Here is a 55329-nt window from a genome sequence, read left to right on the forward strand (position 1 = left end):
GGTGGTGTACTTGCCGCCGGCCACGACGACGAGGCCGGGGACCGGGTGCGCGACGGTGTGCTCGCGCGAGAGCTTGCTCGTGGCGTCCGACTCGCCCGCCAGCAGGGGCCGCAGCCCCGCGTAGACCCCCTCGACGTCGTCCCTGGTGAGCGGCACCGCCAGGACGCTGTTCACATGCTCAAGGAGATAGTCGATGTCGGCGCTGGACGCGGCCGGGTGTGCCTTGTCCAGGTCCCAGTCGGTGTCCGTGGTGCCCACGATCCAGTGCCGCCCCCAGGGGATCACGAACAGCACGGACTTCTCGGTCCGCAGGATCAGTCCGGTGTTCGAGTGAATCCGGTCCTTGGGCACCACCAGGTGGATGCCCTTCGACGCCCGTACGTGGAACTGCCCCCGCTCCCCGATGAGCGCCTGGGTGTCGTCCGTCCACACCCCGGTGGCGTTCACGATCTGCTTCGCCCGGATCTCGTACTCCCCGCCCGCCTCCACGTCCTGGACGCGCGCGCCGACGACTCGCTCCCCCTCGCGCAGGAAGCCGACGACCCGCGCGCGGCTGGCGACCTTCGCGCCGTAGCTCGCGGCCGTCCGCACGAGCGTGGTGACGAAGCGGGCGTCGTCCATCTGGGCGTCGTAGTACTGCAACGCCCCGACCAGGGAGTCCTTCTTCAGACAGGGGGCCACCCTCAGGGCGCCCTGCCGGGAGAGATGGCGGTGGACGGGCAGGCCGCGGCCATGGCCCGAGGAGACGGACATCGCGTCGTACAGCGCGACGCCCGAGCCCGCGTACAGCCGCTCCCATCCCTTGTGCTGCAAGGGATAGAGGAAGGGCACCGGCTTCACCAGATGAGGGGCGAGCCGCTCCAGGAGCAGCCCGCGCTCCTTGAGCGCCTCCCGCACCAGCGCGAAGTCCAGCATCTCGAGATAGCGCAGACCGCCGTGGATGAGCTTGCTCGACCGGCTGGACGTGCCGGACGCCCAGTCCCTGGCCTCCACGAGGCCCGTCGAGAGCCCTCTCGTGGCCGCGTCGAGCGCGGTCCCGGCGCCGACCACTCCGGCGCCCACGACCAGCACGTCCAGTTCGCGCTCCGCCATCCCGGCGAGCGCATCGGTGCGCTCGGCGGGTCCCAGTGTCGCTGTCCTCACCGCTGCCTCCCGTCGTCCCCCTGCGTGGTCGGGCTCACAGACTCGATTCTGTCCCGGCCCCCCGACTTCAGCCACCGCCTGTGGATAACACTCGGCGACCTTCGACCCCGCAATGCCGCATATCGGTCATATTTACGCCTAGTCTGACATTGCGCTCAACCCGTTCTGTCCACCGGGGTTGCGCGTCTCGTCCCCTCCGGCTACTGGGAAGGACGGCCCACCCTCCATGCCCGCTGATCTCGCCGTCATCGGCCTCGGCCACCTCGGACTCCCCCTCGCCCAGGCCGCCGTCGCCGCAGGCATCGACACCATCGGCTACGACACCGACCCTCGCCCCGTCGCCGAACTCGCCGCCGGCCGACCGCCGGTCGACGGCTCGCTCACCGCGTCGGAGATCCGCCGGATGCTCTCGGGGGGCTTCCGGCCCACGACCAACCCGGCCGAACTCGGCCGCGTCCGCACGGCGGTCATCTGCGCCCCGACCCCGCTCGGCCCCGACCACACCCTCGACCTGACCGCCGTCACCGAGGCCGCCCGCGCACTCGCCGCCAGGCTCCGGCCCCACACCACGGTCCTGCTGGAGTCACCCGTCCCGCCCGGCACCACCGAAGGCGCGCTGCGGGACCTCCTGGAGGAGGGCTCGGGGCTGCGCGCGGGGCGCGACTTCCACCTCGCCTACTCCCCCGGCCGCCTCGACCCGGGAAACCGCGCCCACGGCTTCGCGGGGACCCCCAAGGTCATCGGCGGTCTCACCTCCGCCTGCACGGAGTCCGCCGCCGCCTTCTACGGCCGGCTCACCGACAAGGTGGTACGCGCGCGTGGCCCGCGCGAGGCCGAGACGGTCAAACTCCTGGAGACCAACTTCCGGCACGTCAACATCGCCCTCGTCAACGAGATGGCGGTGCTCTGCCACGACCTGGGCGTCGACCTCTGGGACGTCATCCGCTGCGCCGAGACCAAGCCCTTCGGCTTCCAGGCTTTCCGCCCCGGCCCCGGAGTCGGCGGCCACGGCGTCCCCGTCGACACCGTCGGCACCCACCGCCCGCTCCGTATGGTCGAGCTGGCCGGCCAGGTCAACGAACGCATGCCGCAGTACGTCGTCCAGCGCTGCGCCACCCTCCTCAACGAGCACGGCAAGTCCGCCCGCGGCGCCCGGGTCCTTCTGCTGGGGGTCACGTACAAACCCGATCTCGCCGATCGCGAGGGCTCGCCGGCCGACGAGATCGCCCGTCGGCTGATGGACCTCGGCGCGGTGGTCAGCTACCACGACCCCCACGTCCCCGACTGGCGCGTCCGCGACCTTCCGGTCCCCCGCGCCGACTCCCTCTACGAGGCCGCCGCCCACGCCGACCTGACGGTCCTTCTGCAGCACCACCGCACCTACGACCTCCAGGGCCTGGCGGTCAAGGCGCAGCTCCTCCTCGACACCCGCGGCGCCACGCCGGCGGGCGCGGCCCATCGGCTGTGATCCCCCGAGGCGGCAGTCGCCTCGCGCACGAGAAGGGCCCCGCACCGAACGGTGCGGGGCCCTTCTCGTCGTACGCGGCGGGTGTCAGCGCTTGTGCTGCGAGTCCGCGACCGTGACCTCGACGCGCTGGAACTCCTTGAGCTCGCTGTAGCCCGTGGTGGCCATCGCCCGGCGCAGGGCGCCGAAGAAGTTCATCGACCCGTCCGGGATGTGCGACGGACCGGTGAGGATCTCCTCGGTCGTGCCGACGATGCCCAGGTCGACCAGCTTGCCGCGCGGGACGTCCTCGTGGACGGCCTCCATGCCCCAGTGGTGGCCCTTGCCGGGCGCGTCCGTGGCGCGGGCCAGCGGGGAGCCCATCATGACCGAGTCGGCACCGCAGGCGATCGCCTTCGGCAGGTCGCCCGACCAGCCCACACCGCCGTCGGCGATGACGTGGACGTACCGGCCGCCCGACTCGTCCATGTAGTCACGGCGGGCGGCGGCCACGTCGGCGACCGCGGTCGCCATCGGGACCTGGATGCCGAGCACGTTGCGCGTGGTGTGCGCCGCGCCGCCGCCGAAGCCGACCAGGACGCCCGCGGCGCCGGTGCGCATCAGGTGCAGGGCCGCGGTGTACGTGGCGCAGCCGCCGACGATGACCGGGACGTCGAGCTCGTAGATGAACTGCTTGAGGTTCAGCGGCTCGGCCGCGCCCGAGACGTGCTCGGCGGAGACCGTGGTGCCGCGGATGACGAAGATGTCCACGCCGGCGTCGACGACGGCCTTCGAGAACTGCGCGGTGCGCTGCGGGGAGAGCGCGGCGGCGGTGACCACGCCCGAGTCGCGCACCTCCTTGATGCGCTGCCCGATCAGCTCTTCCTTGATCGGGGCGGCGTAGATCTCCTGCAGACGGCGCGTCGCGGTCGCCTCGTCCATCTCGGCGATCTCGTCGAGCAGCGGCTGCGGGTCCTCGTACCGGGTCCACAGACCCTCGAGGTTCAGCACACCGAGGCCGCCCAGCTCGCCGATGCGGATCGCGGTCTGCGGCGACACGACCGAGTCCATGGGGGCGGCCAGGAAGGGGAGCTCGAAGCGGTAGGCGTCGATCTGCCAGGCGATCGAGACCTCCTTCGGGTCCCGGGTGCGCCGGCTCGGTACGACGGCGATGTCGTCGAACGCGTACGCCCTGCGGCCGCGCTTGCCGCGCCCGATCTCGATCTCAGTCACGATGTGTGGCCTTTCCCTCTACGTCTGCGCCTACCAGTATCCCCGACACAAGCGCGTGGGGCGGTTCCGGCCACATGCCGGAACCGCCCCACGCGTCGCGCTCTGTTACTTCCTGCTGTAGTTCGGCGCCTCGACGGTCATCTGGATGTCGTGCGGGTGGCTCTCCTTGAGCCCCGCCGAGGTGATCCGGACGAACCGGCCCTTGGACTCCATCTCCGCCACCGTGGCGGCACCCACGTAGCCCATCGTCTGGCGCAGGCCACCGACGAGCTGGTGCAGGACGTTGGAGAGGGGGCCGCGGTAGGGCACCTGGCCCTCGACGCCCTCGGGCACGAGCTTGTCGTCGGAGGCGACCTCGGCCTGGAAGTAGCGGTCCTTCGAGTACGACCTGCCCTGGCCACGGGACTGCATGGCACCGAGCGAGCCCATGCCGCGGTACGACTTGAACTGCTTGCCGTTGATGAAGAGCAGCTCGCCGGGCGACTCCTCACAGCCCGCGAGGAGGCTGCCGAGCATCACGGTGTCGGCGCCGGCGGCCAGCGCCTTGCCGATGTCGCCGGAGTACTGCAGGCCACCGTCGCCGATCAGCGGGACGCCGGCGGGACGGGCCGCGAGGGACGCCTCGTAGATGGCGGTGACCTGGGGCACTCCGATGCCCGCGACCACGCGGGTGGTGCAGATCGAGCCGGGCCCGACACCGACCTTGATGCCGTCGACACCGGCGTCGATCAGCGCCTGCGCGCCGTCGCGCGTGGCGACGTTGCCGCCGATCACGTCGACCTTCACGCTCGACTTGATCTTCGCCATCCAGCTCAGGGCGTTGCTGTTGTGGCCGTGCGAGGTGTCGACGACCAGGAAGTCCACACCGGCGGCGGCGAGCGCCTGGGCGCGCTCCAGCGCCTCGGGGCTGGCGCCCACGGCGGCACCGACGAGCAGCCGGCCCTCGGCGTCCTTGGCGGCGTTCGGGTACTTCTCCGCCTTGACGAAGTCCTTGACGGTGATGAGGCCCTTGAGCACGCCCTCGTCGTCGACGAGCGGCAGCTTCTCGATCTTGTGGCGGCGCAGCAGCTCCATGGCGTCGACGCCGGAGATGCCGACCTTGCCGGTGACCAGCGGCATCGGCGTCATGACCTCGCGGACCTGACGGCTGCGGTCGCTCTCGAAGGCCATGTCGCGGTTGGTGACGATGCCCAGCAGCTTGCCGTCCGGGTTGGTGACGGGGACGCCGCTGATCCGGAACTTGGCGCACAGGGCGTCCGCCTCGGCGAGAGTCGCCTCCGGGTGCACCGTGATGGGGTCCGTGACCATGCCGGACTCGGAGCGCTTCACCAGGTCGACCTGGTTGACCTGGTCCTCGACGGAGAGGTTGCGGTGGAGCACTCCGACGCCGCCGAGGCGGGCCATGGCGATCGCCATGCGGGACTCGGTCACCTTGTCCATCGCCGCCGACAGCAGCGGGATGTTCACCTGAACGTTGCGGGAGATCCGGGACGAGGTGTCGACCGCGTTCGGGAGCACCTCGGACGCTCCCGGCAGCAGCAGTACGTCGTCGTAGGTCAGCCCGAGTGTCGCGAATTTACCGGGCACTCCGTCGACGTTTGCAGTCATGACACCTTCCCCAATGGCCTTGATCGGTGCGGACGTCCATGCTAACGGGCCTCGACGGTGTCTCATTCCACGATCAAGATCAGAGAGCAGCTTTGGATGTTCGTACGTATACGTGAGGGCCACCGGCCCTCGCCGACCCTTACTGCTCGGCCAGTGCGCGCAGTCGGCTGAGCGCACGGTGCTGTGCCACCCGAACGGCCCCCGGAGACATCCCGAGCATCTGCCCGGTCTCCTCCGCTGTCAGCCCGACCGCCACCCGCAGCACCAGCAGCTCCCGCTGGTTCTCCGGCAGGTTGGCGAGGAGCTTCTTGGCCCATTCGGCGTCGTCGCTGAGCAGCGCGCGCTCCTCGGGGCCGAGGGAGTCGTCGGGCCGCTCGGGCATCTCGTCGGAGGGCACGGCCGTCGAGCCCGGGTGCCGCATGGCGGCCCGCTGCAGATCGGCGACCTTGTGTCCGGCGATGGCGAAGACGAATGCCTCGAAGGGCCTGCCGGTGTCCTTGTAGCGCGGCAGCGCCATCAGGACGGCGACGCAGACCTCCTGCGCGAGGTCCTCGACGAAGTGGCGGGCATCACCGGGCAGCCGGTTCAGCCGCGTCCGGCAGTAACGGAGGGCGAGCGGGTGCACCCGCGCCAGCAGGTCGTGCGTCGCCTGCTCGTCGCCCTCGACGGCACGGCGAACGAGTGCACCGATCTCCCCTGGCCCTACGGGCACGGGGGACCCCATGGTCTCGTCGTCGCGCATCGCTCCATGGTGCCTTGACGCCTGAGAGTTCGCGGCACCGCGTTCGTAGTTGTGCACCGAAGCGTTATGAGTAGGCGCGCTGGAACTCATCCCCTGCGCCCTCCCCTCCCGCTCGATCGACTCGTCCCCGAGGAACTCCACACCCTCAAGGATGCGGCATCCCGCGCGTAAGTGACACAAGCTGCCCCGCAGCGGGGACACGAGCCGCCCCGCGGCACGGACACAAGCCGCCCTCCAGCGCGGACACGAGCCGCCCCACGGCGGGGACGCGAGTCGCTCCGCGGCGGGGACGCGAGTCGCTCCGCGGCCGAGACGTCGACCGGTCCGCGCCGGGAAGCAGGCCGCTTTCGGTCCGGACGCGAACCGCGCCACGACCGGAGCGGGAGCCACCCCGCCGCCGGGACGCGATCCGCGCCGGGGCGGGATCACGACCAGCGGCGCGAGCCGCTCCGCCGGGCTCACACAGGTGCTCCGCGGCGCCGACACGAGCGCTCCCGCCGCGGGGCCGTACCCCCTTGCCGCAACGGGACACGAGGCCGCCGCGGCAGGGCTTCGACTAGCGGACCAGACCCCAGCGGAACCCGAGCGCGACGGCGTGCGCCCGGTCCGATGCGCCCAGCTTCTTGAACAGCCGCCGGGCGTGCGTCTTGACCGTGTCCTCGGAGAGGAAGAGCTCGCGTCCGATCTCCGCGTTCGACCGGCCGTGGCTCATGCCCTCCAGCACCTGGATCTCACGCGCGGTGAGCGTCGGCGCCGCGCCCATCTCCGCCGACCGCAGCCGGCGCGGGGCGAGCCGCCAGGTCGGGTCGGCGAGGGCCTGGGTGACCGTGGCCCTCAGCTCGGCGCGCGAGGCGTCCTTGTGCAGATAGCCGCGGGCGCCCGCGGCGACCGCGAGCGCGACGCCGTCCAGGTCCTCCGCGACCGTGAGCATGATGATGCGGGCGCCGGGGTCCGCGGACAGCAGTCGGCGGACGGTCTCCACGCCACCCAGACCGGGCATGCGTACGTCCATCAGAATCAGGTCCGAGCGGTCCGCGCCCCAGCGGCGGAGGACTTCCTCGCCGTTGGCCGCGGTGGTCACGCGCTCCACGCCGGGCACGGTCGCGACCGCGCGGCGAAGCGCCTCTCGGGCAAGCGGGGAGTCGTCGCAGACGAGGACGGATGTCATGGCCGCCCTCCGCAGCTGATGCGCGTCACCTTGAGCCTCCAGGGCTGGTACGTATCGTCACCTGTGCGGTTGACGCTCTCGGACACCTGCCCGAGCGCTTGTTCCTTCAACCGCCTCCGCACACTCAACGACGGTCACTCGAAAGAGTTACGGGCGGGACGGCCGCGTTCGGCACTCTACGTGAGGGAGCGTGCGCGGAGGAGAGCCACGCAGGTCAACCGCCCATCACCTGGAAGCTATGCCCCATTTAGCGGGTTTTCTTCCCTTTTCGCGGTGTCTGTGGCTAGATTCGCAATGAGTCATATTTACATCTACTTAGATAGTAGTTGTACGGTCGGGTCGTGCCCGTGAGAGCGGGTACGCGAGACCCATGGGGGGCGAAGGGCCCCCGGATCATCAGCCATCCACCCGCCCACCTATCCGTTCACACGGTTACAAGGGGACAAGCGCAATGGCAGATTTCTCCCGCCTTCCCGGACCCAACGCCGATCTGTGGGACTGGCAACTGCTCGCGGCCTGCCGCGGCGTCGACAGTTCCCTGTTCTTCCACCCCGAGGGAGAGCGCGGCGCGGCACGGAGTGCGCGCGAGAACTCGGCGAAAGAGGTCTGCATGCGGTGCCCGGTACGCGCGGAGTGCGCGGCACACGCACTCGCCGTACGGGAGCCCTACGGCGTCTGGGGCGGCCTCACCGAGGACGAACGCGAAGAGCTCATGGGACGAGCCCGCAATCGCCTGATCACGGCAACGGCATCGAGTTCGGCAGGCGTGGGGCGCGCCTGAAGGTCTGAAGGAACGTTTCTGCCCATGGAGGGAACGGGGCCGGGTCCGCATCCCACCCGGCCCCACGGAGCCGCACCGCACGCGGCCCGGGGGCGTGCGGCGCGGAGAGACCGCGGTGCGCCCGCCCGCCCAGGGACGCCGACCGCTGGCCCAGGGACGCCCGCGGACCGCTAGCCCGATACCTGCGGACCGCTAGCCCGATACCTGCCGGCCGCTATCCGCCGACCGCTAGCCCGGAGACACCCGCGGCCCGCTGGCCCAGGGACGCCCGCGGCGCTTCGGGACACCTGCGGACCGCTTCGGGACGCCCGCGGACGGCGCTACGCGCGCGTGGCGGCCCGGGTCAGTTCGTCCAGTGTCGCCGCGACCGCCGGGACCTGGGCCAGGTCCGGCAGGGTGAGGGCGACGATCTCGCGCTCCACCGCCGGCTCCACCACGACGGTTCGGGCGCCCTTGGGGCGGACGGACTCGATGGCGAGTTCCGGCAGGACGGCCACGCCGAGGCCGGCCCCCACCAGTCCCACGACGGCCGGGTAGTCGTCGGTCGCGAAGTCGATGCGCGGGGTGAAGCCCGCCTCCTCGCAGACGTCCACGAGCTGGCGGCGACAGCGCGGACAGCCGGCGATCCAGGATTCGTCGGCCAGCTCGGCGATGCCCACCGACCCGGCCTCGGCGAGCGGGTGCGCCTCGGGCACGAGACCGACGAGGCGGTCGGCGAGCAAGGGACGGACGACGAGGTCGTTCCACTCGTCGGGGCCCGCGCCGTAACGGAAGGCGAGGGCCACGTCGCAGTCGCCCTCCCTCAGCATCTCCACCGAGCGCGGCGGCTCGGCCTCCACCAGCGAGACCCGGGTGCCCGGGTGCGCCGCGCGCAGGGCGGCGAGGGCGGTGGGGACCAGGGTGGAGCTGCCGCTGGGGAAGGAGACCAGGCGGACACGTCCCGCGCGCAGGCCGGCGATCGCGGCCACCTCCTCCTCGGCGGCCGTGAGCCCCGCGAGGATGCCGGAGGCGTGCCTGACCAGGACCTCGCCCGCCTGGGTGAGCCGCATCTCGCGGCCGGTGCGGATCAGCAGGGGGGTTCCGGCGGAGGATTCGAGCGCCTTCATCTGCTGGCTCACCGCCGGCTGGGTGCAGCCGAGTTCGCGCGCGGCGGCGGAGAAGGAGCCGGTCGCGGCGACGGCGCGCAGGACACGGAGATGGCGGGCCTCGATCATGGGTCGAGCATAAGCGACTCTTGGACCTCGCAGCGAATTCTCATTTCTCGCTTTGAGAACGGGTCGCCTAGGGTGCCGTTCATGAAGCTGATCAGCGTGAATGTCGGACAGGCCGAGGCCCTGGCGTACACCGACTCCCCCACGGGCGTGTCCGGGATCGACAAGCGTCCCGTCGAGGGGCGGGTACGGGTCGAGGCGCCGAGCGCGCGGGGTGCCGGGGCGAGCGGGCTGGCCGGGGACGCGGTGTGCGACCTGCGCTTCCACGGTGGCGACGACCGGGCCGTGAGCGTGTTCGCGCGCGAGGACATGGACGTCTGGGAGCGCGAGATCGGCCGGCCGCTGGCCAACGGCTCGTTCGGCGAGAACCTCACCACGCGGGGGCTCGACGTGAACGGCGCCCTGATCGGCGAGCGTTGGCGGATCGGTTCCGACCTGGTCCTCGAAGTCACGGGCGGCCGGATTCCCTGCCGTACGTTCGAGGGCTTCGTCCGGGAGAAGGGGTGGGTCCGGCGCTTCACCCTGTCGACCGCCGGCCCCGGCGCGCTGCTGCGCGTGATCGAGCCCGGCGAGATCGCGGCCGGCGACCCGGTGGCGGTCGTGCACCGCCCCGCGCACGACGTCACGGTGGCGCTCCTCCACCGCGCGGCGACCACCGAGCGCGCGCTGCTCCCGAGCACGCTGGTCGCGGCGGAGTGGATGGAGTCGGGTCTGCTCCGGGTCGCGCGCACCTACACGGAGAAGTACGGCACAGGCGCGTAGTCGCCCCCTGCGCCCGTCTCGGGGACACCCCCGAGACCGGATCGACGACGGTCACGCGGGGCACGTCCGAGACGTGGACGGTACGGAACGACGACGGGACGCCGCACAACTCGCCTGTGCACGACGGGTGGTTCCGGATTCTCGGGGTGAACGGCGAGCAGCCGCCCGCGCGTCCGCGCGGGGCCGAGGACACGGTCGTCGTGCCCTCGGGCTCGACGGTGCAGCTCGCGCTGCGACTCGACGGGCCCGCGGACCCTGACACTCCGTATCTGCGCCACTGCCATCCGCTGTCCCGCGAGGACGCGGGAACGACGGGGCGGTTCGTGGTCGTGGAGAAGGGGCGGGGGCCGGGAAAGGCCCGTACGCCGCCCGCCCACGCGGGGCACTAACGTGCCGCGTATGACGACTGCATTGATCACGGGCGCGACGGCGGGCATCGGGGCCGCGTTCGCACGAAGGCTGGCGGCGGACGGGCACGATGTGGTGCTCGTGGCCCGCGATGTGAAGAGACTGCGCGAGCAGGCGACCGAACTGCACGACCGGCACGGCATCGAGGCCGAGGTGCTGGCCGCCGATCTGGCCGAGGAGAAGGGGATCGCGGCCGTGGAGGCCCGCCTCTCCGACGCGAGGCAGCCCGTGGACCTGCTGGTGAACAACGCCGGCTTCGGGAACAAGGGCCGCTTCCTGGAAGTCTCCATGGCCGACGAGTTGAAGATGCTGACGGTGCACTGCGAGGCGGTGCTGCGCTTGACGTCGGCGGCGGCGGAGTCCATGCGGGCGCGCGGTCGGGGCGGGGTGGTGAACGTGGCGTCGGTGGCCGCCTTCGTCCCGCGCGGCACGTACGGGGCGTCGAAGGCGTGGGTGGTGCAGTTCACCCAGGGCGCGGCGCGGGACCTGGCGGGGAGCGGGGTGCGGCTGATGGCGCTCTGTCCGGGGTTCGTCCGGACGGAGTTCCATGAGCGGGCCGGGATGGGGACGGAGAACATCCCGGGCTGGATGTGGCTCGACGCGGACAAGTTGGTGGCGACGGCGCTGGCGGATCTGGCGCGGGGCAAGACGCTGTCCATCCCGGACCCCCGCTACAAGGCGCTGATGGGTGTGGTGAAGCTGGCGCCTCGCGGCCTGCTCGGAGGGGTGTCGTCCAAGGCGGGGCGCACGTACGGACCGAAGTGAGGCATGCCCGGCGTCGGGCGGCCGTGGCCCGGCCCCGGCGCGGGGTCACCGATCCCGGTGGTCGAGGGCCAGTCGGGCCTCGGTGCCGTCCTGCCAGGTCACCCGCAGCGTGCGGCCGGTGACGTGGACGGCCGCGAGGGTGGACACGGGCGCCGGGTCGGGCTCGGCGGTGAGCGAGGCGAGGGTGACGAAGAGGCTCTCGGGGCCGCTGGTGGAGCCGTGCAGCGCGGCGGTCCGGGTGGCCGGCCCGCCCTGGAGCGTGGCCCCGGTGGTGATGTCGACGGGCTCGGCTGCCGGTGAGAAGCCGTGGACGGGGTGGAGTTGGGCGGTGGGGCCGTCGGGGGTGGTGGCCCAGCCGGTCTGGCGTACCGCGGTTCCGTCGGGCGCGCCGAGGACGAGGTGGGCGCGGACCTCGGCCCTGCCGTGGGCCAGGGTCGCCGAGAGGACGCGGATGCCGGGGTGCGGGGTGTGCGCGGAGGCGGCCCAGCCGGGGCCGGTGCCGAGGGGGGTCGCGGGGCCGCGTCGGGTGACCTTGCCGTCGAGGACCACGGCGAAGTGGTTGTCGGGCTGGTCGGGTGGGGTCGTGGGGCCGGTGCGGGTGGAGTAGGCGTAGCGGGCGTAGCCCGCGTCGTCGGCGCCGGACGGGTCGCTGCTCACATGGTTGCTGCCGTGGTTGTGGAGGCGGACCAGGCCGTCGGCCGCGGTGGTCTGGATGAGCAGGCCGGCCGGCACGACGGGGCGCACGGTGTCGGCGCGTTCGGCGGGGAGGGGTTCTTCGGGGTCGCTCCAGACCGGGTGGCAGGCGGGGAGGAGCAGGCCGAGGAAGCCCTTGGCCGCCCAGTACGGGGAGGCGGGTCCGGAGTAGCTCTGGACGACGGGTTCGTACGGACCGTGCCAGCCGAGGGTGAGCAGGCCGCGCTCGTCGGTGGCGCCCCGGTCGAGGAAGTACCGGAGCGTGCCGGAGGCGAGGCGGCGGGTGGCGCCCGGGGTGAGCGGGGTGTGTCCGGTGAGGGCTCCGAGCCAGGGGGCGGCGGCCGCGGCGAAGCGGTAGGTGAGGGAGCGGCCGTACGGGAGGGGGGCGCCGTCGGCGCCGAACAGGTGGGCGTAGTCGTCGAGGTGGCGCCGCAGCCGGGGGCCGTAGCGGTCGAGGAGGTCCTGGTCGCCCGCGAGGTGCGCGTGGAGGACGGGGTAGAGGTGCAGGGCCCAGCCGTTGTAGTGGTCGAAGGCGCGGTTGTCGCCGTCGCTGTACCAGCCGTCGCCGAGGTACCACTGCTCGACGCGGTCGAGGGAGCGGTCGATGGTGGCCGCGGCGCGGTCGGTCTCGATGCCGGCGTCCTGGAGGAAGCCGGCGACGGTGAGGCCGAAGAGCCACCAGTTGTTGTCGACGGGAGAGGGGTCGAGGGCGGGCAGCAGCCACTCGACGGCGCGCTGCCGGGTGCGGTCGTCGAGGGTGTCCCAGAGCCAGGGGCGGGTCAGCCGTAGTCCGAGGGCGACGGAGGCGGATTCGACGACGGCCTGGCGTACGTCGGTGAGCCGCGGCCAGGAGTCGGGACCGTCGCCGCCCGGGGCCTCGGTGCCGGCGGTGATTCCCTCGGCGTGGAAGGCGAGGTGGCCGTGCGGGTCCTCGCCCCGGGCACCCGCGACGCGGAGCGCGGCGAGGAGGAAGGTACGGGCGTGCCCTTCGAGGCCGTCGGAGCGGACGCCGGACCAGCTGGGGCGGGGCCCGGGCAGGTCGACGAGTCCGTGGCGGGGCGAGGCGTACGGCCGTACGGCGAGGAGGAGACGGTCGGCGGTGTCCTCCCAGTGGGCGCGGGTCCAGCCGGTGAACGGGCTGAGCTCACGATTCTCGGGCGGCGTGGGCATGATGCTCCCTGCGGCGGACGTCTGCGTCGTCGGGAATCATGAACGCGCTGCGATCGAACGTCAACGGTTTAGAGCGAATGATCGAAACACCCTTCGATTCGATCATTCGACGTGAGAAGGTCTGCAGACAGGCCGGCGACGCCGGACCACCCACACCGCAAGGGGGAGACACGCCGTGCGTGAGAGTGCCGCCGAACGACACGACCGACTGCTGGCCCTGGTGCGCGAGCGCGGTACGGCGCGCGTCGCCGACCTGGCCGCGCTCCTCGGCGTCTCCCCCGTCACCGCCCGCCGCGATGTCGAGGCGCTGGCGGCCAGGGGACTGCTCGACCGGGTGCACGGCCAGGTCTCCTGGCCGGCGCGGACCGAGCGACCGGAACGGATCGATCGCCCTGACCGCCAGGGCGATCCGGGCAGGCGGCGCCCCGGCGAGGGGCTGGTGCTCGGGCTGCTCGCACCCTCCGCCACGTACTACTTCGCCGAGGTCATCCGGGGGGCGCACGAGGCGGCGGCGCGGGCCGGGGCCCGGTTGGTGCTGCGGATCTCGGACTACCGCCCGGAGGAGGACCGCGCGCGCACCGAGGGCCTGCTCGCGGCCGGCGCGGAGGGGGTGCTGGTCGCACCCGGCTGGCGCGGCCCCGAGGACCGGCTCGCGTACGGGGACTGGCTGGCCGAACTGCCCGTACCCGCCGTGCTCCTGGAGCGCAGGGCCGACCCCGGCACCCCCCTCGACGCCCTGGACCGGGTGGTCTCCGACCACGGCCACGGCGTCCTGCTCGCCCTGCGCCACCTGCTGGAACTGGGCCACGGCAGCCCGCTCCTGGTGGCCCGCGGCGACAGCCCGACGGCGCTCGCGGTGCGCGCCGGGTACGCCGAGGCGCTGGGCACCCTGGGCCTCGACGCACCCGGCCCGGTGATCGAGTCGGTACCGGCCGACCAGGACCCCGAGGGCTTCGAGCGGGCCGTACGGGCCCTGCACGAGGCGGTGCTCTCGGGCCGGGTGAGCGCGGCCCTTGTCCACAACGACGTGGACGCGATCGAGGTCGTCCAGCGCCTGGCGGACCTGGGGGTGAGGGTGCCGGAGGACCTGGCCCTGATCGCGTACGACGACGAGGTCGCGGCGCTCGCCGACACCCCGCTGACGGCGGTCGCGCCTCCCAAGCGCCAGGTCGGCAGGCATGCCGCGGAGCTGCTGGTGGCGCGGCTGACCGAGGTCCGCGGGGGTGCTGAGGAGGAGCCCGCCCGACGCCATCTGAGCCTGTTGCCGCGACTGCGGGTGCGCGCCTCCTGCGGGGCCCCCTCCGGAGACCGTCCCGCCTGATCGATTCGATCCTTTTTCGATCAATCAATCTTTCGCTCTTGACTTCGCTCATAAACGGTCACAGGATCTCGGCCACACACCCCGTGTCGTCCCGTCCTCAGGAGCCGAGTCGTGAGCCGTACCTGGAGCAGAACGTCCCGTGTCATAGCCGGAACCGCCACCGCCCTCGCCGTGCTGACGGCCTGTGGCGGCGGTGACGGCGGTACCGACGCCGCGTCGAGCGGCCCCGTGACCATCACCTTCTGGGGCTGGGCCAAGGGATCCAAGGACGTCGTCGACGCCTTCAACGCCTCCCACAAGAACATCCAGGTGAAGTTCGAGGAGATCCCCTCCGGCAACGCCGGCGGCTACGCCAAGATCTCCAACGCCGTGAAGGCGGGCAACGCGCCCGACCTGGTCTCCATCGAGTACCCCTCGCTCCCCGAGTTCGTCAGCTCCGGCGCCCTGCAGGACATCGGCGGCGAGTTCACCGAGGCCGACCGGGCCAAGCTGCTCCCCCAGGCGGTGGAGCTCACCACCCTCGGCGGCAAGACCTGGGCCGTCCCCTTCGACGCCGCCCCGCAGGCCTTCTACTACCGCAAGGACCTCTTCGAGAAGTACGAGATCGAGGTCCCCACCACCTGGGACGGCTTCAAGGCCGCTGCCGAGAAGGTGAAGAAGGCCGACGCCAAGACCCGTATCGCCACCTTCTTCCCGGACGACCCGACCACCTTCGAGGCGATGGCCTGGCAGGCCGGCGCCCAGTGGTTCAAGGCCGAGAACGACACCTGGAAGATCGACACCACCGACCCGGCCACCACCAAGGTCGCCGCCTACTGGCAGGGTCTCCTCGACGCCGACCTCATCCACAAGAACGCCTCCTTCACGCCCGAGTGGACCGGTTCGCTCAAGAACGGCACCACCATCGGCTACCTCGGCGCGTCCTGGGGCGCGGGCGTCCTCAAGGGCACCCTGCCCGAGCAGAACGGCAAGTGGGCCGTGGCGCCCATGCCCAGCTGGGACGGCAAGCCCGCCAGCGGAATCCTCGGCGGGACCACCTTCGCCGTGACCAAGGACAGCAAGAAGACCGCGGCGGCCGTCGAGTTCGCCGAGTGGATGGCCACCACCGAGGCCGGCGTCAAGGCCCGGATCGCCTCCGGCACCTCCAGCGCCTTCCCCGCCGCGGCCACGCTGCGCCCGGTCGCCAAGGCGGCCTTCGACGCGAGCTACTACGGCGGCCAGGACATCTACGCCCTCTTCGAGCAGTCCGCCGCCTCCATCAACCCGAACTGGACCTGGGGCCCCACGACCGGCACCACGAACATGGCCATCAAGGACCAGTTCGGCAAGGTCACCAAGGGCGGCCCGACGATCGCCGACGCGATCAGGACCGGCCACGAGGCGACGGTCGCCGAGCTCACGAAGCGCGGCCTGAAGGTCGAGGGCTGACCGGATGAACGCCCGCACCCGTGCCGCGACGTTCCTGCTGACCCCCTTCTTCGCCCTGTTCGTCGCGGTGATGGTCGTGCCGATCGGATACGCGGTCTGGCTCAGCCTGTTCACCGAGAAGCAGTCGGGGCTGGGCTTCGGCGGCACCGAGACCGTCTTCAGCGGGCTCGACAACTACACCGCGGCACTGGGTGACCGGGCCTTCCGCGAGGGCTTCGGCGTACTGCTCGGATACTGCCTGTTCTACATTCCCCTGCTGCTCGCCGGGGCCCTCGGCCTCGCCCTCCTGCTCGACTCGGCGCTCGCCCGCGCCCGCCGCTTCTTCCAGCTCGCGCTCTTCCTGCCGCACGCCGTCCCCGGCATCATCGCCGCGCTGATCTGGGTCTACCTCTACACACCCCAACTCAGCCCGGTCGTGAAGGCGATGGAGGCCGGTGGCATCGGCTTCGACTTCTTCTCGCCCGAGGGCGCGCTGCCCTCCATCGTCAACATCGCGCTGTGGGAGTGGCTCGGCTACAACATGGTGATCTTCTACGCCGCCCTGCAGGCGATCGACCGCTCCGTGCTCGAAGCTGCCACCGTCGACGGCGCCGGCTCCTGGCGCGTGGCCTTCAGCATCAAGATCCCGCTGATCCGCGCCTCGCTCATGATGGTCTGCCTCTTCACGATCATCGGCTCCCTCCAGCTGTTCACCGAGCCGCTGATCCTCAACAAGGGAACGGGCTCCGCCGTCACCTCGACCTGGACGCCGAACATGTACGCCTACACCGTGGCCTTCGACCGCAACGACTACGGACTCGCGGCGGCCGCGTCCGTCCTGCTGGCCCTGACGGCGGCGCTGCTCTCCTTCGCCGTCACCCGACTGACCAGCCGCCGGAAGGGGAAGCGCGCATGAGCCCGTCCCGCTCCCTCACCCTCACCCGCCCCCGGACCCCCGTCCACGACAGCCCCGCCCCCGGCCCGAGGCCCCGCTCCACGAACGTCTGGCTCTCGAAGGCCGCCGTCAACGGCGCGCTCGTCCTCGCCGTCGTCTACATGCTCTTCCCGCTCGTCTGGCTGGTGACCGCCGCCACCAAGGACGCGGGCGGCCTGCTGGCCGGCGACGCCTTCTCCTTCGAGGGCTTCGACCTCGGCGGGAACCTCTCCCGCCTCGCCGCGTACAACGACGGCATCTACTTCCACTGGTACGCCAACAGCCTGCTGTACGCGGGGCTCGGCGCCCTCGCCTGCTCGCTGATCAGCGTCGCCGCGGGCTACGCCTTCGACAAGTACGACTTCCGGGGCAAGGAGAAGCTCTTCGGCCTCGTGCTCCTGGGCGTGCTCGTCCCCAGCACGGCGCTCGCGCTGCCGATGTACCTCCTCGCCAGCGAGGTGGGCATCGTCAACACGTACTGGGCCGTGCTGATCCCCGTCCTGGTCAACCCCTTCGGGGTCTACCTCTCCCGGGTCTTCAGCTCCGGCTACATCCCCGACGAGGCGCTGGAGGCCGCCCGCATCGACGGCGCCGGCGAGCTGCGCACCTTCTGGTCGATCGGTCTGCGCATGATCATGCCGGGTTTCGTGACGGTCTTCCTCTTCCAGTTCACCGCCATCTGGAACAACTTCTTCCTCCCCTTGGTGATGCTCTCGGACCAGAAGCTGTACCCGCTGAGCCTCGGTCTGTACGCGTGGAACAGCAACGCCCACGCGGAACCCGACTTCTACCCCCTGGTCGTCACCGGGTCCCTGCTCGCCGTCGTCCCCCTCGTCGTCGCCTTCGTCTCGCTGCAGCGCCACTGGAAGGCCGGTCTGACCGCCGGCAGCGTCAAGTGAGGAGCCCGGGTTTCCACGATGCACCCCGCCACTGACAACCGACCGTCCCTCCTGCTCTCCATGGGCCCCGGGATCGCCGAACGGCTGCTGACCGACGCCCACCGCACCCGCCTCACCGCACTGGCCCGCACCGACCCGCACCTCGTCGCGCACGACCTCACCACGCCGGGCCCTCGCGTCGCCGCCGCCCTCGCCGACGCCGAGATCCTCCTCACCTGCTGGGGCGCGCCACCGCTGACGGCCGCCGTCCTGGACCGCGCACCCCGCCTGCGGGCGGTCGTCCACGCGGCCGGTTCGGTGAAGCACCACATCACGGACGCCTGTTGGGAACGCGGCCTCGCGGTCACCTCCACGGCGGCGGCCAACGCGCTTCCCGTCGCCGAGTACACGCTCGCCACGATCCTCTTCGCGGGGAAGCGGATCCTCCCTTCGGCCCTCCGGTACGGGACGGTCCGCGCCGACGACGCGTGGACGGCCGAGTCGGCGGCCTGGGGCAACTACCGGCGCACGGTCGGCCTGATCGGGGCCTCCCGGATCGGCCGCCGGGTCATCGACCTGCTGCGCCCCTTCGACTTCGAGGTGCTGCTGTACGACCCGTACCTGGAGGCGGCCGAGGCCCGCCTCCTCGGTGTGGAGCTGGTCGACCTGGACACGCTGTGCGCCCGGAGCTCGATCGTCTCGATCCACGCGCCGCAACTCCCCGCCACGTACCGGATGATCGGCGCGCCACAGCTGGCGTCGATGCCCGACGGCGCGACGCTGATCAACACCGCCCGCGGCTCCCTGATCGACGAGTCGGCGCTCCTCGCCCACCTCCGCCGAGGCCGTCTCCACGCGGTCCTCGACGTCACGGACCCGGAGCTGCCGCCGCCGGACTCACCGCTCTGGACGCTGCCCAACGTCCTGCTCACCCCGCATGTGGCGGGCTCGCTCGGCAACGAACTGCACCGGATGACGGATCAGGCGCTGGAGGAGGTGGCGCGGTACGGGCGCGGGGAGCGGTTCGCGGACCCGGTACGCCCGTCCGACCTGACCCGCTCGGCCTGAGCGGGACGGGCACCGGCGTATCGCGGGCGTATCGAGAATCGCATACGCCACCGCAACGGCCCGCCGTCTTCCATGGAGGCATGAACCACCACGCGTCCCTGCCGCCACCGCCCCGCCGCCTGCGCGGGGTCGTGCTCGTCGGTCTGGCGGTCCTCGGCGTGGCGAGCGCCCTGTTCGTCGTGCGGCGGCCGCTGATGATGTCCGCGCCGAGGTGCGCCGCCGGGCGGTGGCACGGCTGCTTCGACACCTTCAACGGTGTGGTGCTCATGACGCTCGTCGCGCTCCCGTTGGCCGTCCTCGTGGCCTGGGCTCTGGCGCGCCGACGTCGTGCCGCCGGTGTCCCGTCGGCGTGGCGGTCGTCGCTGGCCGAGGTGGCCATGGTCCACGGGACGGTGCCGTTCCTCTGGATGACCATGATGCCGGGCGGCGGGGCCGGCGTCGCCCCCGCCCGGGTGACGCTGGTGCCGCTGCGGGACCTGGTGACGATGGGGCCGCTGGGGATCGTCGGCAACCTGCTGGTCTTCGCGGCGCTGGGGTTCTTCGCCCCGATGCGGTTCGCGGCGCTGGCCTCCCTGCCGAGGATCCTGGCGCTCGGGGCGGGCTGCTCGGTCCTGGTCGAGACCGCGCAGTACGCGCTGCGGCTCGACCGGGTGTCCTCCGTGGACGACGTCCTGGTCAACGCCGCCGGCGCCGTACTGGCCGCGCTCGCGTCCCGCCGCTGGTGGGCCACGACGGCACAGGCGCCGTCGGCCCCGCCCCGGCCCGTACCGACGACGACACGCTGACCCCGAACACGGCATGCCCGCGCCTCGGCGGCCGCCCTCGCGGGTGTGCCACGCCTCCGCGGGCGGACCCGCGCCCTCGCATACGTCGGCGATATCCTCCGCTCCTTAGGCTTCGGACATGCGCGTACTGATCGTGGAGGACGAGCCCTACCTGGCCGAAGCCGTCCGGGACGGTCTGCGGCTGGAGGCGATCGCCGCCGACATCGCCGGCGACGGAGACACCGCCCTGGCGCTGCTCGGCGTCCACTCCTACGACCTCGCCGTCCTCGACCGCGACATCCCCGGCCCCTCCGGCGACGAGGTCGCCCGGCGCATCGTCGCCTCGGGCAGCGGCATCCCGATCCTCATGCTCACCGCCGCCGACCGGATCGACGACAAGGCGTCCGGGTTCGGGCTCGGCGCCGACGACTACCTCACCAAGCCGTTCGAGCTGCGGGAGCTCGTCCTGCGGCTGAGGGCGCTCGACCGCAGACGCGCCCACGCCCGCCCGCCGGTCCGTGAGCTCGCCGGCCTGCGGGTCGACCCCTTCCGCCGGGAGGTCTTCCGCGACGGACGCTACGTCGCGCTCACCCGTAAGCAGTTCGCCGTCCTCGACGTCCTCGTCGCCGCCGAGGGCGGGGTCGTCAGCGCCGAGGAGCTGCTCGAACGGGCCTGGGACGAGAACGCCGACCCCCTCACCAACGCCGTGCGCATCACCGTCTCCGCGCTCCGCAAGAGGCTCGGCGAGCCATGGATCATCGCCACGGTGCCGGGAGTCGGCTACCGCGTCGGAACCGGTTCGGACACCCCCGGACCGGGCCGTCCGCGTGCGTAGGCGCCCGGGGCTCAGCGTACGGCTGAGACTCACCCTCAGCTACGCCGGTTTCCTCGCCGTCGCCGGCGCCCTCCTGCTGGCCGTGGTGTGGTGGTTCCTGCTGCGCTACGTACCCGACAACTCGCAGGGCCTGCTCGGGGTCTCGCCCAACCGCTACCTCCTCGTGCGCACCTTCGTCCCCGCCGCGGCCGTGGCGATGGCCCTCCTGCTCGTGTTCGGCCTCGTCGGGGGATGGCTCCTCGCGGGCCGGATGCTCGCACCGCTCACCCAGATCACGGACGCGGCCCGGAAGGCCGGGAGCGGGTCGCTGTCCCACCGGATCCGGATGAGGGGCCGCCAGGACGAGTTCCGTGAACTCTCCGACGCGTTCGACTCGATGCTCCGGCGACTCGAGTCCCACGTCGCCGAACAGCAGAGGTTCGCCGCGAACGCCTCCCACGAGCTGCGCACCCCGCTCGCCATCTCGCGGGCGCTCCTCGACGTCGCCCGCGAGGATCCCGGGCGGGACCGGGACGAACTCCTCGCACGCCTGACGGCCGTCAACACCCGGGCGATCGACCTCACCGAGGCCCTGCTGCTCCTCAGCCGCGGCGACAGCGGCGCCTTCACCCGCGAGAGCGTCGACCTCTCGCTCCTCGCCGAGGAGGCCGCCGAAACGATGCTCCCGCTCGCCGAACGGCGCGGGATCACCCTCGACGTCACCGGCGGGGCGGCCCTGACCGACGGTTCCGCGGAACTCCTGCTGCGGATGGTGACGAACCTCGTCCAGAACGCCGTCGTCCACAACCTCCCCTCCGGCGGCAGCGTGACGGTCCACACCGGGACGCGGGGCGACACGAGCGTGCTGCGGGTCGAGAACACGGGGCGCCCGCTCCCACCGGCACTGGTACCGACCCTCACCGAACCCTTCCAGCGCGGAGCGGAGCGCGTACGCACCGACGAGCACGCCGGAGCCGGCCTCGGCCTCGCGATCGTGCGCAGCGTCGTGCGCGCCCACGACGGGACCCTCGACCTCGTCCCCCGCCCGGCCGGCGGTCTCCTCGTCACGGTCCGGCTGCCCGGCTCGCCCTAGAGGTGTCCGGCACGTTCCGGCAGGGCGCGCCCCGAGGACCGGGTCCTAGACTGGAGAGGTCCCACCCGGTCCGGGAGGCGTCATGACATTCGTACAAATAATCGATTGCAAGACCAGCCGGTTCGATGATCTGAACCGGCTCATGGACAAGTGGGTCGAACAGACCCAGGGCAAGCGGACGGCCAGCCACAGCGTCATCGGCAAGGACCGCTCCGACTCCGAGCACCTCGTGGAGATCGTGGAGTTCCCCTCCTACGAGGTGGCGATGACCAACTCACAGCTCCCCGAGACCGATCGCATCTTCCGGGAGATGGTCGCCCTCTGTGACGAGATGCCGACCTTCACCGACCTGGACATCGTGCGGGACATCCAGCTGTACAAGGCGAACTCGCGCCGGTTCTTCGAGCTCATCTCGGCCGAGGGTGAGCTTCCGCCGCTCGACGAGGTGCTCGCGGAGGGGTACCACGACCACGATCCGACCAACGAGCAGGACGTCATCGGCATGGACGCGGTCCGCCGCGAGGTGGAGATGTGGCGCGGCGGGTTCGACTTCGCCTTCACGGTCCACGACCAGATCGCCGAGGGCGACCGGGTGTGCACGCGGTGGACCTGGCTCGGCACCCACACCGGCGACTTCATGGGCCTCCAGCCGACCGGCATGAAGGTCTCCATGACCGGCACGACCATCCACCAGTTCCGCCAGGACGGGAAGATGGCGGAGGGGTGGTGGCAGTACGACCTCCTCGGACTCATGGGGCAGCTCGGCGCCGTGGAGGGGTAGGTCGTTCCCGAGAGACACCGAGAGACACCGAGGCCCGGTGCCCCCGCGACGGGGGCACCGGGCCTCAGCTGTCTACCGGGTGCCTCAGTGGGAGTGACCGTGGCCGTGGCCGTGGCCCGCGTCCGCCGGCTCCTCTTCCTTCTTCTCCACCACGAGGGTCTCGGTGGTGAGGAGGAGGGAGGCGATCGAGGCGGCGTTCTCCAGCGCGGAGCGCGTCACCTTCACCGGGTCGATGACGCCGGCCTTGACCAGGTCGCCGTACTCGCCGGTCGCGGCGTTGAAGCCGTTGCCCTTCTCCAGCTCCGCCACCTTCGAGGTGATGACGTAGCCCTCGAGGCCGGCGTTCTCGGCGATCCAGCGCAGCGGCTCGACGGCGGCGCGGCGCACGACCGCGACACCGGTGGCCTCGTCGCCGGTCTTGTCGAGGTTGCCCTCGAGGACCTTGACGGCGTGGACCAGAGCGGAGCCACCACCGGAGACGATGCCCTCCTCGACCGCGGCGCGGGTCGCGGAGATGGCGTCCTCCAGACGGTGCTTCTTCTCCTTCAGCTCCACCTCGGTGGCGGCGCCGACCTTGATCACGCACACGCCGCCGGCCAGCTTCGCGAGGCGCTCCTGGAGCTTCTCGCGGTCCCAGTCGGAGTCGGTGGACTCGATCTCGGCCTTGATCTGGTTGACGCGGCCCGCGACGTCCTCGGAGTTGCCGCCACCGTCGACGATGGTGGTGTCGTCCTTGGTGATGGTCACGCGGCGGGCGGTGCCCAGCACGTCCAGACCGGCCTGGTCGAGCTTGAGGCCGACCTCCTCGGCGATGACGGTGGCACCGGTGAGGGTGGCCATGTCGCCGAGCATCGCCTTGCGGCGGTCGCCGAAGCCCGGGGCCTTGACGGCCACGGCGTTGAAGGTGCCACGGATCTTGTTGACGACCAGGGTCGACAGGGCCTCGCCCTCGACGTCCTCGGCGATGATCAGCAGCGGCTTGGAGGAGCCGGCCTGGATGACCTTCTCGAGGAGCGGCAGGAGGTCCTGGATCGAGGAGATCTTGCCCTGGTGGATCAGGATGTACGGGTCGTCGAGGACGGCCTCCATACGCTCCTGGTCGGTGACCATGTACGGGGACAGGTAGCCCTTGTCGAAGGCCATGCCCTCGGTGAAGTCGAGCTCCAGACCGAAGGTGTTGGACTCCTCGACGGTGATGACACCGTCCTTGCCGACCTTGTCCATCGCCTCGGCGATGAGCTCGCCGACCTGCTGGTCCTGCGCGGAGAGCGCGGCCACGGCGGCGATGTCGGACTTGTCCTCGATCGGACGGGCGGTCGCGAGCAGCTCGTCGGAGACGGCCTTGACCGCGGCGTCGATGCCCTTCTTCAGGGCGGCCGGGGAGGCACCGGCGGCGACGTTCTTCAGACCCTCGCGGACGAGCGCCTGAGCGAGCACGGTGGCGGTGGTGGTGCCGTCACCCGCGATGTCGTTGGTCTTGGTCGCCACCTCCTTCACGAGCTGGGCGCCGAGGTTCTCGTACGGGTCCTCGATCTCGACCTCGCGGGCGATCGTGACACCGTCGTTGGTGATGGTGGGCGCACCGAACTTCTTGTCGATGACCACGTTGCGGCCCTTGGGGCCGATCGTCACCTTCACCGTGTCGGCAAGCTTGTTGACGCCGCGCTCAAGGGCGCGACGGGCGTCCTCGTCGAACTTCAGGATCTTCGCCATGGGAGCGATTCAGCCCTCTCGGAATTCGTGGTGTATCGGGTGAAACGAACTGCGCCCCGGACGCCCGGTGCGGGGTCAGGGGCGCAGCCAGAAGCATCTGCTTCGGTACTTCGGTGAATTACTTCTCGACGATCGCGAGCACGTCGCGAGCCGAGAGGACGAGGTACTCCTCGCCGTTGTACTTCACCTCGGTGCCGCCGTACTTGCTGTACAGCACGATGTCGCCGGCCTTCACGTCGAGCGGCAGGCGCTCGCCGTTCTCGAAGCGGCCCGGGCCCACGGCCAGGACGACGCCCTCCTGGGGCTTCTCCTTGGCGGTGTCCGGAATGACCAGGCCAGAGGCCGTGGTCTGCTCGGCGTCGAGCGGCTGGACCACGATGCGGTCCTCGAGCGGCTTGATGGCAACCTTGGAGCTGGTGGTCGTCACGATCCGACCTCCCCCTTCGGAGATCTCACGGGGTTAACTGTCTGAGGTGGCGACCAGGTGGATCCGTCGTCGCGGGTGCCGGACCTGCCCGTCGCTGTGTTGGCACTCTCCAATGGGGAGTGCCAGAGCCGAGACTATGACTGCGATTAGCACTCGGTCAAGCGGAGTGCCAATTCGGTGCGGTGTGGCGGTTCGGCGGCGGCCGGCATTCGATTCGGTCTCGGTACGAGCAACGGCCCGCCGGACCCGGAGGTTCCGTACGAAGGTGCGGACATGACAGCCTCGCGCCCCCCGGTCCGCACCGGCGCCGACATCGGCACCGGTGTGCTCTTCCTGTTCCTGCAGTGCGCGCTCGCGCTGGTCGCCGCCGTCCTCCTGGCCACGCGGAAGCTCGGCCACGGCCGACCGGGGGCGGCGTCCTCCGGTCCACCGCCGATGGACTGGGTGCCCGTGATCGTCTTCGGTGTGATCACCGGCGTCACCCTGCTCCTCGCCGTCGCGATGCTGCGCGGCGGCTGGGCGTGGACGGCCGGGGGCCAGTTCCTCGCCGCGGGGCTGCTCGGCCTCGCGACACTGCTCATCGCGGCGGAGGAGTGGTCGTACGCGCATCCCGACCCGGCGCCGCCCGCGTCGGCACCGGCAGCCGCGCCGGAGCCGTGGACCGCGCGGCCCGCGTAGGCCCCTGAGGGCCGGCCACCCCCGCTCCCCTCAGGGCCGCTCCACCTCGCGGGCGCCGCGCGCGCCGCGCGCCCCGCCGTCGACGGTCCCGTCGTCCAGCCGGGCGAGCCTGGACAGGACGCGGGTCGCCGCCCCGGAGAGCGCCCCGCCCTCCGCCCGCTCCCCCGCGCCGCCCACCCGCGCCGCCGCCTTCCGGCCCAGACGCTCGATCGGGTCCACCGACGACGCGCACCCCGTCACCCCCAGGAGCGCGCCGGCGAGCGCGAGACCGGTCGCCAGCCGGCGCGCCGCGCTCACACGTAGTCCTCGAGCTTCGCGACCGCGTACCCCTTGGCGGTGATCGTCTTCATCACGCGCCGGATCATGTCCGCCATCGAACCCTTCCAGTCCTCCTTGCCCCGGAAGTGCGTGAGCACGATGTCGCCGGGGTGCAGGTCCCGGTCCCACTCGCGCCACTCCATCCGGTCGGGGAACGCCTCCGAGGCCCAGAGCGGGACCGCCTCGACCCCGCAGGTCTTGGCCGCGCGCAGGGTGTCCTCGTTGTAGTTGCCGTAGGGCGGACGGAAGAGCGGCGGCCGCTTCCCGAACCGCTCCTCCATGACGTCCTGCATCCCGCAGATCTCCCGCTTCTGCTTGGCGTACGAAAGCCCCGGCAGATAGCGGTGATTGAGGGTGTGGTTGTGCAGGGAGACGCCGGCGTCCCGCATCTTCCTGAAGTAGCCGTAGTCGTCCTTGATGACGTAGTCGCTCAGGAAGGCGCTGTACGGGATCTGCAGCTCGCTCATCATCCGGAGCAGCTCGGGGTCCTTCTCCGCGCCGTCGTCGATCGTCAGGAAGACGATCTTCTCCTTGGTCGGCACGGTGGTGAAGACGGGCGGCAAGCCCTCGCCGTCGGTCTCGAAGCCCTTGCGGGTGGTGATCTTCGGCTTGACCGCGGGCGGGGCCGGGGCCTCCAGCGGGGGCCGGTCGAGGCCCCACTTCTTGGCGGCGAGCACACGGGCCGCCCGCTGCTTGCGGACCTTCTCGACGTACGCGTCGAGGGCGCCGGCGGCACCCTGGGCCTGAGGCTGTCCGGCGGCGGGCTTCGCGGGCCCCTTGCGCGCGTCGTCGGTCTCGCCGGACGGCCCGGCACAGGCCGAGCCGAGTGCGGCGACGACCAGGACCGCGCCCACCGACCGCCTGAGACGACGCGGACGTGAAGCCCGCGATGAGGGCATCTGTTCCTTTTGTCGTACTAGCTGCATGGCGCCGCATCCTGTCAGCGCCGACCCCCGATGGACCCCCGACAGCGCCGCCCGGACGCACACCATCCCCCGGCTGGCCCACAATGGGGCGGGTGACCGACCTCGCCGCCTTCACCGCCCTGCACAGCCCCGAGGGCCAGACCCTGCTCGCCGCCCTGCGCGACTACGACCCCTCCCAGGAACTGGCGGTCGCCTCACGGCTGCGCCGCGAGCACCCCGCCGAGCTGGTCTCCGCGGCCCTCGGTCAGGCCCGGCTGCGCCAGCGCGCGGTGGCGAAGTTCGGCGCCGAGGACGCGCACCGGATGTACTTCACGCCCAACGGCGTCGAGCAGTCGACCCGGGCGACCGTCGGCGCCTACCGCGCCGAACGGTTCCGGGCCCTCGGGGTGCGCACGGTCGCCGACCTCTGCGGCGGGATCGGCGGGGACGCGATCGCCTTCGCCCGGGCCGGGATCTCCGTCCTGGCCGTCGACCGCGATCCCCTGACCGCCGAGGTGGCCCGCGCGAACGCCACCGCGCTCGGGCTCGCCGATCTGATCGAGGTCCGGTGCGCGGACGTGACCGAGATCGACACGAGCCCGTACGACGCCGTCTTCGTCGACCCGGCACGCCGTGGCGGGCGGGGCCGGGTCTTCGACCCGGAGGCGTACTCCCCGCCGCTCTCCTGGGCGATCGAGGCCGCCCGGGAGGCCCCGCGCGCCGCACTGAAGATCGCCCCCGGCGTCCCGCACGAGGTGGTGCCCGGGGAGGCGGAGGCCGAGTGGATCTCGGACGGCGGGGACGTGAAGGAGGCGGTGCTGTGGTTCGGCACGGAGCCCGGCGTCCGCCGCGCCACCCTGCTGCCCGCCGGCGCGAGCCTGACCGGCCGGGGCCTCCCCGACCCCGCGCCGCGCCCGGTCGGCCGCTACCTCTACGAGCCGGACGGCGCGGTCATCCGCGCCCATCTCGTCGCCGAGGTCGCCGAGCAGCTGGCCGGCGGCCTGATCGACGAGACCATCGCCTACGTCACGGCCGACGCCCTCACACCCACGCCGTACGCCACCGCCTACGAGATCACCGACGAACTCCCCTTCAACCTGAAGAAGTTGAAGGCCCTGATGCGCGAACGCGAGGTCGGCACGCTGACGGTGAAGAAGCGCGGCTCGGCGGTCGAACCGGAGGAGATCCGCCGCCGGATCAAGCCGAAGGGCCCCAACTCCGCCACGATCTTCCTGACCCGCGTCGCGGGCGCCCCGACGATGCTGATCGGCGGCCCGGCGAAGCCCTAGCCACGGCCGGGGGCGAACTCCTGGCCACGGCTCGGGCCGAAGCCCTGGCCACGGCCGGGGGCCGAAGTCCGAGCCACAGACCGGGACGAAGCCCTGGCCACGGCCCCGGGCGTGGCACGACCGCCCCTACGCCACCAGCCGTACCGCCAGCCGGTAGTGGCCGATCGCCTTCGTCGTGCCGATCAGGCCGCCGATCCACAGGCCGAGCGCGGCGCCCATGAGGTAGGCCGCCGTCCCGTAACCGCCGCGTCCCGGGCCGACCATCTCCGCGGGCGCGGCGAAGGAGACCCACAGGCCGACCGCGCCCAGCGCGATCGACAGCAGCAGCCAGACGACGCTGAGGACGGGCTCGCGCAGTCGCGCGTCCGTCGCGCGGTCGCTGTCCAGAGCGGCCCACAGGACCAGCCGCTCCCGCGCCAGGCGGTCCCGGCGGACGCCCCGGGCGAGGAAGAACACGGCCGGAACCAAGGCGCCCAGGCCGAGGGCCGCGAAGACCGACGCGAACAGGACCGAGATGGGGTCGGGCGACTCCTCCAGCACGATGAGCGCCGAGCCGCACATCCCCCATCCCAGCTGCAGGGTCGCCAGCCACACCAGGAAGACCATGAGCCGCCCTCCGCCGATCAGACGGCGGGTCAGTTCGGCCATCGCCCGCGCCCGGTCGGCCAGTCGGGCCTCGCGGTCGGGCCAGCTCCGTATCTCGGCGGGCGGCGGGGGCGGGGGCAGCGGGGTACGACCAGGCATGCGATCGAGCCTATCGACAGCGCCGCACCGCCACCGCTCCGGTCACCCCCCGCCAGGGCCTCCGGCCCGCTCCGCCTCCCGGGCCCGGCCGAGGAGCAGCTCACGCTCCCGTTCGTTGCGCGTGAGCGCGGCCGCCCGCTCGAACTCCGCCCGGGCCTCCGCCGCCCGCCCCAGCCTGGCCAACAGGTCTCCCCGCACGCTCGGCAGCAAGTGGTAGCCCGCCAGGGCGGGTTCACCCCTCAGGGCGTCGGCGAGGGCGAGGCCCGCCTCCGGGCCGTCGGCCATCGAGACGGCGACCGCGCGGTTCAACTCGACCACCGGCGAGGGCGCGACGACGGCGAGGCGCCCGTACAGCGCGGCGATCGTCCGCCAGTCCGTCTCCTCGTACGTCGACGCCCTCGCATGACAGGCGGCGATCGCGGCCTGGAGGGCGTACGGACCGTACGAACCGCCCTCGCCCGCCCGCGCGAGCGCCTCGAAGCCGCGCAGGATCAGCCGCCGGTCCCAGCGGCCGCGGTTCTGGTCGGCGATGAGGACGGGCTGCCCGTCGGGTCCCGTCCGGGCCGCCGCGCGGGACGCCTGGATCTCCAGCAGGGCCGCCAGGCCGTGGACTTCGCCCTCCTTCGGCATCAGCCCGGCGAGCACCCTCGCCAGCCGCAGGGCGTCCTCGCACAGCGCCGGCCGCAGCAGGTCGTCGCCCGCCGTCGCCGCGTACCCCTCGTTGAAGATCAGGTAGATGACCTCCAGGACGGAGCCGAGCCGGGCCGCCCGGTCCTCCCCGTACGGCACCTCGAACTCGACGCCCGCCTTCGCCAGCGATCGCTTCGCCCGCACGATCCGCTGCGCGACCGTCGGCTCCGGTACGAGGAAGGCGCGGGCGATCTCGTCCGTGCGCAGCCCGCCGAGCAGCCGCAGGGTCAGCGCGGTCCGCGCCTCGGTGGAGAGCACCGGATGGCAGGCGGTGAAGATCAGCCGCAGCAGGTCGTCGTCGATGTCGTCGGGACCGGAGGGCTCGGGGTCGTACGTCTCCTCGGTGATCTCGCGGCCGACCTCCGCCAGCTTGCGCGCGTACGTCTCCCGGCGGCGTACGAGATCGACGGCGCGGTTCTTGGCGGCGGCCGTCAGCCAGGCCGCCGGCCGCTCCGGGACGCCGGTCCGCGGCCACTGCTCCAGTGCGGCGACGAGCGCGTCCTGGGCGATCTCCTCGGCGATGCCGACGTCACGGACGATCCTCGCGACGGCCGCGATGATCCGCGGCGACTCCATCCGGAAGACGGTCTCGACGGCGCCGAGGGCGGGTGCGGTCATGGGTCAACCATGGCACCACCCGCCCCGGCCGCGTCTCACATCTCTTCGATCTCGCGGACCTCGCAGGTCACCTTCCACTGCGGCGGGTGGATCTCCAGGAACCGCTTCGACCACTCGATGGCCTCGGCCATGTCCTTGCACTGGGAGATCGAGTACCCGCCGACGACCTCCTTGGTCTCGGTGAACGGTCCGTCGGTGTAGGAGATCTTCCCGCCCTCCCAGACCACACGGGTGGAGTCCTTCGTCGGCTTGAGCCCGGCGGTCTCCAGCATCACGCCGGCCTTGGTGATCTCCTCGAAGAGCGCGCCCATGCGCTCGTCGAATCCGGCGTCGGCGTCCTCCAGCTGGAACGCGCCCTCTTCGATGCGGACCATCGTCAGATAGCGGGGCATGGTCGTTCTCCTCGGGTGGTGGGGGCGGGGCCGTTCCCCGCCTTCCACTCATACGTCGAACGGGCTCGGCCCACATCGACACCACGCGGGAGAATTTCTCAGACGTAGTCCTCCAGGCGGGCCACCGTGAAGCCCTGCTCCTGGATGCGGCGCAGCATGTCGGCCGTCATCTCCGTCATCGTCGTGCCCTTGAGCTCGGAGGGGCCGCGGAAGTGCGCCAGGATGATGTCGCCGGGGTGCAGCTTCCCGTCCCCGCGCTGGTACTGCATGTTCGTGATCTGCATCGACTCGCGCCACAGCACGATCGCGTCCACGCCGCAGGTGCCGGCGGCGGCGCGGGTGTCCTCGTTCCAGTTGCCGTACGGCGGGCGGAAGAGCCGCGGTGTGGTGCCGTACTCCTTCGCCAGCCTCGTCTGCTGGCCGCATATCTCCCGGCTCTGGGCGGCCCGGCCGAGGGTGCGCAGGTTCGGGTGGGTGAGGGTGTGGTTGGCGACGCCGTTGCCGAGGGCGGCGAGCGGCTTGAAGTAGCCGTAGTCGGCGCGTATCGCGGAGTCGGTGAGGAACATCGTCATCGGGACCTTCAGGTCCCTCATCATCCGCACGAACTCCGGGTCCTTCTCGGCTCCGTCGTCGACGGTGATGAAGACGATCTTCTCCCGCGTCGGTATGTCGCTGATGACGGGGACCGGGCCGCCCGGCTGCCGCGTGACCGGCTTGGTTCGCGGCGGGGCGGGCGGCGCGGCGAAGGGCTTGAGGCCCCACTTCCGGTACGCGGCCGCGGCCGCGGCGGCCTGGTCGGCGGCCCCGTCGGGACCCTTGCCCTCGGCGGGGGTGGTCGTGGCGGGCACGGAGGGTCTCGCGGGAGCGGTGTCCGCCCCCGCGGTGCCGCCGCAGCCCGTCACCAGCAGTGCGGCGGCGGTCAGCGCCGCCCAGGTCGCGATCTTCTTGTCCACGCCGTGAGTCACGTCGTGGATGAGGGAGAAAGCGGCCGGGAGGTTGCCTCAGTCCACGGACTCGAAGCGCCAGCGGTGCACCGGCCGGGTGATCAGGTCCGCGGCCGGCTCGGGCAGCTCGGGCAGCTCGGCGTCCGGCGCCGGGGCGTCCCACCAGGTCAGCACGAGCACCCGGTCCTGCGGTGCCCGGAAGGTCTCGCGCCGCAGCGGCTCGTACGGGAGTTCCCGCGCCCGCGCCCACTCCAGGAGTTCGGCGCCCCGGCCCTGGACCGCCCGGGCCTCCCACATGAGCGTGAGGATCACGAGTAGAGGTTCTCCTTGCTGATCTCGTGCACATGGTCGTGGTCGTGACCGTGTGCGTGGCCGTGGCCCTCCGCGCCCGGCACGTGCGGGTCCGTCACCGGCAGCGACGAGTCCGCCGACAGCTCCAGGTCGGAGGCCGGCCGGTTGCGGGCGACCATCTCGGCGCCCAGCGCCGCCACCATCGCGCCGTTGTCCGTGCACAGCTTGGGCCGGGGCACCCGCAGCCGGATGCCCGCCCGCTCGCACCGCTCCTGCGCCAGCGCCCGCAGCCGCGAGTTGGCCGCGACCCCGCCACCGATCATCAGGTGGTCGACGCCCTCGTCCTTGCAGGCGCGGACGGCCTTGCGGGTCAGCACGTCGACGACGGCCTCCTGGAAGGACGCGGCCACGTCCCGGACCGGCACCTCCTCGCCGGCGGCGCGCTTGGCCTCGATCCAGCGGGCCACGGCGGTCTTGAGACCGGAGAAGGAGAAGTCGTACGCGGGGTCCTTCGAGCCGCTCAGTCCGCGGGGGAAGGCGATGGCGTTCGGGTCGCCCTCCTTGGCGAGCCGGTCGATGACCGGGCCGCCGGGGAAGCCGAGGTCGAGCACGCGCGCGATCTTGTCGAAGGCCTCGCCGGCCGCGTCGTCGATGGTGGCGCCCATCGGCCGGACGTCGGCGGTGATGTCGGGGGCGAGCAGCAGCGAGGAGTGCCCGCCGGAGACGAGCAGCGCCATCGTGGGCTCCGGCAGCGGGCCGTGCTCCAGCTGGTCGACGCAGATGTGCGAGGCGAGGTGGTTCACGCCGTAGAGCGGCTTGCCGAGCGCGTAGGCGTACGCCTTCGCCGCCGAGACGCCGACCAGCAGCGCGCCCGCGAGGCCGGGGCCGGCCGTCACGGCGATGCCGTCGAGGTCGCGGGCGGAGACCCCGGCGTCCTTCAGGGCGCGCTCGATGGTCGGGACCATCGCCTCCAGATGGGCGCGGGAGGCGATCTCGGGCACGACGCCGCCGAAGCGGGCGTGGGTGTCCACGCTGGAGGCGATCGCGTCCGCGAGCAGGGTCGTGCCGCGGACGATCCCGACCCCGGTCTCGTCGCAGGAGGTCTCGATGCCGAGTACGAGCGGTTCGTCAGCAGCCATCAGAATCAGTCTCTGTTCCTTGAACGGTCAGTCGCATCACGAGCGCGTCGACGTTGCCCGGCTGGTAGTAGCCCCGCCGGAAGCCGATGGGCTCGAAGCCGAAGCGCTCGTACAGCTTCTGGGCCCGGGTGTTGTCCACCCGCACCTCCAGCAGCACCTCCTCGCATTCGAAGGCGGTGGCGTGGTGCAGCAGATCGGTGAGCAGCCGGGCGCCGAGCCCGGTCCCCCACTGGTCGCGGGCGGCGGCGATCGTCTGGACGTCGCCGAGGCCGCCGACGGCCGCGAGTCCCGCGTAGCCGACGATCTTCCCCTCGGCCTCCGCGACGATGTAGCGGCGGGTCGCCCCGGGGCCGCGGGCGTGGGCCAGCTCGGACCAGAACATGCCCTCGGACCAGGCGTCCTCGGGAAACAGGTCGTGTTCGAGCACGAGCACCGGCTCGATGTCCCACCAGCGCATCTCGCGCAGCGTCGCGGACGTCACGGCGGTCACTTGGGGGTGACCACCTTGTAGTTCTTCGGCACCTGGGCGTCGGGGCGGCGCAGGTACATCGGCAGCGGGTCGAGGAAGTCGGCGCCCGCCGCGAGCCGCTCGGCCGCCAGGGCGGCCAGGGCGGCCGCCGACTGGTGCTCCGGGTCGCGGGCGTCCGGGAAGACCTCGGGGTAGAGGCGCGCGCCGGCGCCGACGGCCGGAACTCCGGCGACCTGCTCGGCGATCTCGGCCGGCCGGTCGACGGCCGCGTCGGTCAGCCGCGTACGGGAGTTCTCGTACCGCGCCCAGTAGACCTCCTTGCGGCGCGCGTCCGTCGCGACGACGAACGGCTCCTCGATCCCGGAGGCGTGGGCGAGCCCGTCCAGCGTGCACAGGCCGTGCACGGGCACGCCGAGCACGGAGGCGAAGGTCGAGGCGGTGACCAGACCGACCCGCAGTCCGGTGTACGGCCCCGGTCCCACGCCGACCACCAGGCCGGTGACCGCGTCGAGCGTGAGCCCGGCCTCCTTGAGGACCCGGTCGACGGCGGGCAGCAGCAGCTCCCCGTGACGGCGGGCGTCGACCTGCCGCGACTCGGCGACGACGGATTCACCGTCGTGGAGGGCGACGGTGACGGCGGGCGTGGCGGTATCCATGGCGAGCAAGAGCACGCAAACAGCCTACGGCTCCCGGCGGGCGGGCACGGCGCCCCGTCCCATCCCCCCGTGGCTGCTACCGTCACCCATCGATACATACGTACGGGAGGTTGGCACGGTGGCAAGGAGCAGCTCGGGATTCGTGGCCGGGCTCACCGCCGCGGCGGTCGCCGCCGTCGCCTTCCTCGCCTACCAGGCGTCGGCGAACGCGCCCGCGGACGTCTCGGCCAAGCCGAAGGTCCCGGCGTCGGCTCCTTCCTCGGCACCGACCGGTGGCCCCGAGAAGCCCGCGAAGGACCCCCTCGCCGTCCCGGCGAACTCCGGCAGCGGTGCGCGCGTGGTGTACGCGCTGGCCGAGCGCAGGGTGTGGCTGGTGGACGCGAAGGGGCAGGCCACGCACGCCTTCTCGGTGATGCCGAGCACGGTGAGCCCGGCGCCGGGGTCGTACAGCGTGACGTCGCGCTCGGGCACGGTGACCGGCTCGGACGGGGTGCGGATCGAGCACGTGGTGCGGTTCGCGAGCGTGCAGGACGTGTCGGTCGGCTTCAGCGCGGCGGTCGACGGCTCGCTCGAACCGCCGGACCCGGAGCGCAAGACCGGCGGCATCCGCATGAAGCGGGCGGACGGCGACGCGATGTGGACGTTCGCGGCGATCGGCGCGAAGGTCGTCGTCGTCGCGTAACGACGCCGGTCGCGTCCTCCGAACGAGGAGTGACGCGACCTCCCCGTCTTGACGGCTACGCGGCCTCGCGCCGGACCGCGGTGTCCCGCTCCTCGCCCTGCGCCGTCTCGTACGAGCCGTGGCCGGCTTCCCGTTCCGCCTCGCGCGGGGGAGTCGACACCGCGCTCGCCGCGGCGCAGGAGGCCAGCAGGTCACTCATAGAGATGCGCTCTTCCGCGCGCTCGCGCTCTGGCGTCGCCATGCATGCCTCCCGTAGGTTAGGTACACCTAACCAGCTCGTGCATCCATGTCACCACGACGCATGCGATCGACGCAACATCTTGCCGACACCTTGTCGGAACCTACGTACGTTCAGCTCAGCGCGAGGTCCTCGTCCGCCCACCGCGCGCCGATCCCGCGCAGCACGACGGTGCGCCGGTCGTCGTCCGTGTCGCCGACGACCCGGTGGATCAGCACGTGCAGCCGGTCGTCCGTCAGCTCCTCGACCTTGCCGTCGCCCCACTCCACGACGACCACGGAGTCGGGCAGCGAGACGTCCAGGTCGAGGTCCTCCATCTCGTCGAGGCCGCCGCCGAGGCGGTACGCGTCGACGTGGACGAGGGCGGGTCCGCCGACCAGGGACGGGTGGACGCGGGCGATGACGAAGGTCGGGGAGGTGACGGCGCCGCGCACGCCGAGGCCCTCTCCCAGGCCGCGGGTGAGCGTCGTCTTCCCCGCGCCGAGTTCACCGGTGAGCATGACGAGGTCGCCGGGGCGCAGCAGCTTGGCCAGGCGGCGGCCGATCTCCTGCATCTCCTCCGGGGAGTCGATGTCGAGGGTGGCGGCGGAGTGCGGTTCGGCGGTGTGCGGTTCTTCCATACGAGCCATACCAGCCAACCTAACTGCTCCCGGAACCCGCTTTCGCCGCCTTCACGGGCACCGCACCGACCTTCGCCAGGAGATCGGCAAGCCGGTCCGTCACCGCCTCGGGATGCTCCAGCATCACCAGATGGCCGCCGTCGTCCACGATGACCAGCTCCGCCTCCGGCAGCAGGTCGGCGATGGCCTCGGTGTGCGCGCTGGGGGTGACCAGATCGCGGTCCCCCGCGAGCGCGAGCACCGGGATCTCGCGGAAGACCTCCAGCGCCGCCGCCTTGTCGTGCTCGGCGAAGGCCGGGTAGAACTCCGCGACCACGTCGATCGGGGTCGCCTCGATCATCCGCTCGGCGAAGCGCGCGACGGCCGGATCGACGTCACGGGACGAGAAGGAGTACTTCTTGATCAGCCCGGCGAACAGGTCGGCGGTGGCCCGGCGGCCCCGCTCGACCAGCTCCGCCTGGGAACCGAGCGCCTTGAGCACGCCGGGCAGGACGCGGCGCACCGCGTTGACTCCGGCGGACGGCAGCCCGTAGTTGACCTCGCCGAGCCGGCCGGCCGAGGTGCCGACGAAGGCCGCGCCGACGACCCGGTCACGGATCAGCTCCGGGTACCGGTCGGCCAGCGCCATGATCGTCATGCCCCCCATCGAATGCCCGACGAGGACCAGCGGCCCCTCGGGCGCGGCCGCGTCGATGACGGCCTTGAGGTCGCGGCCGAGCTGGTCGATGGAGACGGGGACGCCGTCGGGCCCGGACTGGGCGACTCCGCGGGCCGAGCGGCCGTGGCTGCGCTGGTCCCAGTACACGGTACGGACCAGGCCGCGCAGCGCCGCGCGCTGGAAGTGCCAGGAGTCCTGGCCGAGGCAGTAGCCGTGGCTGAAGACGACGGTGACGGGCGCGGGCGGCTTGCGGCCGAAGAGCCGCCGGCGTCGCGGCGCCGGCGGGTCCGGCTCGACCTCGTCGATCTCGTAGTGGAGTGTCGTGCCGTCGTCGGCGAGTGCCTTGCCGGGGGTTCCGCGCAGGGAGCCGTAGGGGGCGGAGGCGTCGAGCGCGAGCCGTGCCTTCTGCCGCATGCCGCGGCCGACGGTGAGCCGCTCGAGGGCGACGCCGGCCGCCGCGCCGGCGGCGAGGACGCCTATCGCGGCACCGGCGAACCCGGCACGCCGCCAGTTGTCGGTGCTGGACTCGCTCACTGCCGCTCCCCTGGTCCCTGGTTCGGTGGGTGCTACCCGTTCAGATAGACGCGCGGGACGCGCGCTCCGATGCGGGTGACGATCTCGTACGCGATGGTGTCGGCGGCCTCGGCCCAGTCCTGGGCGGTGGGCTCGCCCCGCTCGCCGGGCCCGAAGAGCACGGCCTCGGTGCCGGGTGCGGGCTCGTCCCCGCCGAGGTCGACGACGAACTGGTCCATGGCCACCCGGCCGGCGACCGTACGGACCTTGCCCTCGACGAGGACGGGCCCCCGGCCGGAGGCGTGGCGCGGGATGCCGTCGGCGTACCCGACGGGCACGAGGCCGAGGGTGGTCTCGTGGCCGGTGACGTAGTGGTGGCCGTAGCTGACGCCGTGGCCTCCGGGGACCTGCTTGACCAGGGCGACGCTCGCCTTGAGCGTCATCACGGGGCGCAGGCCGAAGTCGGCGGGGGTGCCGATCTCGGGGCTGGGCGAGACGCCGTACATGGCGATGCCGGGCCGCACGAGGTCGAAGTGGGTCTCAGGGAGCGTGAGGGTGGCCGGGGAGTTGGCGAGGTGCCGGACCTCGGGCTCGACCCCGGCCTTCTCCGCGTAGTCGAGCATCGAGCGGAAGACGTCGAGCTGGGAGGCGATGGAGGGGTGGCCGGGCTCGTCGGCGCAGGCGAGGTGCGACCAGAGGCCGGTGATCGTCACCAGCCCGTCCTTCTCCGCCCTGAGGGCCTCGCCGACGAGCTGGGGCCAGTCGGCGGGCTGGCAGCCGTTGCGGCCGAGTCCGGTGTCGGCCTTGAGCTGGATACGCGCCGGCTTGCCCGTGGCGCGGGCCGCCTCCCGGACCTCGTCCAGCGCCCACATCCCGCTCACGGTCATGTCGAGACCGGCCTCGATGCCCTCGGCCCAGGGGTCGCCGGGGGTCCAGAGCCAGCACAGGATCCGCACGTCGGTGAGGCCGGCGGCGCGCAGGGCGAGCGCCTCGTGCGGGGTCGCGGTGCCGAGCCAGTCGGCGCCCGCGTCGAGGGCGGCGCGGGCGCAGCGGATCGCGCCGTGTCCGTACGCGTCCGCCTTGACCACGGCCATCACCTGGACGTGGGGCGCGACACGGGCGCGTAGCGTGCGGACGTTCGCACGCAGCGCACCGAGGTCGATCTCGGCACGGGCTCTGCGGGGCGGCGGTGTCTCAGTCATCGCGCCCAGTCTCTCAGGTGTCGGCTCCACGACGCCCCAGGCCACTTCCGGCGAGCGCGAGCACTAGGCCAAGTGCCGGGAGCGGGGGGCCGGGCGGAGCCCCCGGACCGCGTCGGCCGGACCGACCGAGACCCGGGGGGCAGGGCGGAGCTTCGGACCGCGCCCGGCCGGACCGCCCGAGGCCGGGGCGGTGGAGCTCCGGACCACGCCGGCCGGACCGACCGATGCCGGGGCCGGGGCCGGGCGGAGCCCCCGGACCACGCCCGGCCGGACCGCCCGAGGCCGCGCCGTCCTACGTCGTCACGTCGCGCCATGCGCCCGGCAGGGCCGCCGCCACGTCCTCCGCCGCGATCGGCGCGCCGTCCGATGCGCGGCGGGCGGCCAGACCGTGCAGGTAGGCGGCCACCGAGGCCGCGTCCAGGGCGGGCAGGCCCGCGGCCAGCAGGGACCCCGCGAGGCCCGACAGGACGTCCCCGCTGCCCGCCGTGGCCAGCCATGACGTCCCCGTCGGGTTGACCCGTACCGGACCCGAACCCTCCGCCACCAGCGTCGTCGAGCCCTTGAGGAGCACCGTCGCCCCGTACCGCGCCGCCAGCTCCCGTACCGCCGACAGCCGTTCCGCCTCCACCGACTCGCGCTCCACGCCCAGCAGCGCCGCCGCCTCCCCCGCGTGCGGGGTGAGCAGCGTCGGGGCCGTCCGTCCCCGCACCGCCGACGCGTCCAGGCCCCTCAGCCCGTCCGCGTCCACCAGGACGGGCACGTCCGAGGCCAGCACGTCCGCGACCCCCGGCTCGTCGCCGAGCCCCGGCCCGACGATCCACGCCTGCACCCGGCCCGCCTTCGCCGGCGGCCCCGCGTGCACCAGGGTCTCCGGGAAGCGCGCGATCACCGCGTCGGCCGCCGGTCCCACGTACCGCACCGCCCCCGCGCCACCCCGCAGCGCGCCGGCCACCGCCAGCACCGCCGCGCCCGGGTACCGGGCGGAGCCGGCGACCACCCCCACCACGCCCCGCCGGTACTTGTCGCTCTCCGCACCGGGGGCGGGCAGCATCCCCGCCACGTCCTCGTGCTGGAGCGCCTGGAGCTCCGGCACGGACGGCAGGTACTCCCCCAGGCCGATGTCCACCAGCCGCAGCGCGCCCGCGTACTCCCGCGCCGGGTCGATCAGCAGCCCCGGCTTGTACGTCCCGAACGTGACCGTCGCGTCCGCGCGCAGCGCCTCCCCCGCGACCGTCCCCGAGTCGGCGTCCACCCCGCTCGGCAGATCGACGGCGACCACGACCGCGTCGGAGCCGCGCGCCGCACGCGCCACCGGGACGGCGTCCGGCCGCAGTCCGCCGCGGCCGCCGATGCCGGTGATCCCGTCGATCACGAGATCGGCCGCCGCCAGGGCCTCGTACGGGTCCTCCGCCACCCGCCCCCCGGCCGCCGACAGCGCCGCGAGACCGCGCTCATGGGCCCGCGCGCCCAGCAGGACGGCCGTCACACCGGCCCCGCGGCGCGCCAGCCGCGCCCCCGCGTAGAGCGCGTCGCCCCCGTTGTCCCCGCTGCCCACGAGCAGGACGACCCTCGCCCCGTACACATGGCCGCGACCGAGCAGGGAGAAGCAGGCGGCGGCGAGCCCCGCCGCCGCCCGGCGCATGAGCGCGTCCTCCGGCAGCTTCGCCATCAGCTCGGCCTCGGCGGCCCGTACGGTCTCCACGCGGTAAGCGGTACGCATGCCCCGCAGTCTGCCGCACACCTCAAGCAAGCGCCGGGAGGCGAGGGTTGACGGTCGGGCCCGGGGCCGGCGGTAAGAACGGGCCCCGACCGCCTACCCCTCCGCGATCACCACCGCCGACGCCACCCCCGCGTCGTGGCTGAGCGACACATGCCAGTGCTTCACGCCCAGTTCGGCCGCCCGCGCCGCCACCGTCCCGCTCACCCGCAGCCGCGGCTGCCCGGTGCCCTCGACGTACACCTCGGCATCCGTCCAGTGCAGGCCGGCGGGTGCGCCGAGCGCCTTGGCCAGCGCCTCCTTGGCGGCGAAGCGCACGGCGAGGGAGGCCACGCCGCGCCGTTCGCCGCTCGGGAGCAGCTGCTCGCGTTCCACGAAGAGGCGCTGGAGCAGCCCCGGCGTCCGTTCGATCGACGCGGCGAAGCGGTCGATCTCCGCCACGTCGATCCCCACCCCGATGATCATTCGCTCACTCCACGGTCACAGATTTCGCCAGGTTGCGCGGCTGGTCCACCTCGTTGCCGCGCGCCGTCGCCAGTTCACAGGCGAAGACCTGCAGCGGCACGGTGGAGACCAGCGGCTGGAGCAGCGTAGGCGTTGCCGGGATGCGGATGAGATGGTCGGCGTACGGGACGACCGCGTCGTCGCCCTCCTCCGCGATGACGATCGTCCGCGCCCCGCGCGCCCGGATCTCCTGGATGTTGGAGACGATCTTGTCGTGCAGGACGGACCGTCCGCGCGGCGAGGGCACGACGACCACCACCGGCAGGTCCTCCTCGATGAGCGCGATCGGGCCGTGCTTCAGCTCGCCCGCCGCGAAGCCCTCGGCGTGCATGTACGCCAGTTCCTTGAGCTTCAGGGCGCCTTCCAGGGCCACCGGGTAGCCGACGTGCCGGCCGAGGAAGAGCACCGTGTCCTTGTGGGCGAGGGAACGGGCCAGCGCGCGCACCGGCTCCATCGTCTCCAGGACCCGCTCGACCTCGTCGGCGATCCGGGCGAGCTCCCTGATCACCGCGTGGATCTCGTCGCCCCACTTCGTCCCGCGCACCTGGCCCAGGTAGAGCGCCAGCAGATAGCAGGCGACGAGCTGCGTCAGGAACGCCTTCGTGGACGCGACGGCCACTTCGGGGCCCGCGTGCGTGTAGAGGACGGCGTCGGACTCCCGGGGGATGGTCGACCCGTTGGTGTTGCAGACGGCGAGCACCTTGGCGCCCTGCTCGCGCGCGTGCCGCAGCGCCATCAGGGTGTCCATCGTCTCGCCGGACTGGGAGATCGCGATGACGAGGGTGCGCTGGCCGAGGATCGGATCGCGGTAGCGGAACTCGCTCGCCAGCTCCACCTCGCAGGGAATCCTGGTCCAGTGCTCGATGGCGTACTTCGCGATCATTCCGGCGTGGAAGGCCGTGCCGCACGCGATGATGACGATCTTGTCGGCCTCACGCAGCACCGCGTCCGGGATGCGCACCTCGTCGAGCTTGAGGTGGCCCTCCGCGTCGATCCGCCCGAGAAGGGTGTCGGCGACCGCCTTGGGCTGCTCGGCGATCTCCTTGAGCATGAAGTAGTCGTAGCCGCCCTTCTCGGCGGCCGAGGCGTCCCAGTCCACGTGGTACGCCCGTACGTCGGCCGGGGCGCCGCTGAAGTCGGTGACCTCGACGCCCTCGCGGGAGAGTTCGACGACCTGGTCCTGGCCCAGCTCGATCGCCGCCCGGGTGTGCGCGATGAAGGCGGAGACGTCGGAGGCGAGGAAGTACTCCCCCTCCCCGACTCCGACCACCAGCGGGGAGTTCCGCCGGGCGCCGACCACCACGTCCGGCTGGTCGGCGTGCACGGCGACCAGCGTGAACGCGCCGTCGAGCCGGCGGCACACCAGCCGCATCGCCTCGGCGAGGTCTCCGCTGGAGGAGAACTCCTCGGCGAGCAGATGGGCCACGACCTCGGTGTCCGTCTCGGACGCGAGGTCGTGGCCGCGCTCCTCCAGCTCGGCCCTGAGGGCGGCGAAGTTCTCGATGATCCCGTTGTGGACGACGGCCACGCGCCCCGCGTTGTCGAGATGCGGGTGGGCGTTCACGTCGGTCGGCCCGCCGTGGGTGGCCCAGCGGGTGTGTCCGATGCCGGTGGAGCCGCTGGACAACGGCCGGTCCACCAGCTCCTTCTCCAGATTGACGAGCTTGCCCGCCTTCTTCGCCGCGGCCAGGCCCCCGTCGGAGAGCACCGCGACGCCGGCCGAGTCGTAGCCCCGGTACTCGAGCCGCTTGAGGCCCGCGATCACCACATCAAGCGCCGACTGCCCGCCGACGTATCCCACGATTCCGCACATGGCGGCAGCCTACGGCCGAAGGCCGCCGCCAGGACGGACTCAGCCCAGCTTGGTCGCCTGCGCGTCGATGATGACCTTCGGCTGCTCCTTGACCTCGCCGGCGAGGCTGATGGTGGAGAAGGCGGCGAGGTTGTTGCCCTTGCGGAAGACGACGAGCTTGCTGACGAACGGCTCGCCCTCCATGTCGGAGGTGACGGTGAAGGCGACGGATTCCTCGCCGGCGGTCACGGTGTCCGGGGCGACCTTGGAGACCTTGGTCTCCTCGCCGCCGCCCTTGACCGTGAAGCCGCCCGCGCACTCGGTGCCGGCCGTCTTCAGCAGGCCGAAGGCGTCCTGCGCCCCGGAGCCGTCGTACGAACCTAGGGTCACGGCGGTGATCGGGGCGCCCAGCGCCCCGATCGCGGCGTCCGTCGGGTCCTGCGTCGCGTTCTTCTGCGGGATCTCGATGGCCTTGCGCTGCACGGTGGCGGCCGGGCTGCCGGGCGCGATGAACGACATGGCGTCGGCGATCGGCTTGCAGGCGGCCTTGTCGGTGGCGACCTCGCTCGACTTGACGACGTCTCCGTCCTTCGCCTTCTCCACCTTGTGGCCCTTGAGGTCGGCCTGCTCGACGACGAGCTTCTCCAGCTCGGCGGCGGACAGCGCCTTGGCCGCGGGCGCGGCGGAGGTGGCGGACGGCTTGGCGGTGTCGGTGCCCTTGCCGCCCTTGTCATCCTTGGCCCCACCACAGGCGGCGACACCCATCGCGAGCGAGACGGCGGTGACGGCGACGGCGGTACGGCGGAGGACGGTGGCTCTCATGGTCAACTCTCTGATCGAAAAAGGCGATTCTGTGCGAACCCTATGTGTGCGCCGATCGCAGCTGACACCGAATTACCAACCGGTACGAGATCGCAACTTCACACCATCCACGAATTCCCGCAGGGCGCCTGCACTAAGGGCCACCACGACGTCGGGCACCTTGCTGTCGCGGAGACGGACGGTGCCGTCGGGGGCGAGGGCGACGGAGACGCAGTTGGAGCCGTCCGGGCTGTACGAGGACTTCGTCCACTCATACGCGGTCACTTCGCGTCCCTCCTCAGATCTCACGGGCGAGCCGACGGATGAAGTCCCGGGACTCGGACGCCTTCAAGGCTGACGCCTCCAAGCGGTCGAGTACGGACCGGAACTTGATCAGCTGGGCTTCGGCGTCAAGGAACTCACAGCCGAAGTGGGTGTCGACCTGGACGGTGTCCAGCTTGGGTACCGCGCCCGAGACGTAGTCGATGGGCTGTCCGGTGCCGGGAGACGCGCCGCAGCCGAAGGGCAGGACGCGCACGGTGATGTTGTCGCGCTCGCTCATCCCGACGATGTGCTCCAACTGCGCGCGGGCGACTTCCGGTCCTCCGAAGGCCATGCGCAGTGCGGCCTCGTGGATCAACGCCGTGTACTGAAGGGGCCGAGACCTGTGAAGGATCTCCTGGCGCTTGATGCGGTGGGAAAGTCGATGCTCCGCCTCGTAGGGCAGCAGAGGGGGAGCCACCTCCTTGAAGAGCACCCGGGCATGGTCCGCGGTCTGCAGCAGTGCAGGAATGTGGATCACGAGGGCGACGCGAAGCTCCGTGGCGTGATGCTCCAGCTCGGCCAAGTCGACAAGGGCGGCCGGTAGATACTCGCGGTACTCCTCCCACCAACCGCGGGTCCTTCCCCCGGTCATCGCACACAGCGCCTCGATCAGTGCCTCGTCAGCACAGTCATAGGTGCGAGCGAAGGTACGTACGCGTTCAGCACTGACCGGGTAGCGGCCTGACTCGATGCTGCTGACCCTCGCCTGGCTGATGCCTAGGACCGCCGCAGCGCCGGTCGAGGTCAGTCCCGCACTCTCTCGGAGCCTTCGCAGCTCGATGCCGAGCCGCTGCTGACGCAAGGTGGTGGTGGCGCTTGGCGGCAAGACTCTCCGATCTCCACACATCCGTGCGGGCAGGTCACCCACACGACGTCACTTTGGGTAGCTGCCTGCGAACAGGTAGCAAGTATTCCACCGCTCACTCTACGGTGGACCCAAGCCGCTCAACTGGCCTGGCCCGTAAGCCGGAAGCGCACCGCGTCCCGCGACACTGCCACCGCACGGCCTCGTAGCGAGTGACCCAACTCCACCTCCCTGCAGGAGACTTCCGTGACCACCGTATCCCCGCACGCCCCCTGGTCGTGCGCCCTCCATCTCCCCCACGACCGCCTCGCCCCGCGCGTCGCCCGCATGACACTGCGCGCCGCACTCGCCGGCCACGGCATGGCCGACCGCGTCGAGACCGCCGAACTTCTCGCCTCCGAGCTGGTCACCAACGCCTACCGGCACTCCCGGGGTCCGGCGGCGCTCCGTCCGCGCCACATGGAGGGCGACTGGCTCCGCATCAGCGTCTGGGACACGAACCCGCACATCCCGGCCCCCTTCGACCGCCGCCGCCACCTCACCCTGACACCGCCACCCGACGCCACGTCGGGCCGCGGCCTGCTCCTGGTCCAGCAGTACGCGGACAACTGGGGCGGCTACGCCCTCGGCGACGACCTCTTCGGCCGCGGCGGCAAACTCCTCTGGTGCGAAGTGGCCCCGCCGGACTTCACCGAGGCGGCTTGAGCGACCCCGTAGTCACCGTCCACTCCGAGCCGACAGCCCGCCCCGACGGAACGAAGTACCGCCGCACTGTCCCCTACGCCTTCGGCGACACCGCCACCGCCGGCCGCTGGAGCCTCGGCACCAGCACCCTCAAGAGCTACCCCGCCGACTGGTGACCGTAACGGTGAGTGACAGCCGGACCGCACCCCGGGACCGCCACCCCCTCACCGCACCCCCACCCCGCCCCTCCCCCACGTGACCGACCCCACCACCCACAACCGCCCCGGAGCCACGACAATGGCGGGGTGATCACTTCGCCGCCACGAAGCGCCAACGGCAACGGAACCTCGCCCCGCCGGGGGCCCGAGGCCACGCCGTACGTCGACCTCACCCGGGGTGAGTGGAGCGCGCTGCGTGACAAGACGCCGCTGCCGCTGTCCGCGGACGAGGTCGAGCGACTGCGGGGCCTCGGGGACGTCATCGACCTCGACGAGGTGCGGGACATCTACCTGCCCCTGTCCCGCCTGCTCAATCTGTACGTCCAGGCCACCAGCGGGCTGCGCGGGGCGCTCAACACCTTCCTCGGCGAGCGCGCCGAGCAGCGCGGGACGCCCTTCGTCATAGGAGTCGCCGGCTCCGTCGCCGTCGGCAAGTCCACCGTGGCCCGTCTCCTCCAGGCGCTGCTCGCCCGCTGGCCGGAGCACCCTCGCGTGGAGCTCGTCACGACCGACGGCTTCCTCTACCCCATGGAGGAGCTGAGGGCGCGCGGGCTGATGTCCCGCAAGGGCTTCCCGGAGTCGTACGACCGCCGGGCGCTGACCCGCTTCGTCGCCGACATCAAGGCCGGCAAGGACGAGGTCACCGCCCCCGTCTACTCCCATCTGATCTACGACATCGTGCCGGGCGAGCGGCTCGTGGTCCGCCGCCCCGACATCCTGATCGTCGAGGGGCTCAACGTCCTCCAGCCGGCGCTGCCCGGCCAGGACGGCCGTACCCGCGTCGGCCTCGCCGACTACTTCGACTTCTCCGTGTACGTCGACGCGCGGCCCGAGGACATCGAGCGCTGGTACCTCAACCGCTTCCGCAAGCTGCGCGACACCGCGTTCCAGAACCCCGACTCGTACTTCCAGCGCTACACCCAGGTCTCCGAGGAGGAGGCCCTGGAGTACGCCCGCACGATGTGGCGGACCATCAACAAGGTGAACCTGCTGGAGAACGTGGCTCCGACGCGCGGCCGGGCCACCCTCGTCGTGCGCAAGGGCCCGGACCACAAGGTGCAGCGCCTGAGTCTGCGCAAGCTCTGAACCGGACTAGGGTGCGGCCATGCTGCATCTGCGGATCATCACCCCGGCCGCCCGGACGGAAGCGGTTCTCCATCTGATCGACACGACCGTGGGCACCACCCATCTCGCGGTGCTCAGGGATGTCGCCCGCGACCCCTCGGGAGACATCGTGATGTGCGATGTGGCCCGCGAAGCCGGTGACGAACTCCTGCAGGGTTTGCGGGAGTTGGGCATCGACAAGGTCGGTTCGATCGCGGTCTCGCACATCGACCTGTCGCTCTCCGACCGGGCCGAGAAGGCCGAGGAGGAGGCCCCGGGCGAGGCGGCGGACGCGGTGATCTGGGAGCAGCTCACGGAGACCTCCCAGGAGGAGTCCACGCTCACGATCACCTACGCGGCCCTGATGATCGTGGCGACGATGATCGCGGCCTGCGGTGTGGTCCTCGACAACGCGATCCTGATCGTGGGAGCCATGGCGGTCGGCCCGGAGTTCGGCCCGCTGGCCGGGATCAGTACGGGCCTGGTGCGGCGCTCGCGGAAGGCCGTCTGGCGCTCGACGGTCGCCCTGGTGGTCGGCTTCGCCTCGGCGATCGTCGCGACGACCGTGTTCAGCCTGGTGATGACCGGGCTCGGCCAGTTCGAGGAGAGCATGCTCGACGCCGCGCGCCCGAACACGGGCTTCATCTTCCAGCCCGACCCGTTCTCGTTCATCGTGGCGCTGCTGGCGGGCGTGGCCGGCGTGGTCTCGCTGACCTCGTCCAAGGCGGGCGTGCTGGTCGGCGTGGCGATCTCGGTGACGACCGTCCCCGCGGCCGCGAACGCCGCCGTGGCCCTCAGCTACGGCGACCTGGCCCAGATGTGGGGCTCCGCCGAGCAGTTGCTGCTGAACCTGACCGGCATCATCATCGCCGGGGTGCTCACGCTCCTGGGCTGGAAACTGCTGTGGCGCACCCAGCGGGGTCGGATGACCCGACCGCCGGGTGCGCCACGCCTCAAGTAGGGCCGGCTGTCAGCCGAGCGCGGACTTCACCACGTCCGCCAGCCGCCCCGCCACCGCGCGCGCCTGCTCGATGTCGGCGGCCTCGACCATCACGCGTACGAGCGGCTCGGTACCCGAGGGGCGGAGCAACACCCGTCCGGTGGAGCCCAGTTCGCGCTCCGCGTCGGTGACCGCGGAGGCCAGCTCGCCGGAGGTCTTCACCCGGGACTTGTCGACGTCGGGCACGTTGACGAGGACCTGCGGCAGCCGCTCCATGACGCCGGCCAGGTCCGCGAGGGACTTGCCGGTGGCCGCGACGCGCGCCGCCAGCATCAGGCCGGTGAGCGTGCCGTCGCCGGTGGTGGCGTGGTCGAGCACGATGACGTGCCCGGACTGCTCGCCGCCGAGCGCGTAGCCGTGCTCCTTCATGGACTCCAGGACGTAACGGTCGCCGACCGCCGTCTGGACCAGCTGGAGGCCCTCGCGCTCCATGGCCAGCTTGAAGCCGAGGTTGGACATCACGGTCGCGACAACGGTGTCGCCCCGCAGCGTCCCGGCCTCGCGCATGGCGAGGGCGAGCACGGCGAGGATCTGGTCGCCGTCGATCTCGTTGCCGGCGGCGTCGACGGCGAGGCAGCGGTCGGCGTCGCCGTCGTGGGCGATGCCGAAGTCCGCGCCGTGCTCGACGACGGCGGCCTTGAGGAGCCCCAGGTGGGTGGAGCCGCAGCCGTCGTTGATGTTGAGGCCGTCCGGCTCCGCGCCGATCGTGACGACCTGGGCACCGGCGCGGGCGAACGCCTCGGGCGACACGTGGGACGCCGCGCCGTGCGCCTCGTCGAGGACGACCTTGAGCCCGTCGAGCCGGTTCGGCAGGACGCCGATGAGGTGGGCGACGTACTTGTCGAAGCCCTCGTCGTAGTCACGGACCCGGCCGACGCCGGCGCCGGTCGGCCGCTCCCACGGGGCGCCGGTGCGGTGCTCCTCGTAGACGGACTCGATCCGGTCCTCCAGCCCGTCGGCGAGCTTGTGACCACCGCGGGCGAAGAACTTGATGCCGTTGTCGGGCATCGCGTTGTGGCTGGCGGAGAGCATCACGCCGAGGTCCGCGCCGAGCGCTCCGGTGAGGTACGCGACGGCCGGGGTGGGCAGGACGCCGACGCGCAGGACGTCGACGCCCGCGCTCGCGAGGCCCGCCACGACGGCGGCCTCCAGGAACTCTCCCGACGCGCGGGGGTCACGCCCGACCACCGCGGTCGGCCGATGGCCCTCGAAGGTCCCCGCCTCGGCGAGCACGTGCGCCGCCGCGACCGACAGGCCGAGCGCGAGCTCCGCCGTCAGATCCGCGTTCGCCACACCGCGTACACCGTCCGTGCCGAAGAGTCGTCCCACAGCTGTCCTCCGAAACTGCTCCGAATGTGCGATCCCCTGAGCGCTAGATGCCCGTTTTCACGTCAGAGCCGCCCAGAAAAGGCCCAGGGGGAGGAAAAAACGTACGCCCCGGCAGCACGGGCAGTGCCGCCGGGGCGTACGTGCAAAGCAGACCGAGCAGGCGATTAGCGCTTGCTGTACTGCGGGGCCTTACGGGCCTTCTTGAGACCGGCCTTCTTGCGCTCGACCGCACGGTCGTCGCGGGAGAGGAAGCCGGCCTTCTTCAGCGCCGGGCGGTTGTTCTCGACATCCGCCTCGTTCAGCGCACGGGCCACACCGAGACGCAGGGCGCCGGCCTGGCCGGAGACACCGCCACCCGAGATGCGGGCGATGACGTCGTAGCGGTTGTCGAGCTCGAGCACCTTGAAGGGCTCGTTGACTTCCTGCTGGTGGACCTTGTTCGGGAAGTAGTCCTCGAGCGTACGCCCGTTGATCTTCCACTTGCCGGTGCCCGGAACGATCCGGACGCGGGCGATGGCGTTCTTGCGACGACCCAGGCCGGCGGCCGGCTGCGGGTCACCGAAGCGCGACGCCAGGGACTCCGAGGTGTACTCGCCCTCGACGGGGACCTCGGACTCGAAGGTGGTGACCTCGGCGTAGGTCTCCTCGCCCTCGATGGGGTTCTCAACAGTGGTCTCGGCCACGATTCTCCTCAGATTTCTTTCGTTCTTAGGGGGTGTGGCCGGAACTACTGCGCGACCTGGGTGATCTCGAACGGGACCGGCTGCTGGGCAGCGTGCGGGTGGTTCTCGCCCGCGTAGACCTTCAGCTTCGAGAGCATCTGACGGCCCAGGGAGTTCTTGGGGATCATGCCCTTGATGGCCTTCTCGACGGCCTTCTCGGGGTTCTTGTCGAGCAGCTCGTCGTAACGGACGGAGCGCAGACCACCCGGGAAGCCGGAGTGGCGGTACGCCAGCTTCTGGGTCTTCTTGTTGCCGGACAGGTGGACCTTGTCAGCGTTGATGATGATGACGAAGTCGCCCATGTCCATGTGGGGGGCGTAGACGGGCTTGTGCTTGCCTCGCAGGAGGTTCGCAGCCGTCGTCGCCAGACGGCCCAGGACAACGTCCTGCGCGTCGATGATGTGCCACTGGCGAGTGACATCGCCGGGCTTGGGGCTGTACGTACGCACTTCGTAGCCTTCGCTTCTTCAGTGGATGGAGTCCAGACACACCTGAAGCGATCATGCAGCTGGGGCCTGCACTGCCGGGAACACCGCCCGTATGCGAGCCACTGGTAACTGCTCCAGGGAACTTGCGTAAGGGCCCTTCGTGTGAAAACGACGAAGCCGATACGCATAACAAACCGCAACAGTACCCGCGCCGCCCCCAACGGGTCAAAACGCCGGGGGCACCCACTCCTCCACCACCGCTACCGCGCCCGCTCGACCCGCCGCTCGTCCCAGACCGGCTCGGGGGTCTCCCGGACGACACCGTCCGAGCCGAAGACCAGGTACCGGTCGAAGGTCTTCGCGAACCAGCGGTCGTGGGTGACGGCGAGCACCGTGCCGTCGTACGACTCCAGACCGTCCTGGAGGGCCTCCGCCGACTCCAGGTCCAGGTTGTCCGTCGGCTCGTCCAGCAGCAGCGCCGTGGTGCCCGCGAGCTCAAGGAGCAGGATCTGGAAGCGGGCCTGCTGGCCCCCGGAGAGCTTCTCGAAGGGCTGGTCGCCCTGGGCCTCCAGCTCGTACCGCCGCAGCACCGACATCGCCCCGCCGCGGTCCTTCGCATGCTCCGACCAGAGGATGTCCACGAGCGAGCGGCCCAGCAGCTCCGGGTGGGCGTGGGTCTGCGCGAAGTGGCCCGGCACGACCCGCGCGCCCAGCTTCCACTCGCCCGTGTGGGCCACGGACGGGTCCCCGGCGAGCAGCCGCAGGAAGTGTGACTTGCCCGACCCGTTCGAGCCGAGGACGGCGACCCGCTCGCCGTAGAAGATCTCCAGCGAGAACGGCTTCATCAGACCGGTCAGCTCAAGGTTCTCGCAGGTCACGGCACGTACACCGGTCCGGCCGCCGCGCAGCCGCATCCGGATGTCCTGCTCGCGCGGCGGCTCGGGCGGCGGGCCGGCCTCCTCGAACTTCCTCAGCCGCGTCTGCGCGGCCGCGTACCGGGACGCCATCTCATGGCTGACCGCCGCCGCCTGCCGGAGGTTGATCACCAGCTTCTTCAGCTGCGCGTGCTTCTCCTCCCAGCGCCGCTTCAGCTCCTCGAAGCGGGCGAACCGCTCCCGCCGCGCGTCGTGGAAGGTGTCGAAGCCGCCGCCGTGCACCCACACGTCCGAGCCGGCGGGGCCGGGCTCGACCGCGATGATCTTCTGCGCGGCCCGGGCCAGCAGCTCCCGGTCGTGGGAGATGAAGAGCACGGTCTTACGGGTCTCCCGCAGCCGCTCCTCCAGCCACCGCTTGCCGGGGACGTCGAGATAGTTGTCCGGCTCGTCCAGCAGCAGCACCTCGTCCGTGCCCCGCAGCAGCGACTCCAGGACCAGCCGCTTCTGCTCGCCGCCGCTGAGCGTGCGGACCTCCCGGAACTGCGCCTTCTCGTACGGCATGCCCAGGGCGGCCATGGTGCACATGTCCCAGACGGTCTCGGCCTCGTACCCCTGGACCTCGGCCCAGTCGCTCAGCGCCTGCGCGTACGCCATCTGCGCGGCCTCGTCGTCGACCGTCATGATCAGGTGCTCGGCCCGGTCGACGGCCTTCGCCGCCTCGCGGATCCGCGGCTGGGCGACCGAGACCAGCAGGTCACGGACCGTGCGCTCGTCCCGCACCGAGCCGACGAACTGCGGCATCACGCCGAGACCGCCGCTGACGGTGACCGAGCCGCCGTGCGGCTGGAGCTCTCCGGCGATCATCCGGAGCAGCGTGGTCTTCCCGGCGCCGTTGGCCCCGACCAGGGCGACCACGGCGCCCTCCCCCACCCGGAAGGAGGCGTCCGCGAGCAGGACCCTCCCGTCGGGAAGGTAGTACTCCAGATGCGCGGCCTCGACGTGTCCCATGAGGGGCATTGTCGCCGCCGACACCGCTGTCTCCCAACCGGTTTAGGATGCGCGGCATGAGCTTTGGGGGACCGCAGTGGCCGCATGAGCCGCAGCAGCAGGGACAGCAGCAGCCCTTCGGACAGCAGTCAGGCCCGTTTCCGGGGGCACAGGATCCGTTTCCTGGGGCGCAGGGAGCGCACACACCGGACTGGGCCGCTCTCGCCGACGCCTCCGCGGGCGCCCGGCGGCGCAAGCGCTGGCTGATGATCGGCGGTGGCGCGCTCGCCACCCTCGCGGTCGGCGCGATCGTCGCCACAGCGGTCGTGAGCAGCAACGACACCACCGACACGGGCAAGAACGGCACGGTGACCCCCACCGGATCCGCCTCGGCCGACAACACCCCGACGCCCGCCCCGACGTTCTCCTCCGTCGCTCCCCCGCCCCCGCCCAACCCCAAGGACTTCATCTCGGACGAGAAGAAGGACAAGGCGCCGCTGAGCGCCGAGGGCCTCTTCCCGGGCAAGAAGCTGACGATGAGCGGGCGCGCGTACACCAAGGGCGCGACGTCCTCCACGACGAACTGCGCGAGCGTCGCCCAGGGCGCTCTCGGCTCGGTCCTGAAGAAGAACGGCTGCGACCGGGTGATTCGCGCCACCTATGTGAAGGACGGGGTCGCCATCACCGTCGGCGTGGCCGTGTTCTCCACCGAGGCGGAGGCGCTGAAGGCCAAGAACCAGGCGAGCGGAGGCATCGCCCCCCTGGCCGGCTCGGGCGTGAACGAGTTCTGCCGGGCGACGGTCTGTCTGCGCCGGGCGAACTCGATCGGCCGGTACGCGTACTTCACCCAGGCCGGGTTCACCAACGGCAAGAAGGTCACCACGGGCGACAAGGGCGTCTTCCAGGCCAGTGACGACCTGGGCACCTTCGCCTTCAACCAGATCTACGCCCGGGGCCGCTCCCAGGCGTCAGCAGCAGCCGGCGCTCCCGGGGAGTGACCGCTTGTTCCTGGCCTCCCGGTTCCGGGCGGCCAGGAGCTCGTCGGCCGGGTAGCCGACCTCTTCCAGGGTGAGCCCGTGCGGCCGTACGACATGCACGGCCGAGTCCCTGACCCCGGCGGCGAGCACCTTCGCGGGCCAGTCCACCGGGCGGTGTCCGTCGCCGACGAAGAGCAGGGCGCCGACGAGCGAGCGGACCATGTTGTGGCAGAAGGCGTCCGCCTTCACGGTCGCTTCGAGAATGCCTCCGGGCCGCCGCTCCCAGCGCAGCTCCTGGAGCGTGCGGATGGTCGTCGCACCCTCACGCCTCTTGCAGTAGGCGGCGAAGTCGTGCTCGCCGACGAGCCGCTCGGCGGCGGCGTTCATGGCGTCCATGTCGAGGGCCCAGTCGTGCCACAGGACGTGGCCGCGCAGCAGCGGGTCGACACCGCCGGGGTTGTCGGTGACGCGATAGGCGTAGCGGCGCCAGATCGCCGAGAACCGCGCGTTGAAGCCACTGGGGGCCTCGGTCAGCCGCCAGACACGCACATCGTGCGAGAGCCGCCCGGCGAGCCGCCTGAGCAGCTTGTCCTGGTGCTCGGCCCACAGGTCGACGGGCAGATCGACGTGGGCGACCTGGCCGCGGGCGTGCACACCGGCGTCGGTGCGTCCGGCGACGGTCAGCTCGTACGTCTCCTTGGAGCGGGTCACGGTCTTCAGGGCGTCCTCGATGTCGCCCTGGACGGTCCGCTGCCCCTGGGCCTGCTTGGCCCAGCCGGAGAAGTCCTTCCCGTCGTAGGAAAGGTCGAGCCGGATCCGTACGAAACCGGGCTGCACGTCGTCGCTCACGCGATTCATCCTCTCAGCGTCACGGGAACGGGCCCGTACCCCTGGGGGTACGGGCCCGCTCACGAGATTCGTCGGAACGCTTACGCGTCCTTCGACTCCTCGGCGGCGTCCTCGACCTTGGTCTCCTCGACCTTGGCCTCGTCAGCCTCCTTGACGGCGCGCTTGGTGGCGGCCTCGGCCTCGGCGACGGTCGCCTTCTTGGCGATCTCGCCCTCGACCAGCTCGATCACGGCCATCGGGGCGTTGTCGCCACGACGGTTGCCGATCTTGGTGATACGGGTGTAGCCACCCGGGCGCTCGGAGTAGCGCGGGGCGATCTCGGTGAAGAGCGTGTGGACGACGCCCTTGTCCGTGATCGTCTGCAGCACCAGGCGACGGTTGTGGATGTCGCCCTTCTTGGCCTTGGTGATCAGGCGCTCGGCGACCGGACGAAGGCGGCGGGCCTTGGCCTCGGTCGTGGTGATGCGGCCGTGCTCGAAGAGGGACTTCGCCAGGTTGGCGAGCAGCAGACGCTCGTGAGCGGCGCTGCCACCGAGGCGGGCACCCTTGGCGGGACGCGGCATGGTGTTTCTCCTTGTGATCTGCACCGGCCGTGTGAGGTACCGGTGTCAGTGTCCGAGCAGGCGGTTACCTGTCGGAGATCCGGGCTGCGCCCGGAGGGGGCGGGGCACTACGCGATCAAGCACAGCGCACCCGCACCCGAGTACGGACCGGATCGGCCCGAGCTCTTAGTACTGCTCGGTCTCGACGAAGCCCGCGTCCGCGTCGTCGTCGGCGCCGAAGGCGTCGGCGGCGGCGGTCGGGTCGAATCCGGGCGGGCTGTCCTTGAGGGCCAGGCCCATGCCGGCCAGCTTCGCCTTGACCTCGTCGATCGACTTCGCACCGAAGTTGCGGATGTCGAGCAGGTCGGCCTCGGAGCGCGCCACGAGCTCACCCACGGAGTGGATGCCCTCACGCTTGAGGCAGTTGTACGAACGAACGGTGAGCTCGAGCTCCTCGATCGGCAGCGCCAGGTCGGCGGCGAGGGCGGCGTCCGTCGGGGACGGGCCCATGTCGATGCCCTCGGCGTCGATGTTGAGCTCGCGCGCCAGACCGAACAGCTCGACCAGGGTCTTGCCAGCGGACGCCATGGCGTCACGCGGGCGCATGGCCTGCTTGGTCTCGACGTCGACGATCAGCTTGTCGAAGTCGGTGCGCTGCTCGACACGGGTCGCCTCGACCTTGTACGTGACCTTGAGCACCGGCGAGTAGATGGAGTCGACCGGGATACGGCCGATCTCCTGGCCCACCTGCTTGTTCTGCACGGCGGAGACGTAGCCGCGACCGCGCTCGACGGTCAGCTCCATCTCCAGCTTGCCCTTGCCGTTGAGCGTGGCGAGCACCAGGTCGGGGTTGTGCACCTCGACGCCGGCCGGCGGGGCGATGTCGGCAGCGGTGACCAGGCCGGGACCCTGCTTGCGCAGGTACATCACGACCGGCTCGTCGTGCTCCGAGGAGACGACCAGCTGCTTGATGTTCAGGATGAGGTCGGTGACGTCCTCCTTGACGCCCGGCACGGTGGTGAACTCGTGCAGGACACCGTCGATGCGGATGGACGTGACGGCCGCACCCGGGATCGAGGAGAGGAGCGTACGACGGAGGCTGTTGCCGAGCGTGTAGCCGAAGCCCGGCTCCAGGGGCTCGATGACGAACCGCGAGCGGAATTCGTCGACGACCTCTTCGGTCAGCGAGGGACGCTGAGCGATCAGCATGGTGTGAATCCTTCGGTTGTGGACGCCCACTATTTGACGTCCGACAGAGGTACTACCAAGGGTACGGGCGGCACACCTCCGAAGAGGCGTACCGCCCAACCCTCACATCAACCGTTGCCGGTCGTGCGTCAGACGCGACGACGCTTCGGCGGACGGCAGCCGTTGTGCGGCGTGGGGGTGACGTCCTGGATCGAACCGACCTCGAGGCCCGTGGCCTGGAGGGAGCGGATCGCGGTCTCGCGGCCGGAGCCCGGACCCTTGACGAAGACGTCGACCTTGCGCATGCCGTGCTCCTGCGCGCGGCGAGCGGCCGACTCGGCGGCCATCTGCGCGGCGAACGGGGTGGACTTGCGCGAGCCCTTGAAGCCGACGTGGCCGGCGGAGGCCCAGGAGATCACGTTGCCCGAGGGGTCCGTGATCGAGACGATCGTGTTGTTGAACGTGCTCTTGATGTGCGCGTGGCCGTGAGCGACGTTCTTCTTTTCCTTGCGGCGCACCTTCTTGGCAGCGCCCTGACGACCCTTGGGGGGCATCTATAACTCCTACGGGAGGTGGTCGGTCCTACAGCGAAGACCGCTTGGTCAAGCGTCCGCTGAGGACTACTTCTTGCCCGGCTTCTTCTTACCGGCGATGGCGCGACGCGGGCCCTTGCGGGTACGGGCGTTCGTGCTGGTGCGCTGACCGTGCACGGGCAGGCCACGACGGTGGCGGATGCCCTGGTAGCACTGGATCTCGATCTTGCGGCGGATGTCGCCCTGGATCTCGCGGCGGAGGTCACCCTCGGTCTGGAGGTTGGCGTCCACGTACTCGCGGATCTTGACCAGGTCCTCTTCGGCCAGGTCACGAACGCGGGTGTTCGGGTTCACGCCGGTGGAGGCGAGGATCTCCTTGGACCGGGTGCGCCCGATACCGAAGACGTAGGTGAGTGCGATCTCCACACGCTTTTCGCGCGGGATGTCAACACCGGAAACGCGTGCCATTCAATGGCTCCTGTGTGTTCGGGGGTCTTCCGCAAAGCCGCTCCTGAGTCGCCGTATGAGGTACGAATCAGGTCCCCGGCCCCCACCGGAGGTGCCGCCGACCCTTGC

The 55329-nt window shown here is 71.5% G+C and carries 60 protein-coding genes (1 of these 60 cut by a window edge); 22 read left to right on the plus strand and 38 right to left on the minus strand.

Annotated elements, in window-relative coordinates:
• Positions 1-1143, minus strand: the 5' portion of a protein-coding gene (locus AB0D99_RS17245) for a glycerol-3-phosphate dehydrogenase/oxidase (RefSeq protein WP_362361996.1). The gene continues 564 nt to the left of window position 1, outside the view; only the first 1143 of its 1707 coding nucleotides appear in the window; the start codon lies at positions 1141-1143; its stop codon lies beyond the left edge, outside the window.
• Positions 1144-1369: 226 nt separating this feature from the next.
• On the opposite strand from AB0D99_RS17245, the gene AB0D99_RS17250 reads away from it, so the two are divergent.
• A complete protein-coding gene (locus AB0D99_RS17250) occupies positions 1370-2611 on the plus strand; it encodes a nucleotide sugar dehydrogenase (RefSeq protein WP_362361999.1) in 1242 nt (413 codons plus the stop codon).
• Positions 2612-2695: 84 nt separating this feature from the next.
• On the opposite strand, the gene AB0D99_RS17255 is transcribed toward AB0D99_RS17250, so the two are convergent.
• The 4 genes from AB0D99_RS17255 to AB0D99_RS17270 form a co-directional block, all read right to left on the minus strand.
• Entirely contained in the window at positions 2696-3820 is a 1125-nt protein-coding gene (locus AB0D99_RS17255) for a GuaB3 family IMP dehydrogenase-related protein (protein ID WP_362362002.1), read from the minus strand.
• 105 nt (positions 3821-3925) lie between these two features.
• Positions 3926-5428 carry an IMP dehydrogenase gene (gene guaB / locus AB0D99_RS17260; protein WP_362362005.1) on the minus strand — a complete coding sequence of 501 codons (1503 nt, stop codon included), beginning with the start codon at positions 5426-5428 and terminating at the stop codon, positions 3926-3928.
• A gap of 139 nt (positions 5429-5567) precedes the next feature.
• A complete protein-coding gene (locus tag AB0D99_RS17265) occupies positions 5568-6170 on the minus strand; it encodes a sigma-70 family RNA polymerase sigma factor (RefSeq protein WP_362362008.1) in 603 nt (200 codons plus the stop codon).
• Between the two features lie 556 nt (positions 6171-6726).
• On the minus strand, positions 6727-7338 hold the full coding sequence (locus tag AB0D99_RS17270; protein WP_003948568.1) for a response regulator transcription factor: 612 nt from the start codon (positions 7336-7338) through the stop codon (positions 6727-6729).
• A 451-nt stretch (positions 7339-7789) separates the two neighbouring features.
• Between AB0D99_RS17270 and AB0D99_RS17275 the strand changes: the two genes are divergently transcribed.
• The gene (locus AB0D99_RS17275) at positions 7790-8119 is read left to right on the plus strand and encodes a WhiB family transcriptional regulator (RefSeq protein ID WP_362362011.1); all 330 of its coding nucleotides are present in this window, start codon (positions 7790-7792) and stop codon (positions 8117-8119) included.
• Between the two features lie 320 nt (positions 8120-8439).
• Here the strand turns inward: AB0D99_RS17275 and AB0D99_RS17280 are convergent, their stop codons facing one another.
• The gene (locus AB0D99_RS17280) at positions 8440-9333 is read right to left on the minus strand and encodes a LysR family transcriptional regulator (protein ID WP_362362014.1); all 894 of its coding nucleotides are present in this window, start codon (positions 9331-9333) and stop codon (positions 8440-8442) included.
• An 81-nt stretch (positions 9334-9414) separates the two neighbouring features.
• Between AB0D99_RS17280 and AB0D99_RS17285 the strand changes: the two genes are divergently transcribed.
• The 3 genes from AB0D99_RS17285 to AB0D99_RS17295 are packed head-to-tail and all read left to right on the plus strand — an operon-like array spanning position 9415 to position 11265.
• The gene (locus tag AB0D99_RS17285) at positions 9415-10092 is read left to right on the plus strand and encodes an MOSC domain-containing protein (protein ID WP_362362016.1); all 678 of its coding nucleotides are present in this window, start codon (positions 9415-9417) and stop codon (positions 10090-10092) included.
• Entirely contained in the window at positions 10026-10481 is a 456-nt protein-coding gene (locus tag AB0D99_RS17290) for a multicopper oxidase domain-containing protein (RefSeq protein WP_362362018.1), read from the plus strand. The genes AB0D99_RS17285 and AB0D99_RS17290 overlap by 67 nt, the downstream gene beginning before the upstream one ends.
• A 10-nt stretch (positions 10482-10491) precedes the next feature.
• On the plus strand, positions 10492-11265 hold the full coding sequence (locus tag AB0D99_RS17295) for an SDR family oxidoreductase (protein WP_362362020.1): 774 nt from the start codon (positions 10492-10494) through the stop codon (positions 11263-11265).
• A 45-nt stretch (positions 11266-11310) separates the two neighbouring features.
• Here AB0D99_RS17295 and AB0D99_RS17300 read toward each other — a convergent pair whose 3' ends face one another.
• Positions 11311-13128, minus strand: coding sequence for a DUF2264 domain-containing protein (locus tag AB0D99_RS17300; protein ID WP_362362022.1), 1818 nt, complete (start codon positions 13126-13128; stop codon positions 11311-11313).
• A 175-nt stretch (positions 13129-13303) separates the two neighbouring features.
• On the opposite strand from AB0D99_RS17300, the gene AB0D99_RS17305 reads away from it, so the two are divergent.
• The 9 genes from AB0D99_RS17305 (at position 13304) to AB0D99_RS17345 (ending at position 22188) form a co-directional block, all read left to right on the plus strand.
• Positions 13304-14449 (plus strand): substrate-binding domain-containing protein, encoded by a 1146-nt coding sequence (locus AB0D99_RS17305; RefSeq protein ID WP_362362025.1) that lies wholly within the window; start codon positions 13304-13306, stop codon positions 14447-14449.
• 111 nt (positions 14450-14560) lie between these two features.
• A complete protein-coding gene (locus AB0D99_RS17310; protein ID WP_362362028.1) occupies positions 14561-15877 on the plus strand; it encodes a sugar ABC transporter substrate-binding protein in 1317 nt (438 codons plus the stop codon).
• A 4-nt stretch (positions 15878-15881) separates the two neighbouring features.
• Positions 15882-16772 carry a sugar ABC transporter permease gene (locus AB0D99_RS17315; protein ID WP_362362032.1) on the plus strand — a complete coding sequence of 297 codons (891 nt, stop codon included), beginning with the start codon at positions 15882-15884 and terminating at the stop codon, positions 16770-16772.
• Positions 16769-17689 (plus strand): carbohydrate ABC transporter permease, encoded by a 921-nt coding sequence (locus AB0D99_RS17320; RefSeq protein WP_362362035.1) that lies wholly within the window; start codon positions 16769-16771, stop codon positions 17687-17689. The genes AB0D99_RS17315 and AB0D99_RS17320 overlap by 4 nt, the downstream gene beginning before the upstream one ends.
• 18 nt (positions 17690-17707) lie before the next feature.
• Entirely contained in the window at positions 17708-18736 is a 1029-nt protein-coding gene (locus AB0D99_RS17325; protein ID WP_362362038.1) for a hydroxyacid dehydrogenase, read from the plus strand.
• 80 nt (positions 18737-18816) lie between these two features.
• Positions 18817-19521 (plus strand): VanZ family protein, encoded by a 705-nt coding sequence (locus tag AB0D99_RS17330; RefSeq protein WP_362362041.1) that lies wholly within the window; start codon positions 18817-18819, stop codon positions 19519-19521.
• Positions 19522-19639: 118 nt separating this feature from the next.
• Complete coding sequence (locus AB0D99_RS17335) at positions 19640-20335, plus strand: response regulator transcription factor (RefSeq protein ID WP_362362044.1); 696 nt, start codon at positions 19640-19642, stop codon at positions 20333-20335.
• Entirely contained in the window at positions 20328-21407 is a 1080-nt protein-coding gene (locus tag AB0D99_RS17340) for a HAMP domain-containing sensor histidine kinase (protein WP_362362047.1), read from the plus strand. The genes AB0D99_RS17335 and AB0D99_RS17340 overlap by 8 nt, the downstream gene beginning before the upstream one ends.
• An 82-nt stretch (positions 21408-21489) precedes the next feature.
• Positions 21490-22188, plus strand: a complete 699-nt coding sequence (locus AB0D99_RS17345; RefSeq protein ID WP_362362049.1) for an ester cyclase — start codon at positions 21490-21492, stop codon at positions 22186-22188.
• Positions 22189-22272: 84 nt separating this feature from the next.
• Here the strand turns inward: AB0D99_RS17345 and groL are convergent, their stop codons facing one another.
• Together groL and groES are read right to left on the minus strand one after the other, a co-directional pair.
• Entirely contained in the window at positions 22273-23901 is a 1629-nt protein-coding gene (gene groL / locus AB0D99_RS17350) for a chaperonin GroEL (RefSeq protein ID WP_362362052.1), read from the minus strand.
• Positions 23902-24019: 118 nt separating this feature from the next.
• Positions 24020-24328 carry a co-chaperone GroES gene (groES, locus tag AB0D99_RS17355; protein ID WP_362362055.1) on the minus strand — a complete coding sequence of 103 codons (309 nt, stop codon included), beginning with the start codon at positions 24326-24328 and terminating at the stop codon, positions 24020-24022.
• Between the two features lie 273 nt (positions 24329-24601).
• Here groES and AB0D99_RS17360 point away from each other — a divergent pair, with 273 nt between their 5' ends.
• Positions 24602-25006, plus strand: coding sequence for a DUF6234 family protein (locus AB0D99_RS17360; RefSeq protein ID WP_362362058.1), 405 nt, complete (start codon positions 24602-24604; stop codon positions 25004-25006).
• 30 nt (positions 25007-25036) lie between these two features.
• Here AB0D99_RS17360 and AB0D99_RS17365 read toward each other — a convergent pair whose 3' ends face one another.
• Together AB0D99_RS17365 and AB0D99_RS17370 are read right to left on the minus strand one after the other, a co-directional pair.
• Positions 25037-25303 (minus strand): hypothetical protein, encoded by a 267-nt coding sequence (locus AB0D99_RS17365; RefSeq protein WP_362362061.1) that lies wholly within the window; start codon positions 25301-25303, stop codon positions 25037-25039.
• Positions 25300-26223: a polysaccharide deacetylase family protein gene (locus AB0D99_RS17370; protein WP_362362064.1), complete on the minus strand. Its 924-nt coding sequence runs from the start codon at positions 26221-26223 to the stop codon at positions 25300-25302. Before AB0D99_RS17370 ends, AB0D99_RS17365 begins: the two co-directional genes overlap by 4 nt.
• Positions 26224-26333: 110 nt before the next feature.
• Between AB0D99_RS17370 and AB0D99_RS17375 the strand changes: the two genes are divergently transcribed.
• Entirely contained in the window at positions 26334-27518 is a 1185-nt protein-coding gene (locus AB0D99_RS17375; protein ID WP_362362067.1) for an SAM-dependent methyltransferase, read from the plus strand.
• Between the two features lie 126 nt (positions 27519-27644).
• Here the strand turns inward: AB0D99_RS17375 and AB0D99_RS17380 are convergent, their stop codons facing one another.
• The 8 genes from AB0D99_RS17380 to tsaB all read right to left on the minus strand — a co-directional run bounded on the left by AB0D99_RS17380 (position 27645) and on the right by tsaB (position 33476).
• Positions 27645-28262 (minus strand): hypothetical protein, encoded by a 618-nt coding sequence (locus tag AB0D99_RS17380; protein ID WP_362362070.1) that lies wholly within the window; start codon positions 28260-28262, stop codon positions 27645-27647.
• Positions 28263-28304: 42 nt separating this feature from the next.
• Positions 28305-29570 carry a sigma-70 family RNA polymerase sigma factor gene (locus AB0D99_RS17385; protein WP_362362073.1) on the minus strand — a complete coding sequence of 422 codons (1266 nt, stop codon included), beginning with the start codon at positions 29568-29570 and terminating at the stop codon, positions 28305-28307.
• 35 nt (positions 29571-29605) lie between these two features.
• Positions 29606-29962, minus strand: coding sequence for a YciI family protein (locus tag AB0D99_RS17390; protein WP_362362075.1), 357 nt, complete (start codon positions 29960-29962; stop codon positions 29606-29608).
• Positions 29963-30060: 98 nt separating this feature from the next.
• On the minus strand, positions 30061-30915 hold the full coding sequence (locus AB0D99_RS17395; protein WP_362362078.1) for a polysaccharide deacetylase family protein: 855 nt from the start codon (positions 30913-30915) through the stop codon (positions 30061-30063).
• Positions 30916-30963: 48 nt separating this feature from the next.
• Positions 30964-31218, minus strand: coding sequence for a hypothetical protein (locus AB0D99_RS17400; RefSeq protein ID WP_362362081.1), 255 nt, complete (start codon positions 31216-31218; stop codon positions 30964-30966).
• A complete protein-coding gene (gene tsaD / locus AB0D99_RS17405; protein ID WP_362362084.1) occupies positions 31215-32336 on the minus strand; it encodes a tRNA (adenosine(37)-N6)-threonylcarbamoyltransferase complex transferase subunit TsaD in 1122 nt (373 codons plus the stop codon). The genes AB0D99_RS17400 and tsaD overlap by 4 nt, the downstream gene beginning before the upstream one ends.
• On the minus strand, positions 32326-32793 hold the full coding sequence (gene rimI, locus AB0D99_RS17410; RefSeq protein WP_362362228.1) for a ribosomal protein S18-alanine N-acetyltransferase: 468 nt from the start codon (positions 32791-32793) through the stop codon (positions 32326-32328). The genes tsaD and rimI overlap by 11 nt, the downstream gene beginning before the upstream one ends.
• Positions 32794-32822: 29 nt before the next feature.
• Positions 32823-33476, minus strand: a complete 654-nt coding sequence (gene tsaB, locus AB0D99_RS17415) for a tRNA (adenosine(37)-N6)-threonylcarbamoyltransferase complex dimerization subunit type 1 TsaB (protein WP_362362087.1) — start codon at positions 33474-33476, stop codon at positions 32823-32825.
• 103 nt (positions 33477-33579) lie between these two features.
• On the opposite strand from tsaB, the gene AB0D99_RS17420 reads away from it, so the two are divergent.
• Entirely contained in the window at positions 33580-34143 is a 564-nt protein-coding gene (locus tag AB0D99_RS17420; RefSeq protein WP_362362090.1) for a hypothetical protein, read from the plus strand.
• 55 nt (positions 34144-34198) lie between these two features.
• Here AB0D99_RS17420 and AB0D99_RS17425 read toward each other — a convergent pair whose 3' ends face one another.
• The 10 genes from AB0D99_RS17425 to AB0D99_RS17470 all read right to left on the minus strand — a co-directional run bounded on the left by AB0D99_RS17425 (position 34199) and on the right by AB0D99_RS17470 (position 43338).
• Positions 34199-34384, minus strand: coding sequence for a hypothetical protein (locus AB0D99_RS17425; protein ID WP_362362093.1), 186 nt, complete (start codon positions 34382-34384; stop codon positions 34199-34201).
• A 110-nt stretch (positions 34385-34494) separates the two neighbouring features.
• Positions 34495-35001 (minus strand): tRNA (adenosine(37)-N6)-threonylcarbamoyltransferase complex ATPase subunit type 1 TsaE, encoded by a 507-nt coding sequence (gene tsaE / locus AB0D99_RS17430; protein ID WP_362362231.1) that lies wholly within the window; start codon positions 34999-35001, stop codon positions 34495-34497.
• Positions 35002-35020: 19 nt separating this feature from the next.
• Positions 35021-36193 (minus strand): alpha/beta hydrolase, encoded by a 1173-nt coding sequence (locus AB0D99_RS17435; protein ID WP_362362096.1) that lies wholly within the window; start codon positions 36191-36193, stop codon positions 35021-35023.
• Between the two features lie 32 nt (positions 36194-36225).
• A complete protein-coding gene (alr, locus tag AB0D99_RS17440; protein WP_362362099.1) occupies positions 36226-37374 on the minus strand; it encodes an alanine racemase in 1149 nt (382 codons plus the stop codon).
• A 292-nt stretch (positions 37375-37666) separates the two neighbouring features.
• The gene (locus AB0D99_RS17445; RefSeq protein WP_362362102.1) at positions 37667-39094 is read right to left on the minus strand and encodes an NAD(P)H-hydrate dehydratase; all 1428 of its coding nucleotides are present in this window, start codon (positions 39092-39094) and stop codon (positions 37667-37669) included.
• A gap of 93 nt (positions 39095-39187) precedes the next feature.
• A complete protein-coding gene (locus tag AB0D99_RS17450) occupies positions 39188-39556 on the minus strand; it encodes a holo-ACP synthase (RefSeq protein ID WP_362362105.1) in 369 nt (122 codons plus the stop codon).
• Between the two features lie 4 nt (positions 39557-39560).
• Positions 39561-41408: a glutamine--fructose-6-phosphate transaminase (isomerizing) gene (gene glmS / locus AB0D99_RS17455; protein ID WP_362362108.1), complete on the minus strand. Its 1848-nt coding sequence runs from the start codon at positions 41406-41408 to the stop codon at positions 39561-39563.
• A gap of 39 nt (positions 41409-41447) precedes the next feature.
• Complete coding sequence (locus AB0D99_RS17460; RefSeq protein ID WP_362362111.1) at positions 41448-42209, minus strand: hypothetical protein; 762 nt, start codon at positions 42207-42209, stop codon at positions 41448-41450.
• Positions 42210-42281: 72 nt separating this feature from the next.
• Complete coding sequence (locus tag AB0D99_RS17465; protein ID WP_362362114.1) at positions 42282-42473, minus strand: DUF397 domain-containing protein; 192 nt, start codon at positions 42471-42473, stop codon at positions 42282-42284.
• 13 nt (positions 42474-42486) lie between these two features.
• Positions 42487-43338: a helix-turn-helix transcriptional regulator gene (locus AB0D99_RS17470; RefSeq protein WP_362362117.1), complete on the minus strand. Its 852-nt coding sequence runs from the start codon at positions 43336-43338 to the stop codon at positions 42487-42489.
• Positions 43339-43563: 225 nt separating this feature from the next.
• On the opposite strand from AB0D99_RS17470, the gene AB0D99_RS17475 reads away from it, so the two are divergent.
• The 4 genes from AB0D99_RS17475 (at position 43564) to AB0D99_RS17490 (ending at position 46284) form a co-directional block, all read left to right on the plus strand.
• Positions 43564-44022 (plus strand): ATP-binding protein, encoded by a 459-nt coding sequence (locus AB0D99_RS17475; protein WP_362362120.1) that lies wholly within the window; start codon positions 43564-43566, stop codon positions 44020-44022.
• Complete coding sequence (locus tag AB0D99_RS17480; protein ID WP_362362122.1) at positions 44019-44177, plus strand: hypothetical protein; 159 nt, start codon at positions 44019-44021, stop codon at positions 44175-44177. Before AB0D99_RS17475 ends, AB0D99_RS17480 begins: the two co-directional genes overlap by 4 nt.
• Positions 44178-44306: 129 nt before the next feature.
• Complete coding sequence (gene coaA, locus AB0D99_RS17485; protein WP_362362125.1) at positions 44307-45305, plus strand: type I pantothenate kinase; 999 nt, start codon at positions 44307-44309, stop codon at positions 45303-45305.
• Between the two features lie 19 nt (positions 45306-45324).
• Entirely contained in the window at positions 45325-46284 is a 960-nt protein-coding gene (locus tag AB0D99_RS17490) for a DUF389 domain-containing protein (RefSeq protein WP_362362128.1), read from the plus strand.
• A 9-nt stretch (positions 46285-46293) separates the two neighbouring features.
• Here AB0D99_RS17490 and glmM read toward each other — a convergent pair whose 3' ends face one another.
• The 4 genes from glmM to AB0D99_RS17510 form a co-directional block, all read right to left on the minus strand.
• A complete protein-coding gene (gene glmM / locus AB0D99_RS17495; RefSeq protein ID WP_362362130.1) occupies positions 46294-47652 on the minus strand; it encodes a phosphoglucosamine mutase in 1359 nt (452 codons plus the stop codon).
• A gap of 164 nt (positions 47653-47816) precedes the next feature.
• Positions 47817-48335, minus strand: a complete 519-nt coding sequence (gene rpsI / locus AB0D99_RS17500) for a 30S ribosomal protein S9 (RefSeq protein ID WP_361859316.1) — start codon at positions 48333-48335, stop codon at positions 47817-47819.
• A gap of 44 nt (positions 48336-48379) precedes the next feature.
• A complete protein-coding gene (gene rplM / locus AB0D99_RS17505; protein ID WP_030209034.1) occupies positions 48380-48823 on the minus strand; it encodes a 50S ribosomal protein L13 in 444 nt (147 codons plus the stop codon).
• A 239-nt stretch (positions 48824-49062) separates the two neighbouring features.
• Positions 49063-50685: an ATP-binding cassette domain-containing protein gene (locus AB0D99_RS17510; protein WP_362362134.1), complete on the minus strand. Its 1623-nt coding sequence runs from the start codon at positions 50683-50685 to the stop codon at positions 49063-49065.
• 56 nt (positions 50686-50741) lie between these two features.
• On the opposite strand from AB0D99_RS17510, the gene AB0D99_RS17515 reads away from it, so the two are divergent.
• The gene (locus AB0D99_RS17515) at positions 50742-51662 is read left to right on the plus strand and encodes a hypothetical protein (protein ID WP_362362137.1); all 921 of its coding nucleotides are present in this window, start codon (positions 50742-50744) and stop codon (positions 51660-51662) included.
• On the opposite strand, the gene truA is transcribed toward AB0D99_RS17515, so the two are convergent.
• The 5 genes from truA to rpsM all read right to left on the minus strand — a co-directional run bounded on the left by truA (position 51633) and on the right by rpsM (position 55221).
• Positions 51633-52490, minus strand: coding sequence for a tRNA pseudouridine(38-40) synthase TruA (gene truA / locus AB0D99_RS17520; protein WP_362362140.1), 858 nt, complete (start codon positions 52488-52490; stop codon positions 51633-51635). The two genes, AB0D99_RS17515 and truA, sit on opposite strands and share 30 nt — an antisense overlap.
• An 80-nt stretch (positions 52491-52570) precedes the next feature.
• Positions 52571-53053, minus strand: a complete 483-nt coding sequence (gene rplQ, locus AB0D99_RS17525) for a 50S ribosomal protein L17 (RefSeq protein WP_362362143.1) — start codon at positions 53051-53053, stop codon at positions 52571-52573.
• Between the two features lie 165 nt (positions 53054-53218).
• Complete coding sequence (locus AB0D99_RS17530; RefSeq protein WP_003966937.1) at positions 53219-54241, minus strand: DNA-directed RNA polymerase subunit alpha; 1023 nt, start codon at positions 54239-54241, stop codon at positions 53219-53221.
• Between the two features lie 128 nt (positions 54242-54369).
• On the minus strand, positions 54370-54774 hold the full coding sequence (rpsK, locus tag AB0D99_RS17535; protein WP_003956432.1) for a 30S ribosomal protein S11: 405 nt from the start codon (positions 54772-54774) through the stop codon (positions 54370-54372).
• A 66-nt stretch (positions 54775-54840) separates the two neighbouring features.
• Positions 54841-55221, minus strand: coding sequence for a 30S ribosomal protein S13 (rpsM, locus tag AB0D99_RS17540; RefSeq protein WP_005313488.1), 381 nt, complete (start codon positions 55219-55221; stop codon positions 54841-54843).
• Between the last annotated feature and the right edge of the window lie 108 nt (positions 55222-55329).

It is taken from the genome of Streptomyces sp. NPDC047971, assembly GCF_040653355.1.
Lineage (GTDB): Bacteria > Actinomycetota > Actinomycetes > Streptomycetales > Streptomycetaceae > Streptomyces.

Bases quoted from the DNA above. Each gene is read 5' to 3' on its own strand.
- AB0D99_RS17250 (WP_362361999.1), top strand. From the start codon at position 1,370: ATGCCCGCTGATCTCGCCGTCATCGGCCTCGGCCACCTCGGACTCCCC.
- guaB (WP_362362005.1), bottom strand. From the start codon at position 5,428: ATGACTGCAAACGTCGACGGAGTGCCCGGTAAATTCGCGACACTCGGG.
- AB0D99_RS17265 (WP_362362008.1), bottom strand. From the start codon at position 6,170: ATGCGCGACGACGAGACCATGGGGTCCCCCGTGCCCGTAGGGCCAGGG.
- AB0D99_RS17270 (WP_003948568.1), bottom strand. From the start codon at position 7,338: ATGACATCCGTCCTCGTCTGCGACGACTCCCCGCTTGCCCGAGAGGCG.
- AB0D99_RS17275 (WP_362362011.1), top strand. From the start codon at position 7,790: ATGGCAGATTTCTCCCGCCTTCCCGGACCCAACGCCGATCTGTGGGAC.
- AB0D99_RS17280 (WP_362362014.1), bottom strand. From the start codon at position 9,333: ATGATCGAGGCCCGCCATCTCCGTGTCCTGCGCGCCGTCGCCGCGACC.
- AB0D99_RS17285 (WP_362362016.1), top strand. From the start codon at position 9,415: ATGAAGCTGATCAGCGTGAATGTCGGACAGGCCGAGGCCCTGGCGTAC.
- AB0D99_RS17295 (WP_362362020.1), top strand. From the start codon at position 10,492: ATGACGACTGCATTGATCACGGGCGCGACGGCGGGCATCGGGGCCGCG.
- AB0D99_RS17300 (WP_362362022.1), bottom strand. From the start codon at position 13,128: ATGCCCACGCCGCCCGAGAATCGTGAGCTCAGCCCGTTCACCGGCTGG.
- AB0D99_RS17315 (WP_362362032.1), top strand. From the start codon at position 15,882: ATGAACGCCCGCACCCGTGCCGCGACGTTCCTGCTGACCCCCTTCTTC.
- AB0D99_RS17320 (WP_362362035.1), top strand. From the start codon at position 16,769: ATGAGCCCGTCCCGCTCCCTCACCCTCACCCGCCCCCGGACCCCCGTC.
- AB0D99_RS17325 (WP_362362038.1), top strand. From the start codon at position 17,708: ATGCACCCCGCCACTGACAACCGACCGTCCCTCCTGCTCTCCATGGGC.
- AB0D99_RS17330 (WP_362362041.1), top strand. From the start codon at position 18,817: ATGAACCACCACGCGTCCCTGCCGCCACCGCCCCGCCGCCTGCGCGGG.
- AB0D99_RS17335 (WP_362362044.1), top strand. From the start codon at position 19,640: ATGCGCGTACTGATCGTGGAGGACGAGCCCTACCTGGCCGAAGCCGTC.
- AB0D99_RS17345 (WP_362362049.1), top strand. From the start codon at position 21,490: ATGACATTCGTACAAATAATCGATTGCAAGACCAGCCGGTTCGATGAT.
- groL (WP_362362052.1), bottom strand. From the start codon at position 23,901: ATGGCGAAGATCCTGAAGTTCGACGAGGACGCCCGTCGCGCCCTTGAG.
- AB0D99_RS17360 (WP_362362058.1), top strand. From the start codon at position 24,602: ATGACAGCCTCGCGCCCCCCGGTCCGCACCGGCGCCGACATCGGCACC.
- AB0D99_RS17370 (WP_362362064.1), bottom strand. From the start codon at position 26,223: ATGCCCTCATCGCGGGCTTCACGTCCGCGTCGTCTCAGGCGGTCGGTG.
- AB0D99_RS17375 (WP_362362067.1), top strand. From the start codon at position 26,334: ATGGGGCGGGTGACCGACCTCGCCGCCTTCACCGCCCTGCACAGCCCC.
- AB0D99_RS17380 (WP_362362070.1), bottom strand. From the start codon at position 28,262: ATGCCTGGTCGTACCCCGCTGCCCCCGCCCCCGCCGCCCGCCGAGATA.
- AB0D99_RS17385 (WP_362362073.1), bottom strand. From the start codon at position 29,570: ATGACCGCACCCGCCCTCGGCGCCGTCGAGACCGTCTTCCGGATGGAG.
- AB0D99_RS17390 (WP_362362075.1), bottom strand. From the start codon at position 29,962: ATGCCCCGCTATCTGACGATGGTCCGCATCGAAGAGGGCGCGTTCCAG.
- tsaD (WP_362362084.1), bottom strand. From the start codon at position 32,336: ATGGCTGCTGACGAACCGCTCGTACTCGGCATCGAGACCTCCTGCGAC.
- rimI (WP_362362228.1), bottom strand. From the start codon at position 32,793: ATGCGCTGGTGGGACATCGAGCCGGTGCTCGTGCTCGAACACGACCTG.
- AB0D99_RS17425 (WP_362362093.1), bottom strand. From the start codon at position 34,384: ATGGCGACGCCAGAGCGCGAGCGCGCGGAAGAGCGCATCTCTATGAGT.
- tsaE (WP_362362231.1), bottom strand. From the start codon at position 35,001: ATGGAAGAACCGCACACCGCCGAACCGCACTCCGCCGCCACCCTCGAC.
- alr (WP_362362099.1), bottom strand. From the start codon at position 37,374: ATGACTGAGACACCGCCGCCCCGCAGAGCCCGTGCCGAGATCGACCTC.
- AB0D99_RS17445 (WP_362362102.1), bottom strand. From the start codon at position 39,094: ATGCGTACCGCTTACCGCGTGGAGACCGTACGGGCCGCCGAGGCCGAG.
- AB0D99_RS17450 (WP_362362105.1), bottom strand. From the start codon at position 39,556: ATGATCATCGGGGTGGGGATCGACGTGGCGGAGATCGACCGCTTCGCC.
- glmS (WP_362362108.1), bottom strand. From the start codon at position 41,408: ATGTGCGGAATCGTGGGATACGTCGGCGGGCAGTCGGCGCTTGATGTG.
- AB0D99_RS17460 (WP_362362111.1), bottom strand. From the start codon at position 42,209: ATGAGAGCCACCGTCCTCCGCCGTACCGCCGTCGCCGTCACCGCCGTC.
- AB0D99_RS17490 (WP_362362128.1), top strand. From the start codon at position 45,325: ATGCTGCATCTGCGGATCATCACCCCGGCCGCCCGGACGGAAGCGGTT.
- AB0D99_RS17510 (WP_362362134.1), bottom strand. From the start codon at position 50,685: ATGGGACACGTCGAGGCCGCGCATCTGGAGTACTACCTTCCCGACGGG.
- AB0D99_RS17515 (WP_362362137.1), top strand. From the start codon at position 50,742: ATGAGCTTTGGGGGACCGCAGTGGCCGCATGAGCCGCAGCAGCAGGGA.
- rplQ (WP_362362143.1), bottom strand. From the start codon at position 53,053: ATGCCGCGTCCCGCCAAGGGTGCCCGCCTCGGTGGCAGCGCCGCTCAC.
- AB0D99_RS17530 (WP_003966937.1), bottom strand. From the start codon at position 54,241: ATGCTGATCGCTCAGCGTCCCTCGCTGACCGAAGAGGTCGTCGACGAA.
- rpsK (WP_003956432.1), bottom strand. From the start codon at position 54,774: ATGCCCCCCAAGGGTCGTCAGGGCGCTGCCAAGAAGGTGCGCCGCAAG.
- rpsM (WP_005313488.1), bottom strand. From the start codon at position 55,221: ATGGCACGCGTTTCCGGTGTTGACATCCCGCGCGAAAAGCGTGTGGAG.